At 71.1% G+C, this 55,768-nt stretch carries 53 protein-coding genes and 1 tRNA gene (1 of these 54 cut by a window edge); 35 read left to right on the forward strand and 19 right to left on the reverse strand.

Annotated elements, in window-relative coordinates; genetic code table 11:
* Positions 1-20: 20 nt before the first annotated feature.
* A complete protein-coding gene (locus tag P3T37_RS16875; protein WP_280724481.1) occupies positions 21-710 on the reverse strand; it encodes a peptidylprolyl isomerase in 690 nt (229 codons plus the stop codon).
* 131 nt (positions 711-841) lie between these two features.
* Here P3T37_RS16875 and P3T37_RS16880 point away from each other — a divergent pair, with 131 nt between their 5' ends.
* From P3T37_RS16880 to P3T37_RS16985, 22 genes are all read left to right on the forward strand, one after another.
* Complete coding sequence (locus P3T37_RS16880) at positions 842-2,116, forward strand: MFS transporter (protein WP_280724482.1); 1,275 nt, start codon at positions 842-844, stop codon at positions 2,114-2,116.
* Between the two features lie 64 nt (positions 2,117-2,180).
* The gene (locus P3T37_RS16885) at positions 2,181-3,110 is read left to right on the forward strand and encodes a DMT family transporter (RefSeq protein ID WP_280724483.1); all 930 of its coding nucleotides are present in this window, start codon (positions 2,181-2,183) and stop codon (positions 3,108-3,110) included.
* Between the two features lie 479 nt (positions 3,111-3,589).
* Positions 3,590-3,949, forward strand: a complete 360-nt coding sequence (locus tag P3T37_RS16890; RefSeq protein ID WP_030060100.1) for an NADH-quinone oxidoreductase subunit A — start codon at positions 3,590-3,592, stop codon at positions 3,947-3,949.
* A gap of 55 nt (positions 3,950-4,004) precedes the next feature.
* The gene (locus tag P3T37_RS16895) at positions 4,005-4,559 is read left to right on the forward strand and encodes an NADH-quinone oxidoreductase subunit B family protein (protein ID WP_280724484.1); all 555 of its coding nucleotides are present in this window, start codon (positions 4,005-4,007) and stop codon (positions 4,557-4,559) included.
* A complete protein-coding gene (locus tag P3T37_RS16900) occupies positions 4,556-5,257 on the forward strand; it encodes an NADH-quinone oxidoreductase subunit C (protein ID WP_280724485.1) in 702 nt (233 codons plus the stop codon). Before P3T37_RS16895 ends, P3T37_RS16900 begins: the two co-directional genes overlap by 4 nt.
* On the forward strand, positions 5,257-6,585 hold the full coding sequence (locus P3T37_RS16905; RefSeq protein ID WP_280724486.1) for an NADH-quinone oxidoreductase subunit D: 1,329 nt from the start codon (positions 5,257-5,259) through the stop codon (positions 6,583-6,585). The genes P3T37_RS16900 and P3T37_RS16905 overlap by 1 nt, the downstream gene beginning before the upstream one ends.
* On the forward strand, positions 6,582-7,337 hold the full coding sequence (gene nuoE, locus P3T37_RS16910) for an NADH-quinone oxidoreductase subunit NuoE (RefSeq protein WP_280724488.1): 756 nt from the start codon (positions 6,582-6,584) through the stop codon (positions 7,335-7,337). Before P3T37_RS16905 ends, nuoE begins: the two co-directional genes overlap by 4 nt.
* Complete coding sequence (nuoF, locus tag P3T37_RS16915; protein WP_280724489.1) at positions 7,337-8,701, forward strand: NADH-quinone oxidoreductase subunit NuoF; 1,365 nt, start codon at positions 7,337-7,339, stop codon at positions 8,699-8,701. The genes nuoE and nuoF overlap by 1 nt, the downstream gene beginning before the upstream one ends.
* Positions 8,698-11,151 (forward strand): NADH-quinone oxidoreductase subunit G, encoded by a 2,454-nt coding sequence (locus tag P3T37_RS16920; protein ID WP_280724490.1) that lies wholly within the window; start codon positions 8,698-8,700, stop codon positions 11,149-11,151. The genes nuoF and P3T37_RS16920 overlap by 4 nt, the downstream gene beginning before the upstream one ends.
* Complete coding sequence (gene nuoH, locus P3T37_RS16925; protein ID WP_280724558.1) at positions 11,151-12,524, forward strand: NADH-quinone oxidoreductase subunit NuoH; 1,374 nt, start codon at positions 11,151-11,153, stop codon at positions 12,522-12,524. The genes P3T37_RS16920 and nuoH overlap by 1 nt, the downstream gene beginning before the upstream one ends.
* Before the next feature lie 6 nt (positions 12,525-12,530).
* Complete coding sequence (gene nuoI / locus P3T37_RS16930; RefSeq protein ID WP_280724491.1) at positions 12,531-13,112, forward strand: NADH-quinone oxidoreductase subunit NuoI; 582 nt, start codon at positions 12,531-12,533, stop codon at positions 13,110-13,112.
* Positions 13,109-13,957 (forward strand): NADH-quinone oxidoreductase subunit J, encoded by an 849-nt coding sequence (locus P3T37_RS16935; protein WP_280724492.1) that lies wholly within the window; start codon positions 13,109-13,111, stop codon positions 13,955-13,957. The genes nuoI and P3T37_RS16935 overlap by 4 nt, the downstream gene beginning before the upstream one ends.
* Positions 13,954-14,253 (forward strand): NADH-quinone oxidoreductase subunit NuoK, encoded by a 300-nt coding sequence (gene nuoK / locus P3T37_RS16940; RefSeq protein WP_035798594.1) that lies wholly within the window; start codon positions 13,954-13,956, stop codon positions 14,251-14,253. Before P3T37_RS16935 ends, nuoK begins: the two co-directional genes overlap by 4 nt.
* A gap of 9 nt (positions 14,254-14,262) precedes the next feature.
* Positions 14,263-16,158: an NADH-quinone oxidoreductase subunit L gene (gene nuoL, locus P3T37_RS16945; RefSeq protein ID WP_280724493.1), complete on the forward strand. Its 1,896-nt coding sequence runs from the start codon at positions 14,263-14,265 to the stop codon at positions 16,156-16,158.
* A gap of 40 nt (positions 16,159-16,198) precedes the next feature.
* Positions 16,199-17,815, forward strand: a complete 1,617-nt coding sequence (locus P3T37_RS16950; protein WP_280724494.1) for an NADH-quinone oxidoreductase subunit M — start codon at positions 16,199-16,201, stop codon at positions 17,813-17,815.
* A gap of 20 nt (positions 17,816-17,835) precedes the next feature.
* On the forward strand, positions 17,836-19,455 hold the full coding sequence (gene nuoN / locus P3T37_RS16955; protein WP_280724559.1) for an NADH-quinone oxidoreductase subunit NuoN: 1,620 nt from the start codon (positions 17,836-17,838) through the stop codon (positions 19,453-19,455).
* A gap of 174 nt (positions 19,456-19,629) precedes the next feature.
* Entirely contained in the window at positions 19,630-20,640 is a 1,011-nt protein-coding gene (locus tag P3T37_RS16960; protein ID WP_280724495.1) for a polyprenyl synthetase family protein, read from the forward strand.
* 106 nt (positions 20,641-20,746) lie between these two features.
* Positions 20,747-21,409, forward strand: coding sequence for a response regulator transcription factor (locus P3T37_RS16965; RefSeq protein ID WP_280724496.1), 663 nt, complete (start codon positions 20,747-20,749; stop codon positions 21,407-21,409).
* Positions 21,410-21,576: 167 nt separating this feature from the next.
* Entirely contained in the window at positions 21,577-23,526 is a 1,950-nt protein-coding gene (locus tag P3T37_RS16970; protein WP_280724497.1) for a 2-oxoacid:acceptor oxidoreductase subunit alpha, read from the forward strand.
* Positions 23,519-24,595 (forward strand): 2-oxoacid:ferredoxin oxidoreductase subunit beta, encoded by a 1,077-nt coding sequence (locus P3T37_RS16975; RefSeq protein WP_280724498.1) that lies wholly within the window; start codon positions 23,519-23,521, stop codon positions 24,593-24,595. Before P3T37_RS16970 ends, P3T37_RS16975 begins: the two co-directional genes overlap by 8 nt.
* A gap of 78 nt (positions 24,596-24,673) precedes the next feature.
* Complete coding sequence (locus P3T37_RS16980) at positions 24,674-25,615, forward strand: NAD(P)-dependent oxidoreductase (protein WP_280724499.1); 942 nt, start codon at positions 24,674-24,676, stop codon at positions 25,613-25,615.
* A 46-nt stretch (positions 25,616-25,661) separates the two neighbouring features.
* Positions 25,662-26,825: a hypothetical protein gene (locus P3T37_RS16985; protein ID WP_280724500.1), complete on the forward strand. Its 1,164-nt coding sequence runs from the start codon at positions 25,662-25,664 to the stop codon at positions 26,823-26,825.
* 25 nt (positions 26,826-26,850) lie between these two features.
* On the opposite strand, the gene P3T37_RS16990 is transcribed toward P3T37_RS16985, so the two are convergent.
* Positions 26,851-27,234, reverse strand: coding sequence for a helix-turn-helix domain-containing protein (locus P3T37_RS16990; protein ID WP_280724560.1), 384 nt, complete (start codon positions 27,232-27,234; stop codon positions 26,851-26,853).
* Between the two features lie 80 nt (positions 27,235-27,314).
* On the opposite strand from P3T37_RS16990, the gene P3T37_RS16995 reads away from it, so the two are divergent.
* Entirely contained in the window at positions 27,315-28,184 is an 870-nt protein-coding gene (locus P3T37_RS16995; protein WP_280724501.1) for an SDR family oxidoreductase, read from the forward strand.
* Positions 28,185-28,331: 147 nt separating this feature from the next.
* A complete protein-coding gene (rarD, locus tag P3T37_RS17000) occupies positions 28,332-29,402 on the forward strand; it encodes an EamA family transporter RarD (RefSeq protein ID WP_280724502.1) in 1,071 nt (356 codons plus the stop codon).
* A gap of 15 nt (positions 29,403-29,417) precedes the next feature.
* Here the strand turns inward: rarD and P3T37_RS17005 are convergent, their stop codons facing one another.
* Genes P3T37_RS17005 through P3T37_RS17015 form a run of 3 tightly spaced genes read right to left on the reverse strand, consistent with a single transcriptional unit; the run spans position 29,418 to position 32,694 of the window.
* Complete coding sequence (locus tag P3T37_RS17005) at positions 29,418-30,302, reverse strand: ABC transporter permease (protein WP_280724503.1); 885 nt, start codon at positions 30,300-30,302, stop codon at positions 29,418-29,420.
* A gap of 37 nt (positions 30,303-30,339) precedes the next feature.
* A complete protein-coding gene (locus P3T37_RS17010; protein ID WP_280724561.1) occupies positions 30,340-31,326 on the reverse strand; it encodes an ABC transporter ATP-binding protein in 987 nt (328 codons plus the stop codon).
* 54 nt (positions 31,327-31,380) lie between these two features.
* Positions 31,381-32,694: a DUF2092 domain-containing protein gene (locus P3T37_RS17015; protein WP_280724504.1), complete on the reverse strand. Its 1,314-nt coding sequence runs from the start codon at positions 32,692-32,694 to the stop codon at positions 31,381-31,383.
* Between the two features lie 187 nt (positions 32,695-32,881).
* Between P3T37_RS17015 and P3T37_RS17020 the strand changes: the two genes are divergently transcribed.
* Complete coding sequence (locus P3T37_RS17020) at positions 32,882-35,464, forward strand: bifunctional FO biosynthesis protein CofGH (RefSeq protein ID WP_280724563.1); 2,583 nt, start codon at positions 32,882-32,884, stop codon at positions 35,462-35,464.
* A gap of 4 nt (positions 35,465-35,468) precedes the next feature.
* Here P3T37_RS17020 and P3T37_RS17025 read toward each other — a convergent pair whose 3' ends face one another.
* Positions 35,469-35,894: an ATP-binding protein gene (locus P3T37_RS17025; protein WP_280724505.1), complete on the reverse strand. Its 426-nt coding sequence runs from the start codon at positions 35,892-35,894 to the stop codon at positions 35,469-35,471.
* Positions 35,895-36,132: 238 nt separating this feature from the next.
* On the opposite strand from P3T37_RS17025, the gene P3T37_RS17030 reads away from it, so the two are divergent.
* Positions 36,133-36,990: a helix-turn-helix transcriptional regulator gene (locus tag P3T37_RS17030; protein ID WP_280724506.1), complete on the forward strand. Its 858-nt coding sequence runs from the start codon at positions 36,133-36,135 to the stop codon at positions 36,988-36,990.
* Positions 36,987-37,208: a DUF397 domain-containing protein gene (locus P3T37_RS17035; protein ID WP_280724507.1), complete on the forward strand. Its 222-nt coding sequence runs from the start codon at positions 36,987-36,989 to the stop codon at positions 37,206-37,208. The genes P3T37_RS17030 and P3T37_RS17035 overlap by 4 nt, the downstream gene beginning before the upstream one ends.
* 64 nt (positions 37,209-37,272) lie before the next feature.
* Here P3T37_RS17035 and P3T37_RS17040 read toward each other — a convergent pair whose 3' ends face one another.
* Positions 37,273-38,412: a Fic family protein gene (locus P3T37_RS17040; RefSeq protein ID WP_280724508.1), complete on the reverse strand. Its 1,140-nt coding sequence runs from the start codon at positions 38,410-38,412 to the stop codon at positions 37,273-37,275.
* Between the two features lie 112 nt (positions 38,413-38,524).
* On the opposite strand from P3T37_RS17040, the gene P3T37_RS17045 reads away from it, so the two are divergent.
* Entirely contained in the window at positions 38,525-38,920 is a 396-nt protein-coding gene (locus P3T37_RS17045; protein WP_280724509.1) for a MerR family transcriptional regulator, read from the forward strand.
* Positions 38,917-39,234, forward strand: coding sequence for a thioredoxin (gene trxA, locus P3T37_RS17050; RefSeq protein WP_280724510.1), 318 nt, complete (start codon positions 38,917-38,919; stop codon positions 39,232-39,234). Before P3T37_RS17045 ends, trxA begins: the two co-directional genes overlap by 4 nt.
* Before the next feature lie 10 nt (positions 39,235-39,244).
* Here trxA and P3T37_RS17055 read toward each other — a convergent pair whose 3' ends face one another.
* A complete protein-coding gene (locus tag P3T37_RS17055; RefSeq protein WP_280724511.1) occupies positions 39,245-39,835 on the reverse strand; it encodes a DUF1707 domain-containing protein in 591 nt (196 codons plus the stop codon).
* Positions 39,836-40,021: 186 nt separating this feature from the next.
* On the opposite strand from P3T37_RS17055, the gene P3T37_RS17060 reads away from it, so the two are divergent.
* Positions 40,022-40,264 (forward strand): hypothetical protein, encoded by a 243-nt coding sequence (locus tag P3T37_RS17060; RefSeq protein ID WP_280724512.1) that lies wholly within the window; start codon positions 40,022-40,024, stop codon positions 40,262-40,264.
* A gap of 63 nt (positions 40,265-40,327) precedes the next feature.
* Here P3T37_RS17060 and P3T37_RS17065 read toward each other — a convergent pair whose 3' ends face one another.
* Positions 40,328-40,915, reverse strand: a complete 588-nt coding sequence (locus P3T37_RS17065) for a hypothetical protein (protein ID WP_280724513.1) — start codon at positions 40,913-40,915, stop codon at positions 40,328-40,330.
* 277 nt (positions 40,916-41,192) lie between these two features.
* On the opposite strand from P3T37_RS17065, the gene P3T37_RS17070 reads away from it, so the two are divergent.
* Positions 41,193-42,296: an ADP-ribosylglycohydrolase family protein gene (locus tag P3T37_RS17070; protein ID WP_280724514.1), complete on the forward strand. Its 1,104-nt coding sequence runs from the start codon at positions 41,193-41,195 to the stop codon at positions 42,294-42,296.
* Between the two features lie 86 nt (positions 42,297-42,382).
* On the opposite strand, the gene P3T37_RS17075 is transcribed toward P3T37_RS17070, so the two are convergent.
* The 3 genes from P3T37_RS17075 to P3T37_RS17085 all read right to left on the reverse strand — a co-directional run bounded on the left by P3T37_RS17075 (position 42,383) and on the right by P3T37_RS17085 (position 44,484).
* Positions 42,383-42,595, reverse strand: a complete 213-nt coding sequence (locus P3T37_RS17075; protein WP_280724515.1) for a DUF397 domain-containing protein — start codon at positions 42,593-42,595, stop codon at positions 42,383-42,385.
* Positions 42,592-43,449, reverse strand: a complete 858-nt coding sequence (locus P3T37_RS17080) for a helix-turn-helix transcriptional regulator (protein WP_280724517.1) — start codon at positions 43,447-43,449, stop codon at positions 42,592-42,594. Before P3T37_RS17080 ends, P3T37_RS17075 begins: the two co-directional genes overlap by 4 nt.
* Positions 43,450-43,722: 273 nt before the next feature.
* Positions 43,723-44,484, reverse strand: coding sequence for a GPP34 family phosphoprotein (locus P3T37_RS17085; RefSeq protein ID WP_280724518.1), 762 nt, complete (start codon positions 44,482-44,484; stop codon positions 43,723-43,725).
* Between the two features lie 311 nt (positions 44,485-44,795).
* On the opposite strand from P3T37_RS17085, the gene P3T37_RS17090 reads away from it, so the two are divergent.
* Positions 44,796-46,781, forward strand: coding sequence for a D-alanyl-D-alanine carboxypeptidase (locus P3T37_RS17090; RefSeq protein WP_280724519.1), 1,986 nt, complete (start codon positions 44,796-44,798; stop codon positions 46,779-46,781).
* Here the strand turns inward: P3T37_RS17090 and P3T37_RS17095 are convergent.
* The 3 genes from P3T37_RS17095 to P3T37_RS17105 form a co-directional block, all read right to left on the reverse strand.
* Positions 46,753-47,673, reverse strand: coding sequence for a YhjD/YihY/BrkB family envelope integrity protein (locus tag P3T37_RS17095; RefSeq protein WP_280724520.1), 921 nt, complete (start codon positions 47,671-47,673; stop codon positions 46,753-46,755). The two genes, P3T37_RS17090 and P3T37_RS17095, sit on opposite strands and share 29 nt — an antisense overlap.
* A gap of 117 nt (positions 47,674-47,790) precedes the next feature.
* Complete coding sequence (locus P3T37_RS17100; protein WP_280724521.1) at positions 47,791-48,555, reverse strand: polyprenol monophosphomannose synthase; 765 nt, start codon at positions 48,553-48,555, stop codon at positions 47,791-47,793.
* 271 nt (positions 48,556-48,826) lie between these two features.
* A complete protein-coding gene (locus tag P3T37_RS17105) occupies positions 48,827-48,967 on the reverse strand; it encodes a hypothetical protein (RefSeq protein ID WP_280724522.1) in 141 nt (46 codons plus the stop codon).
* A 150-nt stretch (positions 48,968-49,117) separates the two neighbouring features.
* On the opposite strand from P3T37_RS17105, the gene P3T37_RS17110 reads away from it, so the two are divergent.
* Positions 49,118-49,190: transfer RNA gene (locus tag P3T37_RS17110), tRNA-Arg, on the forward strand.
* Positions 49,191-49,253: 63 nt separating this feature from the next.
* On the opposite strand, the gene P3T37_RS17115 is transcribed toward P3T37_RS17110, so the two are convergent.
* The gene (locus P3T37_RS17115) at positions 49,254-50,102 is read right to left on the reverse strand and encodes a helix-turn-helix transcriptional regulator (RefSeq protein WP_280724523.1); all 849 of its coding nucleotides are present in this window, start codon (positions 50,100-50,102) and stop codon (positions 49,254-49,256) included.
* Between the two features lie 98 nt (positions 50,103-50,200).
* Here P3T37_RS17115 and P3T37_RS17120 point away from each other — a divergent pair, with 98 nt between their 5' ends.
* Positions 50,201-51,256 (forward strand): NAD(P)-dependent alcohol dehydrogenase, encoded by a 1,056-nt coding sequence (locus P3T37_RS17120; RefSeq protein ID WP_280724524.1) that lies wholly within the window; start codon positions 50,201-50,203, stop codon positions 51,254-51,256.
* A gap of 56 nt (positions 51,257-51,312) precedes the next feature.
* Here the strand turns inward: P3T37_RS17120 and P3T37_RS17125 are convergent, their stop codons facing one another.
* Positions 51,313-51,885 (reverse strand): potassium channel family protein, encoded by a 573-nt coding sequence (locus P3T37_RS17125; RefSeq protein WP_280724525.1) that lies wholly within the window; start codon positions 51,883-51,885, stop codon positions 51,313-51,315.
* Positions 51,886-52,106: 221 nt separating this feature from the next.
* On the opposite strand from P3T37_RS17125, the gene P3T37_RS17130 reads away from it, so the two are divergent.
* Positions 52,107-53,690 (forward strand): PucR family transcriptional regulator, encoded by a 1,584-nt coding sequence (locus tag P3T37_RS17130; protein WP_280724526.1) that lies wholly within the window; start codon positions 52,107-52,109, stop codon positions 53,688-53,690.
* A 20-nt stretch (positions 53,691-53,710) separates the two neighbouring features.
* On the opposite strand, the gene P3T37_RS17135 is transcribed toward P3T37_RS17130, so the two are convergent.
* Together P3T37_RS17135 and P3T37_RS17140 are read right to left on the reverse strand one after the other, a co-directional pair.
* Complete coding sequence (locus P3T37_RS17135) at positions 53,711-54,601, reverse strand: carbon-nitrogen hydrolase family protein (RefSeq protein ID WP_280724527.1); 891 nt, start codon at positions 54,599-54,601, stop codon at positions 53,711-53,713.
* Positions 54,602-54,688: 87 nt separating this feature from the next.
* Positions 54,689-55,768, reverse strand: the 3' end of a protein-coding gene (locus P3T37_RS17140; RefSeq protein ID WP_280724528.1) for a peptidoglycan recognition family protein. It continues 2,031 nt past the right edge of the window; the window shows 1,080 of its 3,111 coding nt (coding positions 2,032-3,111); the start codon falls outside the window, past its right edge — the gene reads right to left on this strand; the stop codon is at positions 54,689-54,691.

Raw genomic sequence — 55,768 nt, forward strand, 5'->3', positions numbered from 1 at the left:
GACCTGCGCCAACGGATGCGTCAGCGGGTGTTGCTGATCCTGACGTGCTTGATGTTGACGGGGAGCGTCGGGTAGCCGTCGCCCGGGCCGTTCTGGTCGTCCTCGCCGCCGGCGGCGATCTTCTGCAGGACGTCGAGGCCGGCGGTGATCTTGCCGAACGGGGTGTAGGCGGGGGAGAGCTTGGTGTCCTTCCAGACGAAGAAGAACTGGCTGCCGTTGGTGTTCGGGCCCGCGTTGGCCATCGCGACGGTGCCGGCGGGGTAGGTGGCGCCGGTCAGGTTCTCGTCGTTGAAGGAGTAGCCGGGGCCGCCGCTACCGGTGCCGGTCGGGTCGCCGCACTGCAGGACCCACAGGCGCTGGGTGGTGAGCCGGTGGCAGTGGGTGTCGTCGAAGTAGCTGTGGTCGGCGAGGAAGCGGAACGAGAAGGTGGTGCAGGGCGCCTGGGCGGTCAGCGCCTGGAAGGTGATCGAGCCCTGGCTGGTCCTCAGGGTCGCGCTGTAGGGCTTGGCGGCCTTCTTGGCGTCGAAGACCGGGATGCCCTGGAAGTTGTCGGCGGGCACCGAGGCCGTGTATCCGCAGGAGGCCGTGGGGGCGGCCGCCGCCGGGGCTGCCTTCGCGTCAGGTGAGACGGTGGCGGCGGACGCGGCGCTGGTGGCGCCGAGGACCAGGGCAGCGGCGGCAGCGGCGGTGACGAGACGCTTGCGGGGCATGGGTGGGGCCTCCGGGGAGAGGAGAGGGGAAGACGGGCCTGGCATGTCCACCCCATCGTGCCCAGGGGGCACTTGAATCATTCCTGCCAACAGCCCTTGGCCGAACGACTGTTCGTGCCAGGATCAGGCGGATGCTGATCAACCGTAACTTCCGTCTGCTCTGGGCGGGTCAGGCCGTCTCGCTGACCGGGGACACGGTCTTCGACACCACGCTGACCCTCTGGGTGGGGACGGTCCTGCTCGCCGGCCGCCCGTACGCGCCGGCCGCCGTCGCCGGGCTGCTGGCCGCCGCGGCCGTCGCCACGCTGCTGGTCGCACCGCTGGCCGGGGTCTTCGTCGACCGCTGGGACCGCCGCCGGACGATGCTCGCGGCCGATCTGGTCCGCGCCGCCCTGATCGGCGGCGTGGCGGCGATGACGTTCCTGCCTACTGGGACGGTGCCGACCGGGGTGACGGTGGTCGTCGTCTACCTGGCGGTCTTCCTCAACGCGGCGGTCTCGCAGTTCTTCGGTCCGGCGAGGTTCGCGATCCTCGGCGAGGTGCTGGCGGAGGCGGACCGGGCCCGGGCGGCCGGGATCGGGCAGTCGACGGTGGGCATCGCGGCCGTCCTCGGGCCCCCGCTGGCGGCGCCGCTGCTCTTCACCGCCGGTGTGCGCTGGGCCCTGCTGCTGAACGCGGTCTCCTTCCTGGTCTCCTTCGCCCTGGTGCACGCGGTCCGCCCGGAGCCCGGGCAGTCGCCGGAGCGCGGGCACCGGCCCGGGGTCTGGCCCGAACTCCTCGCGGGACTGCGGATGGTGGCGTCGCGCGGGGTGGTCAAGGCCCTGCTGATCACCGTCGTCCTGGTGTCACTCGGCTTCTCCGCGCTCAACGCGGTCAACGTCTTCTTCCTCACCGACAACCTGCACGTCGCCGGCAGGTGGTACGGAACGCTGGAGATGGTGCTCGGCATCGGCCTGCTGAGCGGTTCGGTGCTGGCCGCGCCGATGGGACGGCGGTTCGGCTACCACCGGACGTTCCCGCTGGGGCTGTTGGCCGCCGGCGCGCTGCTGGTCGGGTACTCCCGGACGACGCAGCTGTGGTCGGCGCTCGCGCTGACGACCGCGCTCGGGGCGGCGCTCGCGATCCTCAACGCGGCGGTGGCTCCGCTGCTGGTCGAGGCGGTGCCGGCCGAGTACCTGGGTCGGGTCTTCTCGGCGGTCGGGCCGGTCGCGCAGCTGGCCAACATGGTGGGGATGAGTGCGGCGGGGTGGTTCGCCGGCAGTGTGCCGCGCGACTTCCACGTCGAGGTCGGCGGGGTGGGGCTGGGCCGGATCGACCTGGTCATCGGCTGCTCGGGCCTGCTCACGGTGGCCGCCGGCCTGTACGCGCTGTACGGGCTGCGCCTGCGGTCCAGTAAAGGCGTTTGATCACACCATCGGCACTCGGGGAGGATGACAGGTTCGCCGTCCTGCCTCGGAGGGAACCACCCGCATGAGAACTCCTTCACAAGTCGCGCCCCGCGGGATCGTCACCGACCTTCCCGTCCTGCTGGTCGCGGTGGTCTGGGGTTCCAGCTACCTCGCCGTCAAGCACCTCGCGACGCCGGCCACCGTCCTGCCGACGCTGGTGCTGCGCTTCGGCCTGGTGCTTCCGTTCCTCGCGGTGATCGCCTGGCGGGGGCTGCGCGGGCTGAACCGCGGTGAGTGGCTGGGCGGTGCGCTGCTCGGCGGCATCCTCGGTGCGATCTTCCTGGTGGAGACGTACGGCGTGGTGCACACCTCGGCCACCAACGCCGGGCTGATCATCAGCTTCACCATGGTCCTCACCCCGCTCGCGGAGAGCCTGGTCGGCCGCACCCCGCTCCCGCGCGCCTTCGTCGCCGCGGCCGGGCTCTCGGTGGTCGGGGTCGGCCTGCTCACCGAGGGCGCGGGCCTGCGCGCCCCCTCGGCCGGCGACCTGCTGATGCTCGCCGCGGCCGGGATCCGCACGGTGCACCTGCTGGCGATGTCGCGGACCAAGGTGCTCAGGGACACCGACCCGATCGCCCTGACCTGGGTCCAACTCGCCACGGCTGCCGCGATCTTCGTCGTGGTGTCACCCTTCGCCGGTCCGAGCCCGTGGTCGCTGGCGGCCTCGTACGGGCCCGGCCAGTGGGCCGACCTGCTCTACCTCGGGCTGTTCTGCACGCTGGTCGCGTTCCTGGTCCAGATGTGGGCGGTCCGGGCGACCTCGCCGTCCCGGGTCAGCCTGCTGCTCGGCACCGAGCCGCTCTGGGCGGCCGTGGTCGGCATCGTCCTCGGCGGCGACCGGCTGGTGCCGCTCGCGTTCTGCGGCGGCCTGCTGGTGCTGGCCGGTACCGCGTGGGGCCGCCGGGCCGTGGTTCCGGCCGCGCGCGACGTTCTGGAGCCACTGCCGGCCTGACTCCGCGGCCCTCGAAAGCCCCCGCGCACCGACCGGTGCGCGGGGGCTTTCGTGCGCTTGTGAACGAAAGGTCAAGCGACGGTTCCACGGGGTCCACCCGGGAGGGTGAGGGCCATTAGCACGTCAACATGAAGCCCGTAAATTTGCGATGAGCGCGCCATAGTTGATATAGGCGCACGGCTCTGACCAGTCACTTCGCCGATGAATATGACACTTTGTGACCATTTGGGTTCGTTGCGTTCATATCTCGCGACTAGACGCCATTGCGACCGGTTCGCGAGGTGGCGTAGATCACAAAGATCACCCTGAACTGCGTGTCGCAGATCACAAGTCGACGGGCATAAGATGCGCTCGATCCAGGCTTTGTGAACTGCCTCACATGAGGTGGATCCCGGGAACCGGATCACGGGTTCACCCCACAGTGACCCGGCAGTTCCGATCTGCAGTCAAGGACGACTGGACGGAGGGAGCGGCGGTACATGAATGCCTACGCACCGATCCTCGTACTCGGTGCCATCGCGGCGGCGTTCGCGGTCGGCTCCGTCGTGATGGCTTCGCTGACGGGCCCGAAGCGCTACAACCGGGCCAAGTTGGAGGCGTACGAGTGCGGTATCGAACCGACCCCGCAGCCGGTGGGCGGCGGTCGGTTCCCGATCAAGTACTACCTGACGGCGATGCTCTTCATCGTCTTCGACATCGAGATCGTCTTCCTCTACCCGTGGGCGGTCACCTTCGACGCCCTGGGGATCTTCGGGCTGGTCGAGATGCTCCTCTTCATCGCCACCGTGTTCGTCGCCTACGCGTATGTGTGGCGGCGCGGCGGCCTGGAGTGGGACTGAGCAGCACCTGCACAGCAGTCAGCCCGATGTAGAGGCCACTGAGAGGGATGGGTAGATGGGAATCGAGGAGAAGCTGCCGAGCGGCTTTCTACTCACCAGCGTGGAGACCGCTGCGGGGTGGGTGAGAAAGGCCTCGCTCTTCCCGGCCACCTTCGGGCTGGCCTGCTGCGCCATCGAGATGATGACGACCGGCGCCGGCCGCTACGACCTGGCCAGGTTCGGGATGGAGGTCTTCCGGGGCTCGCCCCGGCAGGCCGACCTGATGATCGTGGCCGGCCGGGTGAGCCAGAAGATGGCGCCGGTGCTCCGGCAGGTCTACGACCAGATGGCCAACCCCAAGTGGGTCATCTCGATGGGCGTCTGCGCCTCCTCGGGAGGCATGTTCAACAACTACGCGATCGTCCAGGGGGTCGACCACATCGTCCCCGTGGACATCTACCTGCCGGGGTGCCCGCCCCGCCCGGAGATGCTGATGGACGCGATCCTCAAGCTGCACGACAAGATCCAGCACGAGCCGCTCGGCGTGAACAAGCGGCGGGCCCAGGAGCTTGCCGAGGAGCTGGCCCTGGAGGCCGTCCCGACCAGCGAGATGCGGGGGCTGCTGCGATGAGCGACGGCAACATCCCCGCGACCCGCACCGAGATCCCGGTCGAGGTGGTCGGCAACCGCCAGGGCATGTTCGGCGGCCGCGGCACCGGCGACACCTCGGGCTTCGGCGGCCTGGTCGCCCCGATCGTGCTGCCGGGACCGAGCAGCCGACCGTACGGCGGCTGGTTCGACGAGGTGGCCGACGAGCTGGAGGGCGCCCTGGAGGAGCAGGGCCTCGACCCGGCCGACGCGATCGAGAAGACCGTCATCGACCGCGGCGAACTCACCTTCCACGTCCGCCGCGAGCACCTCCTCCAGGTGTCCAGGACGCTGCGCGACGACCCGGCGCTGCGCTTCGAGCTGTGCCTGGGGGTCAGCGGCGTGCACTACCTGTCCGACCCCGGCCGGGAACTGCACGCGGTCTACCACCTGCGCTCGATCACCCACACCCGGCTGATCAGGGTCGAGGTCACCGCGCCGGACGCCGACCCGCACATCCCGTCGGTGGTCAGTGTCTACCCGACCAACGACTGGCACGAGCGCGAGGCCTACGACTTCTTCGGCATCGTCTTCGACGGCCACCCGGCGCTCACCCGGATCATGATGCCGGACGACTGGCTGGGCCACCCGCAGCGCAAGGACTACCCGCTGGGAGGCATCCCCGTCGAGTACAAGGGCGCCCAGATCCCGGCGCCCGACCAGCGGAGGTCGTACACCTGATGACCACTCACTACGAAGAAGCGGGCACCCGCGAGACCACCGAGGGACGGGTCTTCACCGTCACCGGCGGAGACTGGGGCGAGGTGGTCGAGGCCGTCGCCAAGGCCGACGACGAGCGCATCATCGTCAACATGGGTCCCCAACACCCGTCCACCCACGGCGTGTTGCGGCTGATCCTGGAGATCGACGGCGAGACGGTGACCGAGGCCCGCTGCGGCATCGGCTACCTGCACACCGGCATCGAGAAGAACATGGAGTTCCGCAACTGGGTCCAGGGCACCACCTTCGTGACCCGGATGGACTACCTGACTCCGCTCTTCAACGAGACCGCCTACTGCCTGGCGGTGGAGAAGCTGCTCGGCATCACCGACCAGATCCCCGACCGGGCCACCGTCATCCGGGTGTTGATGATGGAGCTCAACCGGATCTCCTCGCACCTGGTGTGCCTGGCCACCGGCGGCATGGAGATCGGCTCCACGACGCTGATGATCTACGGCTTCCGGGACCGCGAACTCATCCTGGACATCTTCGAGTTGGTCACCGGCCTGCGGATGAACCACGCGTACGTCCGTCCCGGTGGGCTGGCCCAGGACCTGCCTCCGGGCGCGGTGGACCAGATCCGCGAGGCGGTGAAGCTGTTCCGCTCGCGGATGCACGAGTACGACAAACTCGCCACCGGCAACCCGGTGTTCAAGGCCCGGCTGGTCGACGTCGGCTTCCTGGACCTGGCCGGCTGCCTGGCGCTGGGCGCCACCGGTCCGATCCTGCGGGCCACCGGACTGCCGAACGACCTGCGCAAGAGCGACCCGTACTGCGGCTACGAGAACTACGACTTCGAGGTCGCCATCGCGGACACCGCGGACTCCTACGGGCGGTTCCTGATCCGCCTGGAGGAGATGCGCCAGTCGCTGCGGATCGTCGAGCAGTGCCTGGACCGGCTGCGGCCGGGCCCGGTCATGGTGGCCGACAAGAAGATCGCCTGGCCGGCCCAACTGGCGGTCGGCCCGGACGGGATGGGCAACTCGCTCGACCACATCCGGAAGATCATGGGCACCTCGATGGAGGCGCTGATCCACCACTTCAAGCTGGTCACCGAGGGCTTCAGGGTCCCGGTCGGCCAGGCGTACGCGGCGGTCGAGTCGCCCAAGGGCGAGCTCGGGGTCCACGTGGTGAGCGACGGCGGGACGCGCCCCTACCGGGTGCACTTCCGCGACCCGTCGTTCACCAACCTGCAGTCGATGGCGGCGATGTGCGAGGGCGGCCAGGTCGCCGACGTGATCGTCGCAGTGGCCGGGATCGACCCGGTGATGGGAGGCGTGGACCGGTGAGCAATGTCGAACTCGGCCTGCCGGCGCTGCCGGCCAAGCCGTACCCGGCCGAGGTGTACGAACGCCTCGCCGCCGACGCCAGGGAGCTGATCGGCCGCTACCCGGTGGCCCGTTCAGCGCTGCTGCCGCTGCTGCACCTGGTGCAGGCCGAGGACGGGTACGTCACCGCCACCGGGATCCGGTTCTGCGCCGAGCAGTTGGAGCTGACCACCGCCGAGGTGACGGCGGTGGCGACCTTCTACACGATGTACCGCCGCCGCCCCGCCGGGACGTACCACGTGGGCGTCTGCACCAACACGCTCTGCGCGGTGCTCGGCGGCGACCAGATCTTCGAGGAGCTCCAGCAGCACCTGGGCATCAAGAACAACGAGACCACCGCCGACGGCGAGATCTCGATCGAGCACATCGAGTGCAACGCGGCCTGCGACTACGCCCCCGTGGTGATGGTCAACTGGGAGTTCTTCGACAACCAGACGCCGGAGAGCGCCAGGCAGCTGGTCGACGACCTGCGCTCGGGCGCCGAGGTCGAGCCGACCCGCGGCGCCAAGCTCTGCTCGTTCAAGGAGACCGCCCGCATCCTGGCCGGCTTCCCCGACGAGCGGCCGGGTGCGGTGGACGCCTCCGGCGCGGGTGGCGCACCCTCGATGGCGGGCCTGCGACTGGCCAAGGGCGAGGCGCTGCCCGGCACGCCGGGGGCCCGCGTGGTCTCCCCGCGCAAGGTCTCCCCGCGCAACGAAGGGACCGAGGCGTGATGACCGCGACCGAGCCGGCCGAGAAGCTGCTCAGCCCCGTACTGTCCGCCTCCTGGGACGACCACCGGCCGTGGACCCTGGAGACCTACCGGCGCCACGACGGGTACCAGGGCCTGCGCAACGCGCTCGCCATGGACCCGGACGCGCTGATCGCGCTGGTCAAGGAGTCCGGACTGCGCGGCCGCGGCGGCGCCGGCTTCCCGACCGGCCTGAAGTGGCAGTTCATCCCGCAGAACGACGGCAAGCCGCACTACCTGGTGGTCAATGCGGACGAGTCCGAGCCCGGCACCTGCAAGGACATCCCGCTGCTCTTCGCCAACCCGCACGCGCTGATCGAGGGCATGATCATCGCCTCGTACGCGATCCGCTGCGACCACGCGTTCATCTACCTGCGCGGCGAGACCGTGCCGGTGCTGCGCCGGCTGCACGCGGCCGTCGCGGAGGCGTACGCGGCCGGGTTCCTCGGCAAGGACATCCTGGGCTCCGGTGTCGACCTGGACATCACCGTGCACGCCGGTGCCGGCGCCTACATCTGCGGCGAGGAGACGGCGCTGCTCGACTCGCTGGAGGGGCGCCGCGGCCAACCCCGGCTGCGGCCGCCGTTCCCGGCCATCGCGGGCCTGTACGCCTGCCCGACGGTGGTCAACAACGTCGAGTCGATCGCCTCGGTGCCGCCGATCCTGGTGCGCGGCAAGGAGTGGTTCACCTCGCTGGGCACCGAGAAGTCCCCGGGCTTCACGCTCTACTCGCTCTCCGGGCACGTCACCAACCCGGGCCAGTACGAGGCGCCACTGGGTGTCACGCTCCGTCAGCTGCTCGAGGTGAGCGGCGGGGTGCGCTCCGGCCACCGGCTCAAGTTCTGGACGCCGGGCGGCAGTTCGACCCCGATGTTCACCGACGAGCACCTCGACGTGCCGCTCGACTACGAGGGCGTCGGGGCGGCCGGGTCGATGCTCGGCACCAAGGCGCTTCAGGTCTTCGACGAGACCACCTGCGTGGTCCGCGCGGTCACCCGGTGGACCGAGTTCTACGCCCACGAGTCCTGCGGCAAGTGCACGCCGTGCCGCGAAGGGACGTACTGGCTGGTCCAGTTGCTCCGGCGGATCGAGGCCGGCGAGGGCGTCGAGGGTGACCTGGAGAAGCTGCTCGACATCGCCGACAACATCAACGGCAAGTCGTTCTGCGCGCTGGGCGACGGTGCTGCCAGCCCGATCGTCTCCTCGCTCCAGCACTTCCGCGCCGAGTACGAGCAGCACCTGGCCGAGCGGCGCTGCCCGTTCGACCCGGCCGCGTCCACCGTCTGGGCCGACAGCAGCCGGTCCTCCGCCCACCAGTCCGCCACCGAGAGGGAGGTGCACGCATGACCATCACCGAGCCAGCCAAGACTGCCACCGACCTCGTCACGCTCACCATCGACGGCGTCGAAGTCCAGGTCCCCAAGGGCACGTTGGTGATCCGGGCGGCCGAGCAGATCGGCACCCAGATCCCCCGCTTCTGCGACCACCCGCTGCTCGACCCGGTCGGCGCCTGCCGCCAGTGCATCGTGGAGATCGAGGGCCAGCGCAAGCCGGTCGCCTCCTGCACGATCCCGGTGGCCGAGGGCATGGTGGTCCGCACCCAGCTCAGCTCCCCGGTGGCCGAGAAGGCCCAACGGGGGGTCATGGAACTGCTGTTGATCAACCACCCGCTGGACTGCCCGGTCTGCGACAAGGGCGGCGAGTGCCCGCTGCAGAACCAGGCGATGTCCACCGGCGGCCCGGACTCGCGCTTCGACGGCCTCAAGCGGACCTACGAGAAGCCGATCCCGATCAGCAGCCAGGTGCTGCTGGACCGCGAGCGCTGCGTGCTCTGCGCGCGCTGCACGCGCTTCTCGCAGCAGGTGGCCGGCGACCCGTTCATCGAGCTGCTGGAGCGCGGCGCGCTGGAGCAGGTCGGCATCGGCGAGGGCGACGACTTCCAGTCGTACTTCTCCGGGAACACCATCCAGATCTGCCCGGTGGGCGCGCTGACCTCGGCCGCCTACCGGTTCCGCTCGCGCCCGTTCGACCTGGTCTCCTCGCCGAGCGTCTGCGAGCACTGCTCGTCCGGCTGCTCGCTGCGCACCGACCACCGGCGCGGCAAGGTCCTGCGCCGACTGGCCGGCGACGAGCCCGAGGTGAACGAGGAGTGGAGCTGCGACAAGGGCCGCTTCGCCTTCCGCTACGCGCAGCAGCGCGACCGGATCGCCTCCCCGCTGGTGCGTGACCGGGCCAGCGGCGAGCTCGTCCCGGCCTCCTGGCCGGAGGCGCTGGCCGCCGCCGCCGAGGGGCTGCGCGGCGCGCGCGGCGCGGTGCTGACGGGCGGCCGGGTGACGGTCGAGGACGCGTACGGCTACGCCAAGTTCGCCCGGGTGGTGCTCGGCACCAACGACGTCGACTTCCGGGCCCGCCCGCACAGCGCCGAGGAGGCGGACTTCCTGGCCGTCGCCGTGGCCGGTCGCGGGGTGGACTTGGATGGCAAGGGTGTCACCTACCGGGCGCTGGAGAGCGCGCCGGTGGTGCTGCTCGCGGGCTTCGAGCCCGAGGAGGAGTCGCCGATCGTCTTCCTGCGGCTGCGCAAGGCCAACCGCAACGGCCTGAAGATCTACTCGATCGCCACCCACCGCTCGCGCGGCCTGGTCAAGCTCGGCGGCAAGCTGCTGCCGGCCGCGCCGGGCACCGAGGCCGAGTGGCTGGGCGCACTCGCCGCCGAGGAACCGCTCAGCGACGACGCCGGGGGCGCTGCCGCACTGCTGCGGCAGCCCGGCGCGGTGATCCTGGCCGGCGAGCGGCTGGCCGCCGTCCCCGGCGCGCTGACCGCCGCGCTGCGGCTGTCGCACGCGACGGGTGCCCAGCTCGCCTGGGTGCCGCGCCGGGCGGGGGAGCGCGGCGCGATCGAAGCCGGCGCGCTGCCCGGGCTGCTGCCCGGCGGCCGTCCGGTCACCGTCCCGGCCGCCCGCGCCGAGGCGGCCGCCGCCTGGGGCGTCGCCGAACTGCCCGCCCGGCTCGGCCGGGACACCGGCCAGATCCTGGCCGCGGCAGCCCATGGCGACCTGGACGCCCTGCTGGTCGGCGGCGTCGAGCTGGACGACCTGCCGGACCCGGCGCTGGCCGAGGAGGCGCTCAGCCGGGTCGGCTTCGTCGTCTCGCTGGAGCTGCGGCCCTCGGCCGTCACCGCGCACGCCGACGTGGTGCTGCCGGTGGCCGCGGTGGCCGAGAAGGCCGGCACCTTCCTGGACTGGGAGGGCCGGGTCCGGCTCTTCGAGGCGGCACTCAAGGCCGACCAGCTGGCGCAGCGCCATCTCACCTCGGACGTCCGAGTGTTGAACATGCTGGCGGACGCGCTCGGGCGCCGGCTCGGCCTGCCCGACGTCCGGGCGGCCCGGCTGGAGCTGGACACCCTGGCACCCTGGACCGGCGACCGCCCGGCCGCGCCCGCCGGGCACCCGGCCGCGCTGCCCCGGCCGGAGGTCGGCCAGGCAGTGCTGGCGGGCTGGCGCCAACTGCTGGACAACGGCTCGCTCCAGGAGGGCGACCCGCACCTCGCGGGCACCCGCCACCCGGCCGTCGCCCGCCTCTCGCCGGCCACCGCCGCCGAGATCGGCGCCGCTGCGGGCGGCCGACTGCGGGTCACCGGCCCGGCCGGCTCGCTGCTGCTGCCGCTGGAGATCACCGCGGAACTCCCGGACCGCACGGTCTGGCTTCCACTGAATTCCACTGATGGCGGCGTCCACCGCACGCTCGGTACGACGGTCGGCCACCTGGTGGCCATCGCCCCGGTAGGGGAGGAGGAATGATGATCTCCCAGCTCAGCCTCGCCGCCGGCCAGCCCGTCGGCTATGAGACCCTCGGCTACTTCGGCCGGGACCCGTGGTGGCTGGTCGTGATCAAGGCGGTGTTCTGCTTCGCCTTCCTGCTGATCACCGTGCTGGTCTCGATCGTCTGGGAGCGCAAGGTCGTCGCCTGGATGCAGCTGCGGATCGGCCCCAACCGGCACGGCCCGTGGGGCCTGCTGCAGTCACTGGCCGACGGCGTGAAGCTCGCGCTGAAGGAAGACCTGGTGGTCACCGGCGCGAGCAAGGTGGTCTACATCCTGGCGCCGGTGATCTGCGCGATCCCGGCGTTCATGGCCATCGCGGTGATCCCGTTCGGCCCGGCCGACAACGAGGTCTCGATCTTCGGCACCCGGACCCCGATGCAGCTCACCGACCTCCCGGTCGCGCTGCTCTACATCCTGGCGACCGCCTCGATCGGCATCTACGGCATCGTGCTGGCGGGCTGGTCCTCCGGCTCGACGTACCCGCTGCTCGGCGGCCTGCGCTCGTCGGCGCAGATGATCTCCTACGAGATCGCGATGGGCCTCTCGTTCGCCGCGGTCTTCATCTACTCCGGTTCGATGTCGACCTCGGAGATCGTCGGCCAGCAGCACTCCACCTGGTTCGCGGTGCTGCTGCCGGTCTCGTTCATCGTCTACATCATCTCGATGGTCGGCGAGACCAACCGGGCGCCGTTCGACCTCCCGGAGGCCGAGGGCGAGTTGGTCGGCGGCTTCAACACCGAGTACAGCTCGCTGAAGTTCGCGATGTTCATGCTGGCGGAGTACGTCAACATGGTGACCGTCTCGGCGGTGGCCAGCACGCTCTTCCTGGGCGGCTGGCGGGCACCCTGGCCGATCTCGGTCTTCTGGGCCGGCGCCAACCACGGCTGGTGGCCGATGCTCTGGATCATCATCAAGATCCAGCTGCTGCTCTTCTTCTTCATCTGGCTGCGCGGCACGCTGCCCCGGCTGCGCTACGACCAGTTCATGAAGCTGGGTTGGAAGGTGCTGATCCCGGTCTCGCTGGTCTGGCTGATGCTGGTCGCCAGTGTCCGGGCGCTGCGCAACGAGGGCCACGGCTTCAGCCAGGTGGTGCTGTACGTCGGCGCGCCGGTCGCGGCGGTGCTGCTGCTCTCGCTGCTCTGGGACGCCTTCCGGGACAAGGCGGCGGGTGCCGCCAAGGACCAGGAGGACGAGCCGTCCGCGGAGTTCGACCCGATGGCCGGCGGGTACCCGGTTCCGCCGCTGCCCGGCCAGGAGCTGCCGCCGGTCCCGCGCCGGCCCAGCCGGGCCCCGCGGCAGTCGCAACTGCAGGACGCGCTCAACGGCGCCAACCATTCCGAAGGGAGCTGAACCGAGATGCCAGAACCGGACGACAAGCCCTCACTTCTGGGGCCGGCCGCAGGCTTCGGCGTGACCTTCACGGCCATGTTCAAGAAGCGGCTCACCGAGCAGTACCCGGAGCAGAAGAAGCCCACCGCCCCCCGCTTCCACGGCCGCCACCAACTCAACCGGCACCCGGACGGGTTGGAGAAGTGCATCGGCTGCGAGCTCTGCGCCTGGGCCTGCCCGGCCGACGCGATCTACGTCGAGGGCGCGGACAACACCGACGAGGAGCGCTACTCGCCCGGTGAGCGGTACGGCGCGGTCTACCAGATCAACTACGCCCGCTGCATCCTCTGCGGGCTGTGCATCGAGGCCTGCCCGACCCGCGCGCTGACCATGACCAACGAGTACGAACTCGCCGACTCCTCGCGCGAGAGCCTGATCTTCACCAAGGAGCAGCTGCTCTCGGGCCTGACCGAGGGCATGGTCGAGGCTCCGCACTCGATCTTCCCCGGCGCGGACGAGGGCGCCTACTACCGCGGCGAGATCACCGCGGCGGCGCCCGGAACGGTCACCCAGGAGCGGCACGACCGGGAGAGGGAGGCGCAGTCATGACCTCCACGGGCGAGGCGGTCCAGTTCTGGGTGCTCGCGGTCATCGCGGTCGGCGGCGCGCTGGGCATGCTGCTGATGCGCAGGGCCGTGCACAGCGCGCTCTGCCTGGCGGCCACCATGCTGTCGCTGGCGATCTGCTACCTGGCCCAGGGCGCGGTCTTCCTGGGTGTGGTGCAGATCGTCGTCTACACCGGCGCGATCATGATGCTCTTCCTCTTCGTGGTGATGCTGGTCGGCGTCACCTCCGAGGACTCGCTGAAGGAGCAGCTGAAGGGCCAGCGGGTCGCCGCGGTGATCTGCGGCCTCGGCTTCGGCGTGCTGCTGATCGCGGGCATCGCCAACGCGAAGCTCTCGCAGTTCACCGGCCTCTCCGAGGCCAACGCCGAGGGCAACGTTCAGGGCCTGGCACGGCTGATCTTCACCAAGTACGTCTGGGCCTTCGAGGTCACCGGCGCGCTGCTGATCACCGCCGCGGTGGGCGCCATGGTGCTCACCCACCGCGAGCACGTGAAGGCGCCGGCCACCCAGCGCGAGCTGGCCGCCCAGCGGGTCAAGGACAACGTCCAGCTCCCGCCGCTGCCCGCCCCGGGCGTCTACGCCCGGCACAACGCGGTGGACATCCCCGGCCTGCTGCCGGACGGCCGGATCGCCGAGGACTCGGTGATGGGAACGCTGCGCGAGCGCGGCCAGATCCGCGACGTCAGCCAGGACATGCTGCGCCGGATGGCCGAGTTGGAGGCCGACACGGCCGACTGGCTGGGTCGTGCGCCGTCCGCCCGGCCGACCGCCCCCAAGCCCCGCCAGGAGCTGACCCCGGTACCCGGGCATGAGGAGGACGCGGAGTGAACCCCGTCAACTACCTGTATCTCGCAGCCCTGTTGTTCACCATCGGGGCCAGCGGGGTGCTGATCCGGCGCAACGCCATCGTGCTCTTCATGTGCGTCGAGCTGATGCTCAACGCCTCCAACCTCGCCCTGGTCACCTTCTCCCGGCTGCACGGCAATCTGGACGGCCAGATCATCGCGTTCTTCACCATGGTGGTCGCGGCGGCCGAGGTCGTGGTGGGCCTGGCCATCATCGTGAGCATCTTCCGTACCAGGCACTCGGCTTCGGTCGACGACAGCAACCTGATGAAGCTGTAGGGGCCCAGGGTGAACTCTCTCATTCCGCTGCTCGTGGCGGCTCCGCTGGCAGGCGCTGCCCTGCTGCTGCTCGGCGGCCGCGCGCTGGACCGTTTCGGTCACTGGCTCGGCACGCTCGCCGCCGCGCTCTCGTTCGTCTTCGGGCTGGTCCTCTTCTTCTCGATGCTGGGCCGCAGCACCGACCAACGCCCGGTCCACGTACAGCTGTTCAGCTGGGTTCCGGTCAACGGCTTCCAGGCCGACGTGGCCTTCCAGCTCGACCAGCTGTCGATCACCTTCGTGCTGCTGATCACCGGCGTCGGCACGCTGATCCACCTCTACTCGGTGGGGTACATGGCGCACGACGAGCGCCGGCGCCGCTTCTTCGGCTACCTCAACCTGTTCCTGGCCGCCATGCTGCTGCTCGTGCTGGCAGACAACTACCTTCTGCTGTACGTCGGTTGGGAGGGCGTCGGGCTCGCCTCGTACCTGCTGATCGGGTTCTGGCAGCACAAGCCGAGCGCCGCCACAGCCGCCAAGAAGGCCTTCCTGGTCAACCGGGTCGGCGACGTCGGCCTCTCGATCGCCATCATGCTGATGTTCACCGACTTCGGGAACTTCACCTATCTCGGGGTCTTCGGCGCCGCCGGCCAGGCGAGCAGGAGCCAACTGACGGCGATCGGCCTGATGCTGCTGCTGGCCGCCTGCGGCAAGTCGGCCCAGGTGCCGCTTCAGTCCTGGCTCGGTGACGCGATGGAGGGCCCGACCCCGGTCTCCGCCCTGATCCACGCGGCCACCATGGTCACCGCCGGCGTCTACCTGATCACCCGCTCGCACGCGATCTTCGACCTCGCCCCCGACGCGCAGACCGCGGTGGTCTGCGTGGGCGCGGTGACGCTGCTCTTCGGTGCGATCGTCGGGTGTGCCAAGGACGACATCAAGAAGGCGCTGGCCGGCTCGACCATGTCGCAGATCGGCTACATGATCCTGGCCGCGGGCCTGGGCCCGATCGGCTACGTCTTCGCGATCATGCACCTGGTCACCCACGGCTTCTTCAAGGCCGGGCTGTTCCTGGGCGCCGGGTCGGTGATGCACGGCATGGACGACGAGGTGAACATGCGTCACTACGGCGGCCTGCGCAAGTACATGCCGATCACCTTCGTCACCTTCGGCCTCGGCTACCTGGCCATCATCGGGTTCCCGGGCCTGTCGGGCTTCTTCTCCAAGGACAAGATCATCGAGGCGGCGTTCGCCAAGGGCGGCACCGAGGGCTGGATCCTCGGCCTGGTCACCCTGGTCGGCGCCGCGGTCACCGCGTTCTACATGACGCGGGTGATGATCCTGACCTTCTTCGGCGAGAAGCGCTGGCAGGCCGACGACGAGGGCCACCAGCCGCACCCGCACGAGTCGCCGTCCACCATGACGCTGCCGATGATCGTGCTGGCCTTCGGATCGGTCTTCGCGGGCGGCCTGTTCGCCTTCAACAGCTCGTTCCTGAAGTGGCTGGAGCCGATCACCGGGCACTCCGAGGGCAACTCTCCACTGTCCTCGCTCACGGTCACCCTGCTCACCTCGGCCTGCCTGCTGGTCGGCGTCGCGCTCGCGTACGTCGTCTACGGGCGCAGCCCGGTGCCGGTCACCCCGCCGGTCGGCTCGGTCCTCACCCGGGCGGCCCGCCGCGACCTGCTGCAGGACGAGTTCAACCACGCCGTGCTGGTGCGGCCCGGTTCGGCGCTGGCCGCCGCGCTGGTCTACCTCGACAGCAAGGGCCTGGACGGCTTCGTCAACGGCCTGGCCGCGGCCATCGGCGGGATCTCCAGCCGCCTGCGCCGGGTGCAGAACGGCTACGTCCGCAGCTACGCCCTCTCCATGTTCGGCGGCACGCTGGTGCTGGTCGCCACCACTCTCCTGATGAGGTCGGTCTGATGAGTGTGACTCACCCCATTCCCGGTCAGGAGGAGCGGTCATGAGCTACCTGCTGACGGCCACCTGCGTCGTCCCGGCGGCCGGGGCGATCCTGACCGCCGCGCTGCCCGCCGGCTCCACCGAGGCCCGCCGGCGGACCACCAAGCTGACCGCGCTGGCCGTCTCGGCGGCGACCCTGGCGCTGGCCGCGGTGGCCGCCGCCCGGTTCGAGCCGGGCGGCGCCCGCTACCAGCTCACCGAGTCGTACAGCTGGATCCGCTCGTTCGGGATCAACTTCTCGCTCGGCGTGGACGGCATCGGCGCGGTGCTGGTGCTGCTCACCGCCGTCCTGGTCCCGATCGTGATGCTGGCCTCCTGGCACGACGCCGATCCCGCCCCGGCTCCGGAGGGCACCTTCGAGAACCGTAGGCGCACCCAGGGCTTCTTCGCCCTGATCCTGGCGGTCGAGGCGATGGTGATCGTCTCCTTCCTGGCCACCGACGTCTTCCTCTTCTACGTCTTCTTCGAAGCCATGCTGATCCCGATGTACTTCCTCATCGGCGGCTTCGGCGACAAGGCCGGCGGCCCGGAGGCGGCTCGCCAACGCTCCTACGCGGCAGTCAAGTTCCTGCTGTACAACCTGCTCGGCGGGCTGGTCATGCTGGCCGCCGTGATCGGCCTCTACGTGATCGCGCAGCAGCAGGGGCAGGCCACCTTCGACCTGCAGTCGCTCACCTCCGCCATCGCGGACGGCAAGCTGGTGATCGACCCGACCGCCGAGCGCGCGCTCTTCCTGGGCTTCTTCTTCGCCTTCGCGGTGAAGGCCCCGCTCTGGCCGCTGCACACCTGGCTGCCGAACGCGATGGGTGAGTCGACCGCCGGAACTGCCGTGCTGATCACGGCGGTTGTCGACAAGGTCGGCACCTTCGCGATGCTGCGGTTCTGCCTGGGCCTGTTCCCGGACGCCTCGAAGTTCTTCGCCCCGGCGATCCTGGTGCTCTCGGTGATCGGGATCATCTACGGCGCGCTGCTGGCGGTGGGCCAGAAGGACATCAAGCGGCTGATCGCCTACGCGTCGATCTCGCACTTCGGGTTCATCATCATGGGCATCTTCGCGATGACCAGCCAGGGCCAGAGCGGCGCCACCCTCTACATGGTCAACCACGGCATCTCCACCGCCGCGTGGCTGCTGGTGGCCGGCTTCCTGATCTCCCGCCGGGGCTCGCGCCTGATCGCCGACTACGGCGGCGTGCAGAAGGTCGCCCCGGTGCTGGCCGGCACCTTCCTGATCGGCGGCCTGGCCACCCTCTCGCTGCCGGGCCTGGCGCCGTTCGTCAGTGAGTTCCTGGTGCTGGTCGGTACGTTCAGCCGCTACCCGGTGCTGGGCATCATCGCCACCTTCGGCATCGTGCTCGCCGCGCTGTACGCGCTGGTGCTCTACCAGCGCACCATGACCGGCCCGGTCAAGGACGGCGTGCGCGGCATGGCCGACCTGAAGGTCCGCGAAATCGCGGTGGTGGCGCCGCTGGTGGCGCTGACCGTGTTCCTCGGCGTCTACCCGAAGCCGCTCACCGACCTGGTGAACCCGGCCGTCAACGACACCCTCTCCCAGGTCCACCGGACCGACCCGGCCCCGGCCCACCCGGTGGCCGAACCCGCAGGAGGTGAGCAGAAGTGAGCGCTGTCCACAGCCTGTGGATGGAAGCGGCAGGTGCCAACACCGCCAGTATCCCGGCTCCCAAGATCGAGTACGGCCAGCTGTCCCCGATGCTCATCGTTTTCGGCACGGCCCTGGCGGGCGTCCTGGTCGAGGCCTTCCTGCCCCGCCGGGCCCGCTACGGCGTCCAGGTGGCGCTGGCCCTGAGCGGCCTGATCGCCTCCTTCGCGGCCGTCGTGGTGCTCGCCGCGGACGGCTACGGCAGCACGAAGAGCGGCCTGCTCGCGATGGGCTCGGTGGCTCTGGACGGCCCGGCGCTCTTCCTGCAGGGCGTGATCCTGCTGGCCGCCGTGGTCTCCGTGCTGATGTACGCCGAACGGCGACTGGACCCGCGGGTGGAGGGCGTCGCCTCCGACGCCTTCACCGCCCAGGGCGCCGCCACCCCCGGCGGCGAGCAGGAGCGGCTGGCCACCAAGGCGGGCTTCGCCAGCACCGAGGTCTACCCGCTGACGCTCTTCGCGGTCGGCGGCATGCTGCTCTTCCCGGCCGCCAACGACCTGCTGACGATGTTCGTGGCGCTGGAGGTCTTCTCGCTCCCGCTCTACCTGCTCTGCGCGCTGGCCCGCCGGCGCCGGCTGCTCTCCCAGGAGGCGGCGGTCAAGTACTTCCTGCTGGGCTCCTTCGCCTCGGCGTTCTTCCTGTTCGGCACCGCGCTGCTGTACGGCTACGCGGGCACCGTGCGGCTGCCGGAGATCCGCGACGTGATCTCGGGCGTCGCCCCGAGCACCCCGGCGCTGGCGAACAGCACCCAGAACGACGCGCTGCTGCTGATCGGCCTGGCGATGCTCGCGGTCGGCCTGCTCTTCAAGGTCGGCGCCGTCCCGTTCCACTCCTGGACCCCGGACGTCTACCAGGGCGCCCCGACGCCGGTCACCGGCTTCATGGCCGCCGCCACCAAGGTCGCCGCCTTTGGCGCGCTGCTGCGGCTGTTCTACGTGGCCTTCCCGGGCCTGCGCTGGGACTGGCGGCCGGTGATGTGGGGCGTGGCGATCCTCACCATGGTGGTCGGCGCGATCCTGGCGGTGACCCAGCAGGACGTGAAGCGCCTGCTCGCGTACTCGTCGATCGCGCACGCCGGCTTCATCCTCACCGGGGTGATCGCCACCAACCGGCAGGGCCTGGGCGCGGTCCTCTTCTACCTGCTGTCGTACTCCTTCGTCACGCTCGGCGCCTTCGCCGTGGTGACCCTGGTGCGCGACTCCAAGGGCGAGGCCACCCACCTCTCCAGCTGGGCCGGTCTCGGGCGGCGCTCGCCGCTGGTCGCGGCGGTCTTCGCGCTGTTCCTGCTGGCCTTCGCCGGTATCCCGCTGACCAGCGGGTTCACCGGGAAGTTCGCGGTCTTCCAGGCCGCGGCGGCCGGCGGGGCGACCCCGCTGGTGATCGTCGGTGTGCTGAGTTCGGCGGTCGCGGCGTTCTTCTACATCCGGGTGATCGTGCTGATGTTCTTCTCGGACCCGCAGCCCGGCGGGCCCGCGGTCGCGGTGCCGAGCGTCTTCACCGGCACGGCCATCGCCCTCGGAGTGCTGGTGACGGTGGGTCTGGGTGTGCTCCCGCAGTACTTCCTGGACCTGGCGTCGAAAGCCTCGATGTTCGTAGGGTAGTTCCGTCGTACCGGTCCGGGCCGAGGGCGCAGCCCCCGACCCGGACCGCTCTTCGGCCCCGTACCCGCACGCCCGTGCAGTGATCCACTCACGACCGGATACGCTGCTGGGGAACGGCAGCGGCGGCAATCAGGGACCGGACCGCATGATCGACCGGCGACAGGAGTGGTCTTCGTGACCGTCGTGGGACCCTTCGGGCTCAGCGTGCAGGACCGCGATCTGACCCGCGACGTGCAGGTCGGGATGGACGCGGTGGAGGTCGCCCTGGCGGAGACCGTGAAGAGCGACGTGCCGTTCATCACCATTACCGCCAGACACCTGCTGGAGGCCGGAGGCAAGCGCTTCCGCCCGCTGCTCGTGATGCTCGCCGCCCAGTTCGGCGACCCGTACGCGCCCGGCGTGGTGCCCGCGGCCGTGGTGGTGGAGCTGACCCACATGGCCACCCTCTACCACGACGACGTGATGGACGAGGCGCCGCTGCGCCGCGGCGCGGCCACCGCCAACGCCCGCTGGGACAACTCGGTGGCCATCCTCACCGGCGACTTCCTCTTCTCCCGGGCTTCCCAGGTGCTGTCCGGCCTGGGCCCCGACGCCGTCCGGATCCAGGCCGACGCCTTCGAGCGGCTGGTCACCGGTCAGATCCTGGAGACGGCCGGGCCGCGCCCGGGTGAGGACCAGCTGCAGCACTACCTCGACGTGATCGCGGGCAAGACCGGCTCGCTGGTCGCCGTCTCCTGCCGCTTCGGCGCGCTGATGTCCGGCGCCGAGGAGTGGGCTGTTGAGATCCTCACCCAGTACGGCGAGCGGATGGGCACCGCCTTCCAGCTGGCCGACGACGTCCTGGACATCGCCAGCGACGGCCACGAGTCCGGCAAGACCCCCGGCACCGACCTGCGCGAGGGCGTGCCCACGCTGCCCGTGCTGCTGCTCCAGTCGATGCCGGTGGACGACAGCGACCCCGAGGACGCCCGGCTGCGCGAGCTGCTCCAGCTGGACCTGACGGACGATCAGCTGCACGCCGAGGCGCTGCGCCTGCTGCGCCGCCACCCGGCGCTGGAGCGGGCCCGCCGGGAGACCCTGCGCTACGCCGAGGAGGCCCGCGCGCTGCTGGCCCCGCTGCCCGAGTGCCCGGCCAAGGCGGCCCTGCAGGGTCTCTGCGACGCGGTCGCGATCCGTACCATGTGACCAGACCGACAGCCCGGGCGTCGCGACGCCGCCCACCATGTGCCGGTCGGTCTAAATCAACCAGGGCCTCGATCAACCGGGGTCGTACCGGTCGGGGGAAACCATCATGCTGCGCGTCGTCATCGCCGAGGACTCCGTCCTGCTCCGGGAGGGCCTGACCAGGCTGCTCACCGACCGCGGCCTCGATGTGGTGGCGGGCGTCGGCGACGGCGAGGCGCTGCTGCGGACCATCCACGAGCTGGCGGCCGCCGACAAGCTGCCGGACGTCGTGGTGGCGGACGTCCGGATGCCCCCGACGCACACCGACGAGGGCGTCCGCGCCTGTGTGACGCTGCGAGGGCTCTACCCGCGGCTGGGGGTGCTGGTGCTCTCCCAGTACGTCGAGCAGCAGTACGCCGCCGAGCTGCTGGCCGGCTCCACCCAGGGCATCGGGTACCTGCTCAAGGACCGGGTGGCCGAGGTGCGCGAGTTCGTGGACGCGGTGGTCCGGGTGGCCGGCGGCGGCACCGCGCTGGACCCGGAGGTGGTGCAGCAGTTGCTGATCCGCAGCCGCAAGAGCGACGTGCTGGCCGGGTTGACGCCCCGCGAGCGCGAGGTGCTGGCGCTGATGGCCGAGGGCCGCACCAATGCGGCGGTGGCCAAGCAGCTGGTGGTCTCCGACGGCGCGGTCGAGAAGCACGTCAGTAATATCTTCCAGAAGCTCGGCCTGGCGCAGAGTCCGGAGGACCACCGGCGGGTGTTGGCGGTCCTGCGCTATCTCAACTCGTGAAACCCGTATTTCCAGCCTTCGGACGATCGGAAATAGCCACTCCACGCGGCTTGCTCTAGTTACCGCGCAGGGATTCACCACCCGCATAGGATGCGAACGGTGCACCAGGCGGACGGGGGCACACGGCTCACGCCCGCGGCTGGTACCCCTGAGGGAGGTCCGCGGCAGTGACCAGCGAGGTCGATCAGGTAGAGGCAGTGGGCGACGGATCGGACGGCCCGCGCGGTCGTCAGGGTCCGGCCGCGCCCAGACGGGCCAAGCCGATCCGGCGCTTGGACCGGGTGATCATCCGGTTCGCGGGGGACTCCGGCGACGGTATGCAGCTGACCGGCGACCGATTCACCTCGGAGACCGCCTCCTTCGGAAACGATCTCTCCACGCTGCCGAACTTCCCGGCCGAGATCCGCGCACCCGCCGGGACGCTGCCGGGCGTGTCGAGCTTCCAGTTGCATTTCGCCGACCACGACATCCTGACCCCGGGGGATGCGCCGAACGTTCTGGTGGCGATGAATCCGGCGGCCCTGAAGGCCAATATCGCCGATCTTCCGCGCGGCGCGGAGATCATCGTCAATACCGACGAATTCACCAAGCGCGCGCTGGCCAAGGTCGGTTATGCGCTGGACCCGCTCTCGGACGGCTCGCTGGAGGCCTACCACCTGCACAAGGTGCCGCTGACCGCGCTGACCCTGGAGGCGCTCAAGGAGAGCGGGCTGGCCCGCAAGGACGCCGAGCGCGCCAAGAACATGTTCGCGCTGGGCCTGCTCTCCTGGATGTACCACCGGCCCACCCACGGCACCGAGGGCTTCCTGCGGCAGAAGTTCGCCAAGCGCCCGGAGATCGCCGAGGCCAACATCAGCGCCTTCCGGGCGGGCTGGAACTTCGGCGAGACCACCGAGGACTTCGCGGTCTCCTACGAGATCCCGCCGGCCAAGCTCCCGGCCGGCCGCTACCGCAACATCTCCGGCAACCTGGCGCTGTCCTACGGCCTGATCGCGGCCTCCCGCCGCTCCGGGCTGCCGCTCTTCCTCGGCTCGTACCCCATCACCCCGGCCTCCGACATCCTGCACGAGCTGTCCAAACACAAGAACTTCGGCGTGCGGACCTTCCAGGCCGAGGACGAGATCGCCGGGGTCGGCGCGGCGCTCGGCGCGGCGTTCGGCGGGGCGCTGGGCGTGACCACCACCTCGGGACCGGGTGTGGCGCTGAAGTCGGAGACCATCGGCCTGGCGGTCTCGCTCGAACTGCCGCTGCTGGTGGTCGACATCCAGCGCGGCGGCCCCTCCACCGGACTGCCCACCAAGACCGAGCAGGCCGACCTGCTGCAGGCGATGTTCGGCCGCAACGGCGAGGCGCCGGTGCCGATCGTCGCCCCCGCCACGCCCGCCGAGTGCTTCACCGCGGCGCTGGAGGCGGCCCGCATCGCGGTCACCTACCGGACCCCGGTGCTGATGCTCTCCGATGGCTACCTGGCCAACGGGTCGGAGCCCTGGCTGATCCCGTCGGTGGACGAACTCCCGGAGATCAGGCCCGATTTCGCCACCGGGCCGAACACCCCGGACGGCTCCTTCTGGCCCTACCTGCGCGACCCGAAGACGCTGGCGCGGCCCTGGGCCGTCCCCGGCACGCCCGGCCTCGAACACCGGATCGGCGGCATCGAGAAGCAGGACGGCACCGGCAACATCTCCTACGACCCGGCCAACCACGACCTGATGGTCCGCACCCGGCAGGCCAAGATCGACGGCATCGCGGTCCCGCCGCTGGAGGTCGACGACCCGGACTCCCAGGCGCGGGTGCTGGTGCTCGGCTGGGGCTCGACGTACGGACCGATCACCGCCGCGGTCCGCCGGCTGCGCGCGGACGGCGCGCAGATCGCCCAGGCGCACCTGCGCCACCTCAACCCGTTCCCCGCCAACCTCGGTGCGGTGCTGGCGCGTTACGAGCGGGTGATCGTCCCCGAGATGAACCTGGGCCAGCTGGCGCTGCTGCTGCGCGCCAAGTACCTCATTGACGCCCAGTCCTACAACCAGGTCCGCGGACTGCCCTTCAAGGCACAGCAGTTGGCCGACGTGCTGTGGGCCGCGATCGGAACCCTGGAAGGGAGCGACGGCGATGAGTGACCAGCATGCCTTCCCCTCGCTGAGCCTGGTCCCCAAGGCCCAGGCCCCGCAGAGCGCCAAGGACTTCAAGACCGACCAGGAGGTCCGCTGGTGCCCCGGCTGCGGGGACTACGCGATCCTGGCGGCCGTCCAGGCCTTCATGCCCGAGCTGGGCATCCGCCGCGAGAACACCGTCTTCGTCTCCGGCATCGGCTGCTCCTCGCGCTTCCCGTACTACATGAACACCTACGGGATGCACTCCATCCACGGCCGCGCCCCGGCCATCGCGACCGGCCTGGCCGCCTCGCGGACCGACCTGAGCGTCTGGGTGGTCACCGGGGACGGCGACGCCCTCTCGATCGGCGGCAACCACCTGATCCACGCGCTGCGCCGCAACGTCAACCTGAAGATCCTGCTCTTCAACAACCGGATCTACGGGCTCACCAAGGGCCAGTACTCGCCGACCAGCGAACTCGGGAAGATCACCAAGTCCACCCCGATGGGCTCGCTGGATGCCCCCTTCAACCCGCTCTCGCTGGCCATCGGCGCCGAGGCCACCTTCGTCGCCCGCACCATCGACTCGGACCGCAAGCACCTGCAGTCGGTGCTGCGCGCGGCGGCCGAGCACCGCGGCACCGCCCTGGTGGAGATCTACCAGAACTGCAACATCTTCAACGACGGCGCCTTCGAGGTCCTCAAGGATCCGCAGACCGCCCAGCGCGCGCTGATCCGGCTCGAACACGGGCAACCGATCCGCTTCGGCCCCGACCTCGACGAGGGCGTCTTCCGCGACCCGGCCACCGGCGAGCTGTACACCGCGTCGATCACCCCCGACAACCAGGACCGGGTGCTGGTCCACGACGCCCAAGCCCCGACCCCCGCCACCGCCTTCGCCCTCTCCCGGCTGGCCGACCACCCGGGACACGGCCAGGACGGCCTCCACCACACCCCGATCGGCGTGCTGCGCAGCGTCGAACGACCGGTCTACGACACGCTGATGGCCGAGCAGCTGGCCACCGCCGTCGACCAGCGCGGCGAGGGCGACCTCGCTGCCCTGCTGGCCGGCGCGGACACCTGGACGGTCGAGTAGTCCGGGCATCCGCGGAGGTGGCGCAGGCCGCCTCCGCGGATGCCACCTCCTCCGCAGGTGCCAACCGGAGGAGGGACCATGAGGATTCTGCTCGCAGGCGGCACCGGCGTACTGGGCCGCAGCCTCACCCCGCTGCTGACGGCCGAGGGGCACCAGGTCAGCAGCCTGGGCCGCGGCACGGGAAACGCGCTGCGGGCCGACCTGCTGGACCGCGAGGCGGTGCTGCGCGCCGTCGACGGCCTGCGGTTCGACGCCGTGGTGCACGCCGCGACGGCGCTCGCCGGCAGGTCGATGGGCCGCCACCAGGACATGCTGCCCACCGACGAGCTGCGGATCGCCGGCACCGCCAACCTGCTGGCCGCCGCCCGGGCGACCGGGGCCGGACGGCTGGTCGCCGAGTCGATGATGTTCGGCTACGGCTACGGGGACCACGGCGACCGCCCGCTCACCGAGCAGGGCACCGCGTTCGGCCCCAAGGGCGCCAACGCCTGGCTGGAGCGGCACGTCGGGGCGATGCGCACGCTGGAGGGGCTGACCCTGGGCGCGCAGGACGTCGAGGGTGTGGCGCTGCGCTTCGGCCTGTTCTACGGCGCGGGCGTCACCGACACCACCCTGCTGCCGCTGCTGCGCAGGCGCGCCCTGCCGGTGGTCGCCGACCAGGACCGGCAGCTCGCCTGGACGTACGTCCCGGACGCCGCCGCCGCGGTGCTGGCCGCGCTGCACCACGGCCGCGCCGGGCGGGCGTACAACATCGCGGACGACGCGCCGGTCGGCTTCGGCCGCCACATCCGCGCGGTGGCCGAGGCGTTCGGGACGCCGCGGCCGCTGAAGGTCCCGCTCTGGGTGATGCGGGCGGCGCCGCTGGCGTACAGCGTGATGTCGACCAACCTGCGGCTCTCCAGCGCCCGGGCCAAGGCCGAGTTGGGCTGGGCGCCGAGCTTTCCCGACAGCGTGGCGGGCGTCCGGGAGCTGGCCCGGCAGCTGGGTGCCGGGGCGAAGCCGCTGGGCGCTGCCGGGTAGCCTCTGTCCGATCGTCAGATCGCCAGATCGTCTGCTAGGGGGAAGCATGGGCGTTTTCGACTTTCTGTTGGGCTGTCTGGTCACGGCGCTGGTCCTGCGCCGCCGCCCGGCCGCGACCAAGGCGGCGCTGAAGGCGATGGAGGCCGCGACCAAGGGCGCACTGGATGCCGCTGCCTCCGCCGACGCCGCGCGGGCCGCCCTCGGGGCGCCCGCGCCAGTGCCCCTGCTCAAGCCCGCTCCCAGGCCCAGGGCCGCCGCTAAGCCAAAGCCGGCGGCTGCGAAGGTGGCCAAGCCGATTGCCAAGAAAGCCCCGGCCAAGCCCAAGCCTGCGTCCAGGCCCGTCCCGGCCGACCGGGTGCCCGTCGGCGCGGTCCTGCTGCCGCCGGCGGCCGCCCGGGCCGCGCTGCTGGCCTCGTTCCACTCGGCCGTGCTCCAGCTGGAGGAGCGCCGCCTGGCCACCGAGCCGGTTCCCGCTCCCGTCGACCGGGTGCCGCTCGCCGCAGCGCCCGTGGCGGACGACGACGGCCTGCTCCGGCTGCCCACCCCCTCCGGCCCGCGCGACATCGGCCGGCCGGTCCCCGAGTCGGACCGCGGCGAGCCGTTCCTCTACGTGGGGCGGCAGGACGGCGAGGAGACCGAGGAGGAGATGGCGATCGAGTGGCCCGAGCCCGGCGCCATCGCGGTGGCCGAGGTCGCCAAGCGGGGCGACGGGTACTTCATGGTCAACCCGATGACCCGCACCAGGACCCGGGTTGAGACCCACTCCAGGCTGGCCGACGGCTGGGGCGACCAACAGGACCGGGGGCTGCTGACGCCCGACATGACCCACCTGAGGGTCGCCGGCAAGGGAGGGCCGCGCGAGTGGTCGGTGCGGCTGATCGGTCCGTCCGACCTCGACGAGTTGGAGCAGGAGCGGCAGGGCACGGGAGACGTGTTCCTGGCGGTTCGGGACGCCGCGCCGGTCGAACTCGTCGCGCACATCAAGTCGGCCCACTGGTCCGTGAAGTTCGTCTGCGGCTGCTGGGCGGGGGACAAGTGCGCCTGTCCCAAGCCGGATCACTACCAGTCCCCAACGATCAGCAGCAGTGGGGAGGCCCTGAAGGTGCTCGCCGTCCCGCGACCGGGCCTGCTCCTCCTCGAGGTCTACCAGGCCACCGACCCCTGGCGCCTGCGCCTGCGGGCCGTCGGCTCCGAGCGCGACGAGGACTGAACCCCGCCCGCCATGTCCGACCCGCTCAGCGCTCCCGGCCGTCGTACTCCGCGCGGGCCGCGTTGACCTCCGGCATCTGCCGCTCGACCCAGTGCGCCAGGTTGCTCACCAGTTCGGCGGCCTCGATGCCCGAGGGTGTCAGGCTGTAGTCGACCCGGGGCGGGATCACCGGGTGCGCCTCGCGCCGCACGAACCCGTCGCGCTCCAGCGCCTGGAGGGTCTGCGCCAGCATCTTCTCGCTCACCCCGGCCACCCGGCGGCGCAGCTCGCTGAACCGGTAGCCGCGCTCCAGCAGCGCCACCAGCACCAGCACGCCCCAGCGGCTGGTGACGTGTTCCAGCACCCCGCGCGAGGGGCAGTTGCGGTCGTTGATGTCGCCGACCCGGTCGAGCAGGCTGAGCTCCTCCATTACCTTCATGTAAGTACCCTACTTCAAAGTGGGTACTTTCGAATAGTGAGTGAAGCTTCTACGGTTGGACCAACGAACCAATGAGGGAGCAGAAGATGATCGTCGTCACCGGTGCCACTGGACAGCTCGGCCGCCTGGTCGTGGAGGGCCTGCTCGCCGCGGTCCCCGCGAGCGAGGTCGCGGTCGTCGTGCGCTCGGCCGAGAAGGCCGCCGACCTCGCCGCTCGCGGCGTCGAGGTGCGGACCGCCGACTACAACCGCCCCGAGACGCTGGCCGGCGTCTTCGCGGCCGGCGACCGGGTGCTGCTGATCTCCGGCAGCGAGGTCGGCAACCGGATCCCGCAGCACCGGGCCGTGATCGACGCGGCGGCGGCGGCCGGCGCGGGCCTGCTCGCGTACACCGGGGTGCTGGGCGGCGACGCGGCCGGCTTCCGGCTGGCGGACGAGCACAAGGCGACCGAGGCGGCGATCCTCGCCTCGGGCCTGCCGTACGTGTTCCTGCGCAACGGCTGGTACAGCGAGAACTACACCGCCCACGCGGCCGACGTCGTCGAGCGCGGCGCGCTGGTCGGCAGCAGCGGCGAGGGCCGGATCGCCTCCGCCGCCCGCCAGGACTACGCGGACGCGGCCGTGGCCGTGCTGACCGGTGACGGCCACGAGGGCCGCGTCTACGAGCTGAGCGGCGACGTGGCGTGGAGCTTCGCCGAGTACGCCGCCGAGCTGTCGGCGCAGGCGGGCAAGCAGGTGGCGTTCCACAACGTGTCGGCGGACGAGCACCTCAAGGCGCTGATCGGCGCCGGGCTGCCGGAGGGCTTCGCGGGGATCCTGGTGGACGTGGACGCCGGTATCGTCCGCGGCGAGCTGGCCGGGACCAGCGGCGACCTGGCCCGGCTGATCGGACGCCCGACCACGCCGCTGGCCGCCTCCGTGCAGGCCGCCCTGAAGGCCTGACCAGCGCCTTACCTGCCTGTCCCAGCCCCGGGCCTCCCTCTGGCCATCTCTGTCATGACCAAAGGGTGATTACAGAGATGACAACCCCTTCCCCGCCCGCTACCGTCGGCTCGACCGACGTGCCACCGGGTGGAGGAGAGGGCCGACATGCCGCAGGGACCCCAGGGGGAGGCCGGATCGGCAGTGCGCGCCGCCGGCGCCGCGAGCAGACCGGAAACCGGCACCGGGAGCAGGACGGAAGAGGCCCGCGGCTTCTGGCTCGGCACCGCCGCCTACGGCATGTGGGGCCTGTTCCCGCTCTACTGGCCGCTGCTCGAACCGGCGGGGTCCGGCGAGATCCTGGCCAACCGGATGGTCTGGTCGCTGGTCGTGGTGGCCGCGATCCTGACCGCCCGACGGCACTGGGCGTGGATCCGCCCGCTGCTGCGCCAGCCGCGCCGGATCGCCCTCTCCGGCCTGGCGGCCGCCGCGGTCTCGATCAACTGGGGCGTCTACATCTGGGGCGTGAACTCCGGACACGTCGTCGAGACCAGCCTCGGCTACTTCATCAACCCGCTGGTCACCATCGGCTTCGGCGTCCTGCTGCTGCACGAGCGGCTGCGCAGAGTGCAGTGGGTGGCGGTCGGCGTCGGCGCGCTCGCGGTCGTGGTGCTGACCATCGGGTACGGGCGGCTGCCCTGGATCGCGCTCACCCTCGCGTTCACCTTCGCGGTCTACGGGCTGCTGAAGAAGAAGGTCGCACTGAGCGGGCTGGAGAGCTTCGCGGTGGAGACCGCGTTCCTCTTCCCCTTCGCGCTCGGCTACCTGGTCTATCTCGGGGTACGCGGCCAGGCCACCCTGGGCCACGGCGCAGGCCACACCGGCCTGCTGATGCTCAGCGGGGTGATCACCGCGATCCCGCTGCTCTGCTTCGGCGCGGCGGCCATCCGGGTCCCGCTCTCCACCCTGGGCCTGCTGCAGTACCTGGCGCCGGTCTTCCAGTTCCTGATCGGCATCGCGGTCTTCCACGAGTCGATGCCGCCGGCCCGCTGGGCCGGCTTCGCCCTGGTCTGGGCCGCGCTGGCCCTGCTGACCTGGGACGCGCTGCGCCGGGTGCGGGCGGACCGGGCCCAGCTCGCCGCGCTGCGCGAGGCGGCCGGCGCGGACCGGGCCGTGGCCGCAGCAGCAGCTGCGGCCGGCACCGATCCGGCGCCGGCCGCAGCTCCCGTCACGCCGTGAGGCCGGCGGCCGCCGTTACGCGGTGACGTCCCGACTGGTGAAGCGGGCCCAGGCGGCCGAGCCGAACACCGCCAGGTACAGGGCCTGCAGGCCGAGGTTCTGCAGGATCCCCGTCCAGTACATCGGCGCGCGCAGCAGATCACCGAAGGTCAGCCACTGGTGGGTGAAGAGCCAGGGCTGAATGGCGTGCAGCTGCGGGAAGCTGTCCAGGATCTGCACCAGGATCACCAGGCCGACGGTGGTGGCCATCGCGGCGATGCCGCTGCCGGTCAGGGTGGAGACGAAGAGCCCGATCGCCACCAGCCCGGCCAGCGACAGCGCCACCACCCCGGCGATCAGCACCGCCCGCAGCAGCGCCCCGCCCAGGCCGACCGTGTCGCCGGAGAGCAGCGTCATGCTGCCCATCGGGAACAGTGCGGCACCGGTGGCCAGGGCGGAGAGTGCCACCGCCAGCGTCGCCGCCCAGCAGAACACCATCGCCGCGAGGAACTTGGCGGCCAGCAGCCTGGTCCGCCCGGCCGGGGCGACCAGCAGGTAGCGCAGCGTGCCGGTGGCCGCCTCGCCGGCGATCGAGTCGCCGGCCACCACGCCCACCGTCATCGGCAGGAAGACCGGCAGTGCCACCGCGAGCGCGGCGAAGACCAGGAAGAGCCCGTTCTGGGTCACCTGGGCGATGAACGCCGGGCCGTTCGCGCCGCCGTGCATGTCGCCGGTCTCGATCTTCACCACCACGCCGAGCAGCACCGGCAGCGCGGCGAGCAGCCCCAGCAGGGCGATCGTCCGGGTCCGCCGGAAGGTCAGCGTGATCTCGCTGCGGAACAGCGCCAGGAACCCGGCCGCCGTCTGCGGCCGTACGCCTGCCGGCACCCGCCCTGACACCGTGGGCGCCATGGATGCCATGGATGCCATGGACGCCGGGGACACCGTGGGTGCCACCTCAACCTGCGACATCGAATCCCTCTCCGGTCAGCGCCACGAAGGCGTCCTCCAGCGTGCCGCGCTCGACCCCGAACGCCCGCACCCGCACGCCGGCCTCGACCAGCGCCGCGCACAGCCCGGGCAGCGGCTCGTCGCCTGCGGTGGCCGGCTCGCCGTCCACGCGGCCCTCCGCCACCCGGATGTCGCTCACCCCGGCGGCCGCCAGCACCTCGGCGGCCCGCGCGGCGTCCGGCGTCCGGACCACCAGGCGGCCCTGGGCCCGCGCCGCGAGCTCGGGGACGGTGCCCTGCACGACCAGTCGGCCCTTGGACATCACGGCGGCGTGCGTGCAGACCTGCTCGATCTCGTCCAGCAGGTGGGAGGAGAGGAAGACCGTGGTGCCCTCGCCCGCCAACTCGCGGATCAGCGCCCGGATCTCCCGCATACCCTGCGGGTCGAGGCCGTTGGTCGGCTCGTCCAGGACCAGCAGCTCGCGCGGCTGGAGCAGGGCTGCGGCCAGGCCGAGGCGCTGCTTCATGCCGAGCGAGTACGCCCGGGCCTTCTTGCCGGCCGCCGCCGTCAGCCCGACCCGGTCCAGCGCCTCGCCCACCCGGCGTGCCCGGGTGCGCGGATCGGCGGTCGGGTCGGCGCTGTCGTAGCGCACCAGGTTGTCGCGCCCGGAGAGGAACCCGTACAGGGCCGGGCCCTCGATGAGTGCCCCCACCCGGGGCAGCACGCTGCCCACCGACTGCGGCATCGAGGCGCCGAGCACCGTCGCCACGCCGGACGTCGGGGCGATCAGGCCCATCAGCATCCGGATGGTGGTGGTCTTGCCCGAGCCGTTCGGACCCAGGAAGCCGAAGACGCTGCCGCGCGGGACCGTCAGGTCCAGCCCGTCCACGGCCAGCTGGCCGCCGGCGAACCGCTTGGTCAGGCCCTGGGTCCTGATCACCGAAGGAGGGCCGACGGGGGCCGGGTCCGCCGCAGCGGCCCGACCACCCGTCAGGGTCCCCTCGGTCTCGGCGCTCTCGATGCTCTCGACGAGCGGGGACTGGGTCACCTACTTCACCCCGGCCGCACTCTGCAGGACGGGCAGGGTCACGGCGCCGGCGTAGACCCGGCCGTCGTCGGTGATCAGCACGTTCAGCACCTTGGTGCTGATCAGCTCGCCACCGGCGACCGGCTTGCCGAGCGACTTGAGCAGCGAGGACGTGCCGAGCCCGCTGAGCCTGCGGCCCTTCGCACCCTGCGCGGTGCCCGCGATGGCCGCACTGCCCTCGTTGGACGGGAGGTGGAAGGAGAGCACGGTCGTCCAGTCCGAGCCGATCACCCGGGTGCCGTTGGTGCCGTTGGCGCCCTGCGGAGCCCGCTGGTCCTTCGGGGTGTTCGGCAGCTCGGGGGCCTTCTGGGCCTTCTCGGCCTTCGGATCGGCCTTCTGCTCCGTGATCTTCGCGCCGCGCGGCGGGGTGAAGTTGAACGTACTGGCAGCGGGAGCACCGAACGTGACGTCGCTGAAGTGCACGTCGAGGATGGTGGCGCCGCCGGTGCCGGTGGCGAGCACGGCCAGCGGGGTGCCGGTGGCGGAGTCCACCGCGATCCGGACCTCGCCGATCGTCGAGCCCGCCTGCTTGGGCTTGAGCGCCAGCTCGTAAGCGCTGCGCCCGGCGACCGTGGCCGTGCCGTCCACCGTCACCGTCGAGCTGGCGGCGCTCTGCGCCAGGAACTGCCGGGCGGCCTCCTGCGGGGTGGTCGGCAGGCCGGTGAGCGGCGCTGCCGCCGGGTGCTTCGACCCGGGAGCCTTCGCCTCGGCGCCCTGCGGGGCGGACAGGTGCAGCGCCGAGTTGCTCGAACTGTCCCAGGCCCAGAGCTGGTCGCCGTTGTGGATCACGTCGTACTCGGCCAGGCTCTGGACCAGCGCGATGCGCTGCTTGTCCGGCCCGTCCACGGCCACCCGCAGGGTGTGGTCGCCCGCGAGCAGCGCGCTGAGCTGCTCCTCGGGCGAGGCCGCCGAGCCGTTCGCCTCCTTGGCCTGACCGCTGCCGCCGGCCGCACCCGCCGTGCCGGTCACGGCTGCCGCGGCGCCGCCGTGGCCCGCCATGGCGAGCAGCTCGGACGGGATGCCGAGGTCGGCCGAGACCTGGACCGTGCCGCTGAGCTGCTGGGTGTCCGACCCCAGCGCCTTGCTGATCAGCTGCTCCGCCGTCAGCGAGGGCAGCGTCGGTGATCCGTCGCTGGCGAGCGCCGGCACCAGGTTCACGCCCGCCACCGCGACGGCGGCGACCGCCACCGGCACCAGCAGCCGCAGTGCCGCCCGGCGCCGGGACCGGTAGGTCTCGCCGCTCTGCTCGCCTTCGAAGCCCGCATAGTCAGTCATCGTGTTCAGCCCCTCCGTCGCAGTCCCCAACTCGTCCACTCTCATTAGAGACCCCGGCGCCGACCCTGCCATCGCCCTGGAGGGGCAAGTCGGCATACCTCCAGAGGGGCACGTGACCCTGATCCCTTCTCAGGGTCAACGGGCGTGGTGGGTCCTCCTACTGGCGTAGGGTCACGTCATGCACGACATGCGTCCCTCGGAGCCGCCCGCTGTTGCACCCACCGCCAACGCGATGCGCAGAGCGCTGCGTCGGGCCCGTGACGGGGTGGCGGTGGACGTCGGCGAGGCGGCCGTGCTGCTCCAGGCCCGCGGGGAGGACCTGCGGGACCTGTGCGCGACCGCCGCCCGGGTGCGCGACGCGGGTCTGGAGGCGGCCGGCCGCCCCGGGGTGATCACCTACTCCAAGAAGGTGTTCATCCCGCTCACCCGGCTCTGCCGGGACCGCTGCCACTACTGCACCTTCGTCACCGTCCCCGGCAAGCTGCGCAAGGACGGCCACGGCCTCTACCTGTCGCCGGACGAGGTGCTGGAGATCGCCCGCCAGGGTGCCGCGCTGGGCTGCAAGGAGGCCCTGTTCACCCTGGGCGACCGCCCCGAGGACCGCTGGCCCGAGGCCCGCGAGTGGCTGGACGCGCACGGCTACGACGACACCCTCGCGTACGTCCGGGCGATGTCGATCCGGGTGCTGGAGGAGACCGGCCTGCTGCCGCACCTCAATCCGGGAGTGCTGAGCTGGACCGACTTCCAGCGCCTGAAGCCGGTCTCCCCCTCGATGGGGATGATGCTGGAGACCACCGCCACCCGGCTCTGGTCCGAGCCCGGCGGCCCGCACCACGGCTCGCCGGACAAGGAGCCGGCCGTCCGGCTGCGGGTACTGGAGGACGCCGGGCGCAGCGCCGTCCCGTTCACCACCGGCATCCTGATCGGCATCGGCGAGACCTACGAGGAGCGGGCCGACTCGCTCTTCGCGATCCGCCGGATCGCCCGGCAGTACCACGGGATCCAGGAAGTCATCGTGCAGAACTTCCGGGCCAAGCCGGACACCGCGATGCGCGCGATGCCGGACGCCGAGCTGGAGGAGCTGGCCGCCGCCGTCGCGGTGGCCCGGGTGGTGCTCGGCCCGTCCGCGCGGCTCCAGGCGCCGCCGAACCTGGTCGACGGGGAGTACCAGCTGATCATCGACGCGGGCATCGACGACTGGGGCGGCGTCTCGCCCCTGACGCCCGACCACGTCAACCCCGAGCGCCCCTGGCCGCAGATCGACGACCTGACGGCCCGCACCGCCGCCGCCGGCTTCGAACTGCGCGAGCGCCTGACGGTCTACCCCGAGTACCTGCTGCACGGCGAGCCCTGGCTCGACCCGCGCCTGCTGCCGCACGTCACCGCGCTGGCCGACCCGGTCACCGGCCTCGCCCGCCCGGACGCGCTGCCGGTCGGCCGCCCCTGGCAGGAGCCCGAGGACCTGCCCGCCGCCTCGGGCCGCACCGACCTGCACCGCACCATCGACACCGAGGGCCGCACCGGCGACCGCCGGGCCGACTTCGAGGACGTCTACGGCGACTGGGAGGCACTGCGCGAGCAGGTCCGCGCGATGCCCCCCGAGCGCCTGCCCGGCGACGTCCGGGCCGCCCTCGCGGTGGCCGCCGACGACCCGACGAAGCTGACGGACGACCAGGCCCTCGCCCTCTTCCACGCCGACGGCCCGGCCCTGGACGCGCTCTGCGCGATCGCCGACGCGGTGCGCCGCGACGCGGTCGGCGACACCGTCACCTACTGCGTCACCCGGAACATCAACTTCACCAACGTCTGCTACACCGGCTGCCGGTTCTGCGCCTTCGCCCAGCGCCGCACCGACGCCGACGCCTACACCCTCTCGCTCTCCCAGGTCGCCGACCGGGCCGCGCAGGCCTGGGACGTCGGTGCCACCGAGGTCTGCATGCAGGGCGGCATCCACCCGGACCTGCCGGGCACCGCCTACTTCGACATCGCGCGGGCGGTGAAGGAGCGCGTCCCGGGCATGCACGTGCACGCCTTCTCCCCGATGGAGGTCGTCAACGGGGCTACCCGGACCGGCCTTTCGATCCGCGACTGGCTGGCGGAGGCGAAGCAGGCCGGGCTGGACACCATCCCCGGCACCGCCGCCGAGATCCTCGACGACGACGTCCGCTGGGTGCTCACCAAGGGCAAGCTGCCGACCGCCACCTGGATCGAAGTGGTCACCGCGGCCCACGAGTTGGGCATCCGCTCGTCCTCCACCATGATGTACGGCCACGTGGACACCCCGGCGCACTGGCTCGGCCACCTGCGGCTGCTCGCCGAGATCCAGCAACGGACCGGCGGCTTCACCGAGTTCGTCACCCTCCCGTTCATCCACACCAACGCCCCGGTCTACCTGGCCGGAATCGCCCGCCCGGGTCCCACCCACCGCGACAACCGCGCGGTGATCGCGATGGCCCGCCTGCTGCTGCACACCCACATCCCCAACATCCAGACCAGCTGGGTGAAGTTGGGCGCCGAGGGCGCCGCCGAGATGCTCCGCTCCGGCGCCAACGACCTGGGCGGCACCCTGATGGAGGAGACCATCTCCCGGATGGCCGGCTCCGCCTACGGCAGCTACAAGTCCGTCCGCGACCTGGAGGCCATCGCCGAAGCCGCCGGCCGCCCCAGCCGCCAGCGCACCACCACCTACGGCGAAGTCCCCCCAGAACGCCGCGCCGCCGCCCTGGCCTCCGACGGCCACCTCCCCGACCTCCTCCCGGTCCTGGAGTAGCCACTCACTTCTGCTGACCGGGCGCGATCACGCTCCAGACCCGCTTGCCGACCCCGTCACGCGCACCGAACCCCCAGGACGCGGAGACCTGCTGCACCAGCAGCAGCCCGCGCCCGGATTCGTCCTGCGCGTCGCTGCTCGGTTGTGGAAGGTCGCCGCACGCGTCCTCCACCGCGATCCAGAGTTCCGTAGGACTCACGCGGAGCCCGACCCAGATCAACTGCCCTGCTCTGGTGCCGTGTACGAGCGCGTTGGTGACGAGTTCAGAGAGAACCAACGCGCCGTCGTCGGAGAAGCGCTGACCGCCGTCGACACGCCCAAGCAGCTCCCGCAGCAACCGACGGGCGAGTCCGGGCGCGCGTCGGTTGCCGGGAAGCCAGCAGTGGTCTTCGCCGAACCTCGCGGGTGGGATATCCAGGGTTTCGGACATGCGAACGCCCCTTCTGGCATGAGGACATGGCAGACGGGACTAGCGCCAGTCACTCTCGGCGAGCGTCCCGTCACATTCAGCATGATGCCTTCAGGAGATCGCTTGCAACCATGTCAGCAAAATATGAAAACTTTCATATCGAACCTGAATTCGGTTCGCCTGGAGTCGGATTGACGGTGGCGAAGGCTTCATCACCCGGGCAGACTGGTCCACTGACAGGTCAGGAGGGCTGTGGAGCATGGCTGCCAACGAGGTGCCGACGGTGCGTCATCGACGAGTCGCGCTTGAGCTTCGCCGGATGCGTGAAGAGGCAGGTCTGTCGGCGGAGGACGTGGCGAGCCGGATTCCTGCGATGAACCTGCCGAAGCTGAGCCGCTACGAGAACGCCCGCGTCGCCAACCCGAAGCCGGACGTTGTCGAGGGTCTGCTCGACCTCTACGGGTGCGAACCCGAGCTCAAGACCGTCCTGTTGGAGATCACTCGGGAGAAGAACCGCCGAGGTTGGTGGCAGGGCTACCGCGATGCGCTCAATCCGCTCTACACCGATCTGATCGGCCTGGAGGCAACTGCCCTATCCATCAAGGCGTATGAGGCCTCGTACATTCCAGGACTGTTCCAGACGCGTGCGTACGCAGAGACGATCATCGCCAAGAGCCCGACCAACAGCGCTTCGCGGGTCCCTGCCATGGTCGACGTCCGGATCGCTCGGCAGGCCGTTCTGACACGTGCCGAGGACCCGCTGAAGATGTGGGCGGTCATCCACGAGTCGGCGCTGTCGCCCAATGTCGGCGAACGCGTGATGGCCGAGCAGCTCGACAAGTTGGCCGGTCTCAGTCGCCACCCGAACATCCAGATCCAGATCATGGAGGCCTCGGCGCCGCCACATCCGGGTATGAGCGGGGCCTTCACCCTCCTGGAGTTTCCGCAGCGCAACCTCGACATCGTCCTGACCAGCGGGATGATCACCAGTGACTGGGTGGAAGAGGTTGAGCATGTGGACATCTACCGAGCGGGTTTCAACGAGATCATGGCAGCTGCGCTGAACCTCGATGACTCGCTCGGTCTCATCGTCGAGAAGAGAGACACGATCAAGTGAGCCACTTCCCTGTTGCCTCCGCCCTCCCCGTCGCATGGCAGAAGTCGACCCGTAGCAATCCCAATGACAACTGCGTGGAATGCGCTGTCGTGTCCGATGAGATTGCCGTGCGTGACAGCAAGGACCCCGCCGGTCCGGCCCTCAGGTTCTCGCGGGAGGCGTGGGCTGCCTTCGCCACCGCAGCCGGCGCGGACCAGCTCGCAGGCGCCCGCGGCTGAATCGCCGCGCTTGTTGGACGGTGGTCCCGGCACGTGACTGACGTGTCGAGGCCGCCGTTCTCGGTCACGCGGAGTACGGCTCGCGGTAGAAGTCGGCGTGGACCTCGGCCTGCACCTCGTTGCGAGCCTGGCGGAGGCTGGTGCCGCCGACGTAGCGCTGGGTGCGGGCGTGGCCCACGGGTTCGATGAGATCGAGTCGGCGCAGGGTGCGGAGGTCGGCCAGGGCCTGGTCGCGGGTGAGGGATTCCTCGGCCTGGTAGCTGGTGCGGCGCAGGTGGCCCTGGGCGGCCGCGTAGAGGGCGGACACAGTGCGCTCGTCGAGGTGGTGTTGACGGGCGAGGACCTCCAGCCGGTACCAGAGGCGGGCGGCGGACTCGAACCGGCGCTGCACCTCCTGTGCCTGGAGGTGGTGAGCCGTCAGGCAGAAACGGATCCAGGAGTGGGCGTCCCGTCGGGGCTGCCAGCTGCCTGCCTGGACGGTGCGCAGGGCCGAGTAGTACTCACGGGTGTTGAAGTCGTCGGCGCCGAGCCACTCCTCGATGCTGGAGAACTCCGGGGCGAGGACGCCTTCTCGGGCGAGGACCAGGGTGTGCACGGCGCGCGACATCCGGCCGTTGCCGTCGCGCCAGGGGTGGATCGAGACCAGGTTGAGATGAGCCATCGAGGCGCGGACCAGGGCCGGCGCGTCCGGTTCGTCCTGCGAGAGCCAGTGGACGAGTTCGTCCATCAGGGCGGGGACCTCGTCGGGGTCCGGGGCGGTGTAGACGGGCGGACGGCCTGGGCCGCCCGAGACCCAGACGCCGTTGGTGCGGTACTCGCCGGGGCGGACCTCGTCGTCCGCCCTGGTCATCATGAAGTGCAGGGCGGAGAGCAGGGTGTGATCCCACGTGAAGATCCGAAAGCCCGAAGCGCGCTGGATGTAGGTCAGGGCGTCCCGGTATCCGACGACGGCGTTCCTGGTCGCGTCGTCCGTGTCGGCGGAGATCTCGCCGCCCGAGACGAGGGTCTCGGCGTCCTCGGCGGTGATCGTGTAACCCTCGATGTGGGTCGACCCGCGAACGGCAGCCGCAGTGAGCGCACGACGCAGCTGGCCCTCCCATCGCCGAGGCTCGGCGAGGCGGTGCTTGAACTCCGAGCGGAGCGTGTTGATCTCATCGATCACGCGGTGGTCGTCCGGAGTGAGAAGCGGTGTCGCGAAGAGCATTCTTCGATCCTACGACACACGTAGGGTCGAAGGGCTATCGACGGTTGGGCTGGCGTTGACGTCGGGGGGAAGGTCTACCGTCGGGGGAGAGCGACGGGTAGGAGGCGGGAGCATGCGGATCGGGGAGCTGGCCGAGCGGGCCGGGACGACCACGCGGACGTTGCGGTACTACGAGGCGCGGGGGCTGTTGACCGCGCGGCGGGCCGGGAACGGGTACCGGGCGTACGGGGAGGCGGACCTCCATCTGGTGCGGCAGATCCGGCTGTTGCAGGACTTCGGGTTCGAGCTGGAGGACACCCGCCCGTTCGTGGAGTGCCTGCAGGCGGGGCATCCGGCCGGGGACTCCTGTGCGGCCTCGCTGGACGTCTACCGTCGCAAGCTGGCCGAGCTGGACGACTGCCTGGCCCGCCTGGGCGCCGTGCGCGAGCAGGTCGCGGCCCAGTTGGCGCGCGCCGAGCAGGCCAATCCGCGGTGCGAACTGACACTTACCGAGGGGACAGTCTCATGATCACTGCTGTGACCGACGCCAGCTTCGCCGCGGAGGTGCTGGACAGCGACCTCCCCGTGCTGGTGGACTTCACCGCCTCCTGGTGCCCGCCGTGCCGGATGATCGAACCCGTGCTGGCGGCGGTGGCGGTGGAGGAGGCGCACCGGATCAAGGTGGTGAGCCTGGACGTCGACAGCAACCCGGAGACGCAGGCCGCGTATGCCGTCCTGTCGATGCCCACCCTGATCGTCTTCCGCGGCGGCGAGCCCGTGAAGTCCATGGTCGGCGCCCGCGCGAAGGCCAAGCTGCTGCGCGAACTGGCCGAGGTGCTCTGAGGCCGGGGCCTCAGGCGCGCCGCTGCCGCCGCTTCCACCAGCGGGGGTAGCGGATCTGCACGCTGCCCTTGGTCACCTCGCCCGTCACCTGGAGGACCGGGCTGCCGGGGGCGGGCTGGGTGGTGGCCTTGTTCTCCACTGCGCCCATGTCGACCTTGACGCCGTGGGTGGTGACCGACCAGCCGAGCGGGACGATGACCTCGATGCTTCCCTTGCGCACGTCGAGTTCCAGCGCGACCTCGCGGTGCCGGCAGGTGGCGCCCGTGAAGTCGATGGCGATGCTGCCCTTGTCGGTCGTCGCGCTGATCAGCCGCGGTACGTCCCAGTAGCCGGTCTGCTTGATGGCGCCCGCGCGGGTCTCCAGGACCAGCGGCTCATCGAGCCGTAGGTCGACGGCCCCACTCAGGTCTGCGGTCAGCGGCACCAACTCCGCGTACGTCTTGGCGGCGAAGGCGCTCTCCAGCCGCTCCTCCAGCTCGGCGAGGTCGAGCTGCCCGTCCCCCGCGGCCTCCCGCAGGCGCTCGGCGACCTGCTCGCGGTCGTCGTGCGAGGCCCGCCGGGCGGGGGTCTGGCGGTGTGCTGGCAGCTGCTCCTCGGTCATTCGGCAAGTGTACGAGCCGCATTGCCGCCAGCCCATGTCGGATAGCGCCCATCTCGCCGCAGGCGCAGCGGCATTGGCGGTCCCCCCATCGGGTGAACGGAGGGTGTGGTGCGAGCGCCGATGCACACGGGACTGCCACGATCGGGGTGTTGATCTTGTTGTCTTTCTCGGAGGAGACAGCAGATCATGGTGCTGAGCTTCACCATGGTGATCGAGCAGCCTCAGGGGCTGGGCCAGGACCGCTCCAAGCGCGAGCCGCTGATCCTGACCACCAAGGACCCGGCGATGCTCATCGGCCAGCTCACCCAGTTCCCGCCGAAGGGCGACCTCTACCAGCTCCAGAACCCGGTCGACCTCGTCGACCTGGAGAACCCGGACACCGTCGTCGCGACGATCACGAAGTTCCCGGTCAAGGTCGGCGGCCTCTGACCGAACCCCAGGAAGGCTGTCGCCCGGCACCACCACGGTGCCGGGCGACAGTCGTGTCCGGGATCAGGAGCCGGACAGCTCCGTCATCGCGGTGATGGTGTTGTGCGAGTCGATCACCACGTCGAAGAAGTTCTGCCCGGCGCAGAAGTACCCGGCCGGCAGCTTCGCGCCGTCGAGCTGGGTGCCCTTCGGGTCGGCGCAGGCCTTGACGTGGGCGATGCCGGTGTTGATGTCGCCGGCCTTGGCGACGACGGTCTTCGGGCCGTCCTTGGCGATGACGGTGATCTTCGCGTCCAGGGAGAGGCCGTAGGTCTTCAGGGTGGCGGTGTGCGAGTAGGCGGCACCCTCGTTCATCGACGGGTCGCAGTGCGCCTGGGCCTGCGCGGCGACCACGTTGTTCATGGCCCCTTCGAGGTGGTCGACCCAGATGTACTGGTGTCCCGGGGCGAGCGTCGGGCAGTCGCTCTTGCCGCCGCCCTTGCTGCTGCTCGGGGCGGCAGCGGGCTTGCTCGGCGTGACCGGGGTGGCCACCGCGGCCGAGCTCGGGGCGGCGGAGGCCGCGCTCGTGCCCGCGTTCGGGTCGTCCGGGCCGCAGGCGGTCAGCGCGAACGCGGCGGAGACGAGCAGGGCAGTGCTGAGTGCATGGCGCATGGAAATGATGACGAAACCCCCGTACATGGGCCGGCGCCGCCGGCCGACTGAACCGAAAACGGAACGGACCGCGGCCATCAGTCGTCACGCGGTCGTCCGGCCGGAAAGTGTATAGCCAGCTGGGGACACGAGTTGACGGGCGCTCACCTGGCGGTCATCCGCAGGTTGCGGGGGACCTGTCACCCGGTAACGGCATTCGAATACAGTGCGGAGGCGCTCGAACAGCCCCAGTGACGACGCAGCTCCCAGTGACGCTCGGCGAAAGGCTCCACCCGTGATGGCCCTGTGGTCACGTGCCCAGCAGCAGGACTACCGCAGCCGGGTGCGCGGCGCGCTGCTCGGTGGAGCGATCGGCGACGCGCTGGGCGCGGGCATCGAGTTCGACTCGATCGAGAAGATCCGCACCGCACACGGCCCGCAGGGCGTCACCGGCTACGTCCCGGCGTACGGGCTGCGCGGCGCGGTCACCGACGACACCCAGATGGTGCTGTTCACCGTGGACGGGCTGATCCGCGCCCACATCCGGCGGGACGCCGGCGGCTGGCACCCGCCCACCGACGTGCACCGCGCCTACCTGCGCTGGGCCGCCACCCAGCGCGACTGGGGGCCGGACGAGCGCCGCCCCGACCTCGGCTGGCTGGGCCGCGAGGAGTGGCTCTACGCCCAGCGTGCGCCCGGTTCGGCCTGCCTCTCAGGGCTCTCCGGCCCGGACGCCGAGCGGCTCGGCACCCTGGACGCCCCGAAGAACCCGCACTCCAAGGGCTGCGGCACGGTCATGCGCGCCGCGCCGTTCGGCCTGCTGCTCGGCTGGGAGCCCGGCCTGGTCTTCCAGCTCGCGGTGGAGTGCTCGGTGCTGACCCACGGCCACCCCACCGGCTATCTCTCCGCGGGCGCGCTGGCGGTGATCGTGCACACCGTGCTGCGCGGCGGCACGTTGGAGGAGGGCGTCCAACTGGCGCTGGCGCAGCTCGCGGAGCGACCCGGGCACGAGGAGACCACGGCGGCGCTGCGCGGGGCGCTGGAGGCCGTCCGGTCCGGTGCGCCGTCCGCCGAGCGGGTGGCCGCGCTGGGGGAGGGCTGGGTGGCCGAGGAGGCGCTGGCGATCGGGGTGTACTGCGCGCTGGTGGCCGAGGACGTCCGGTCCGGGCTGCTGCTGGCGGTCAACCACTCGGGGGACAGCGACTCCACCGGGACGGTCTGCGGGAGCCTGCTGGGCGCGCTGCACGGCGAGACCGCGCTGCCGGCCGAGTGGGTGGCCGAACTGGAGGGCCGCGGGACGGTGTTGCAGCTGGCCGACGACCTGGTGCTGGAGCTCGTCCACGGGCCGGAACTGCACGGCCCGGACGCAGGGGACGCCTGGCGCGAGCGCTACCCGGTCTGAGCGCTACCCGGTCTGAGTGCTACCTGGTCCGGCGCTCGTGGTGGGCCCGGGACCGGACAAGGCAAGGGCCCACCACGCCGGCGTGATCAGACGGTGCCGAACGCCCCGCTGCCGGCGGCGATCGCGAACGCCAACCAGGCGTCGGGTGAGAAGTGCAGCTGCGGACCCTCGGGGTCCTTGGAGTCGCGTACGGCCACCGTCGCCGACTCCGGGACCGCGACCTCCACGCAGGCGCCGTTGCCGCCGCTGTGGCTGCTCTTGCGCCAGGCCGGGTTGACGGTCAGGGTCTTGATGCTCATTTCTGGTACGCCTCCGCATAGTCGGTGATCAGTGACCGGGTCTCCGCGACGCTGAGGGCCGCGGCCCTCAAGTGGTCATACAGTCCGGTATAGCGGCGGACGTCCACGTCCTTCTCCAAGTAGAGGTCGCTCGTCACCCCTTCGAAGTAGACGACCGTGGAATCGGCTGACTCCGGGAACTCCATCAGGGAGAATGTCCCGGTCATTCCCGGGTGCGCCCCTCGGACGAACGGGATCACCTGGATCGTGATGTTCGGCTGCTCGCCCAACTCCAGCAACTGGCGCATCTGGTCGGCCATCACCGCACCGCCACCGACCTCCCGGGCGAGCGCGGCCTCGTCTATGACGGCCCAGAAGTTCTCGATCCGGTCGTCGCCGGTGATCCGGTCCTGGCGCTTGAGCCGCACCTCCACCCGGCGGCGGATCGAGCTCGCGTCGGTGTCCGGCTGGGTGCCCATGACGACCGCCTCGGCGTACTCCCTGGTCTGCAGCAGACCCGGGATGAACGAGGACTCGTAGGAGCGGATCGACGAGGCCTCGGCCTCCAGGCCGATGTACACGCTGTACGGGATGTCCCCGAACTCGTGCCACCAGCCGCGCTGCCGCGACTCCTTGGCCATCTCCATCAGGCTGTTGCGCATGCGCGGATCGTCGACGTTGTAGACGTCGCACAGATCGCGGACGTCCCGCGGGCTGATGCTGCGGCGGCCGTTCTCCAGTCGGCTGATCTTCGACTGGGAGACCATCAACCGGGCCGCCACCTCCTCGGCCGTCATCCCCTTGGTCTCGCGCAGACGGCGCAACTCGGCGCCCAGCCTTCTGCGTCGGACGGTGGGATTGATGCTGGCGGACACATCGACCTCCGGCGGAACCTGTGTGCTGCTTCGGACTTCTTCGGTGTTCGTACCAACCCCCTGGCTCTGAGCAGCATGCCACCCTGGATCAGTTCACCGCCGGGGAATTGCGTCACCGCTGCGCGAACACCCTCCGGCGTGCTATGGCTCCTTCAGCCTCGCACCGCCCGGCTCCGGGGACGACGGCGGGGCGGCCGCTCCCGGCAGATGCCGGGAGCGACCGCCCCGAGAGTCCGGTGGCCCGCCGTTTCCGACGGGCCACCGGGTCGGACGTCAGCGGACGCCGACCCGACCGAGCGGGCTCGGTGCTCCCGCCGGCCGACCGCGGTCGACGGGCTCCGAACCGGTCCGCTGGGCCGGTGCCCGTCCGCCGGTTGCGGCCGCCACCGGTCCGCCACGGCCCTGCTGGGCCGGAAGGCCGTTCTGCACGTCCATGACGGCATGCGCGACCATCCCGCCGAGCGGGTCGTACCGGATCAGGTCGCGCAGGCGTGACCGTGAGGACCTGCCCTCGTTACCGGGATACAAGTGCTTCCCGAGCCCCACCGCATGGGCCAGTGCGGCCAGTGCGGCCGTTCTGGGGTCCGGTGGGACGCCAGTGCGGATGGCTGTGTCGAGACGCTGCTTGATGGCAGCGTTCGTACAGTCGTCCGACGCCTGGTAGCGCGTTGTCGGTAGGACACCGCACACCTGGCCCGGCACAGCCGCCACCATGCCGCACCGTTCCAGGTGCGCCAGGTAGGTCTGCCGAAGCCCCAGTCGGGGCCCGCCGATCCAGTGCGCGGCACGCACCGGGCTGCCGCGACGGCGCAGCAGCTCCAGGGCGTGGTCCAGGGTGGGGTCGCCGGTCGGCCGTGGCATCACCACGGCGATCCGGTCCCCGTCCGGGACTATCCGTCCTGCCAGGGACAGCTCGACGAGCTGTGCCCCGGCCAGTCCGAGGTCGAGGGTCTGCGGCTGCGCCGTGGTACCCGTGGTCGGGTCCAGTGCGAGCAACAAGAGTTCCTCGGGAATTGTTCTGCGGCTCTTGCCCATCCAAGCCTCCCCGCGTGGATGAATGACAGAGTGACGCCTCTCACACGGCCTTGTCGAGTACGCCTCCGAATCGTGACCTTGGGGCGGGAACCGATTCGAGGGCCACCCCAGTGGCGGAACCGGTGGCCGAGAGGCCCGCGTCATTGCCGGGGACGAGCCGAGTGCTCGCAATAACCGCCGGTCGGACGGGGTGTGGACCGCCAGGATCGTCCGCCGGTGACGGAGACTGTAGAGCCAGAGGAGCGCTGTGCGGACCTCCCGGGAGTCCGGGCGGCCCATGCGGCGCCGTGCACACGAGGAGGTCGGGATACGTGGGCGAGGCCCCGGACAAGGCGCGGCACGACGGGGAGCGGGAGCTGCCGGCGGAGGTCGCGACGACGACCCCGACGACCCCGGCAGCGAGCGGCGGTGAGGAGGCCGGCGGGGACGTCGGCGGCTCGACTGTCCATCTGCGCGTCCGGGATGCGGACAACGCGACGACCTTCCTGCGGATGCCGGACGAGTCGAAGGCCGAGCCGGCAGCGGACCGCGCGACGACGTTCCTGCGGATGCCCGCTGATCCGAAGCCCGCGACGGCCCCGGAGGCCGAGCCGGCCGAGCCGAGCGAGGCGGACGACGAGGCGCCGGCCGAACCGCAGGCGCCGCAGGAGGCCGGCTCGCCCGACCCGCGTCTCGCCATCCGGGACGCCCGGGAGGGTGCGGCGGAGTCGACCGAAGAGGCCGAAGCCGAGCCCGAACCCGAGGCCGCCACCGAGCGGGACCCCGAGCCCGCCGCCGAGCCGGTGGCCGAGTCCCCGTCGGAGCCCGAACCCGAACCCGAGCTCGTCCTGGTGGCCGTCGCCGCCGTAGCCGCCCCGGAGGTCGATCCGGCCGCCTCTCCCGTCCCACCAGCCCCACCTGCCGCATCCGCCGCGCCCGCGTCCCCGCCCGTCTCCCCGTGGACCGCCACCCCGCCGCAGTCCCCGCCGCATTCCCCACTGCCGCCCGCACCCGCGCAGCCCGAGTCCGGCTACGCCCCGGAGACCACCTCCGAGGCGCTGGAGGTCCTCGCGGCACTCAGCGCGCGCCCGGTCTCCCCGCTGCGCCGGGCGCTCAAGCGGATCACCATCTGGACGGTCTTCTTTGCCGTGGTGCTGGGCGCCGTGGTGACCGCGCAGCTGCTGCGCCCGCTGCCCGGCCCCAAACCGAAGATGACCACGGCCGGTTCCTTCACCTTCACCGGCGACCCGCTGGCGATGCCGTGGCCGACCAAGGGCCAGGCCGCCGCCGAGGTGGTGGGCCTGGGCAGCCTGGGCAACTCCGGTCCGGACACGCCGGTGCCGATCGCCAGCGTCACCAAGGTGATGAACGCCTACCTCATCCTTCAGGACCACCCGCTCAAGAAGGGCGAGACCGGCCCCGCGCTCACCGTCGACAAGGCCGCCGCCCAGGAGTCGGGCGACTCCGACCAGTCCACCGCCAAGGTGACCGAGGGTCAGCAGATCAGCGAGTACGAGGCGCTGGAGATGCTGATGCTGCCCTCGGCCAACAACATCGCCCGCCTGCTGGCCCGCTGGGACGCCGGCACGGAGGACGCGTTCGTCAAGAAGATGAACGACCAGGCCACCGCGTTCGGGATGGCCGACACCACGTACGCGGACGCCGCCGGATACAACAACGACACCAAGAGCACCGCGAAGGACCAGCTCAAGCTGGCCGAGCAGGTGATGAAGAACGACATCTTCCGGCAGATCGTCGCCGAGCCCGACAGCACCATCAACGGCACCCGGATCTACAACACCAACGCCCTGCTCAACCCGAAGAGCGGGATCATCGGCACCAAGACCGGCTCCAGCACCCCGGCCGGCAGCTGCCTGATGTGGGCGGCCGTGAAGGACGTCGGCGGGACCAAGCAGATGATCCTCGGGGTGACCCTCGGCCAGCCGCCGACCACCACCGACAACATCCTCAAGGCCGCCCAGACCGTCAGCGCGAAGATCATCACCGCCGGCCAGAACGCGCTGACCGCCCAGGTCATCGCCAAGCAGGGCGACGTGGTCGGCTACGTCGACGACGGCCTCGGCGGCCGGGCGCCCGTGGTGGCCGGCCAGGACGTCACGGTGTCCGGCTGGACCGGTACGACCGCGACGCTGAGCCTGGACCAGGGCGCGGTCCGGCTCGGCCACAGCGCCAAGGCCGGCACCCAGGTCGGCACGATCACCGCGGGCGAGGGCACCGCGCAGACCCGGATCCCGGTGCTGCTCCAGCACGACCTGGCTCCGCCGTCGATCATGTCCCGGCTGACCCGCCTGCTCTGAACCGTCGGACGCGCTTCCTGGGGCCGGCCGCAGCCGGCCCCAGGTAGCGGGCGACCGTCTCCTCCTCGGCGATCACCCGGCCGAGCGCGAGCGCCAGCGTCAGCGCGGCGAAGACCACGATCAGCCAGGAGAGAGCGGTGAAGACCGCGCCGTAGGGGCCGAACTGCTGCACACTGCGGGACATCGCCGCCGGCAGGTACAGCTGCGCGACCAGCTCCAGCACCACCACCGCCACCCCGCTCAGCACGGCGCCCGGCAGCAGCGGGTGCCAGCGGATCCGGGAGCCGAGCAGCAGGTGCTGGGTCCACCACCAGAGCAGCGTGGCGGTCGCGAACGAGAGCGGTACTCCCAGCCACCAGCCCACGCCGAACCCCTTGCGGATCGGCCCGAGCAGGCCCAGGTAGACCAGCCAGACGAGCAGCCAGGCCAGCCAGCGCCAGGCGGCCAGCCGGGTTGACGCCCGCGGCAGCTCCCAGCAGCGCTCGCAGACCCGCTGCATGGCCCGGCTGAGCGTCGTCGCCGAGAGCAGGGTGACCAGCGCGCCGACCGCGCCGACGGTCTGCTCATCCTGGGAGTCGTGGCTGGTCATCACCAGCATCTGCACCTGCTGCTGGGCCGGCCCGCGCAGTCCGAGCTGGTCGCGCAGCGAGTCGAGCAGCTCCTTGCGGATCACCGCCGGCGCGAAGACCGCCACCACGAAGAGCGCCGGCAGCGCGCTCAGGAAGGCCTGCGCGGCAAGCCGGGTGGCGTTGTCCAGCAGGTTGACCCGGACCAGCTGCCCGACCGCCCGGCCGACCAGCGGCACCTGGGTGGGCAGCTCCTTCGCCGTGGTGCTGAGGGAGTCGGCGCGCTGCCGGATCCTGGCCCAACGCCCCACGAGTGCTCCCTCCACGTCTGCCCGGTGAGCACATCGTCACCCGACCCCCGGTCGCCCGCACCCGCACCGGGCACGCCGAAGGGGCCCGTACGCGGACGTACGGACCCCTTCGGCGACGGTGTTCGAGGCGTGTTACTTCTTCTTGCCCGTCAGCTTGCCCACCCGGTCGGCCACGCCCCAGGCGGTGACCCGCCAGAGGGCCTCGACCAGGATGTTGCGGCTCATCTTCGACTGGCCGTGCTCACGCTCCACGAACGTGATCGGCACCTCGGCGACCTTGAAGCCGGCCTTGACCGTGCGCCAGGCCAGGTCGACCTGGAAGCAGTAGCCCGCCGAGGCGACCTGGTCCATGCCGAGGCCCAGCAGGGTCTCCTTGCGGAACGCGCGGTAGCCGCCGGTGACGTCCTTGATCGGGACACCCAGCATCAGGCGCGAGTAGAGCGAGCCGCCGCGGGAGATCAGCAGGCGGGACTTCGGCCAGTTCACGACCTTGCCGCCGGCCACCCAGCGCGAGCCCAGCACCAGGTCCGCGCCGCGCAGCGCGGTCAGCAGGCGGTAGAGCTCCTCGGGCTGGTGCGAGCCGTCCGCGTCCATCTCGACCAGGACGTCGTAGCCGTGCTCGATGCCCCAGGCGAAACCGGCCAGGTAGGCGGCGCCGAGGCCCTCCTTGCCCTTGCGGTGCATGACGTGGACGTTCTCGTCCCGCGCGGCGATCTTGTCGGCCATCTCGCCGGTGCCGTCGGGGCTGTTGTCATCCGCGACGAGGACGTGCACCTCGGGGACGGCAGCCCGCACCCGGGAGACGATCCGTTCGACGTTCTCGGCCTCGTTGTAGGTCGGGATGATGACCAGCACCTTGCCGAGGTCGGCGAAGGAGTGCTCCTGGGGCGCAGTCACGTACGAGCCTTTCGGGTTGTGCCGTGTCCACCCTGGACACGGCATCGCGTCTCTGTTCTCTCTATGAAGACCACCTGCAAGGCCCGGGAGCGGTCCGCCGGGAGCTTCTGGTACGGGTCGTCACCACTGCCGATGGTAACGACCCGGAGCCGGAGCTCGGCACGCAGGCCGTTGGCGGGGGCTTCGGGCAGCTGCGAGAGACAGAGGGCTGAATGCCACTTGGCTGATAGTAGTGAATCGCGGGGGCACCCATACCCCGCTCAGCTTCCACTCAGCTGCCGGAGGTCCCCTCGCCCTCCAGCTCCGCCAGGTCCTCGGCCAGCGAGTCCTTGAGCCCGCGCAGCAGGGAGACGAAATTGTCGAGATCGGTGCCCTGGCACCACTCCGGCGGCGATGTGATCGTGTCGTTCATACGGCGACGCTAGCCAGCAGCGATCAACAACGAATAAGCGCGCGCCGGGCCCTGTACCCCAAACACCAGCCATCGCGGGCGACACGATCCGCTAGTCTGTGATCGGTCAGACGGACACCCCGCACGGGGTTTGTTCGGTGCATCCTCCCCGCCCCAGTAGCTCAGGGGATAGAGCACGGCTCTCCTAAAGCCGGTGTCGCAGGTTCGAATCCTGCCTGGGGCACAGTGGTACCGCAGTTGACAGGCCTTCCGCCCCTCCGGGCTGAGGGCCTGCTGCGTTTTCCGGTCAGGGCTCGGCGGGGGTGGCGGTCCAGCTGGCCAGCAGGCGCAGGGATTCGGCGGAGGGGGAGCCGGGTTCGGCGTGGTAGGCGAGCAGGACCTGGTCGGGGTCGGAGGGCAGGCGCAGGGTCTCGTAGGCGAGGGTGAGGCGGCCTGCGACGGGGTGGTGCAGGTCCTTGACGCCGTGGCCCTTGTCGCGGACGTCGTGGGAGGCCCACAGGCGGCGGAACTCCTCGCTCTTGACCGAGAGTTCGCCGATCAGTGAGGCGAGCCGGGGGTCGTCCGGCCAGAGGCCCGCGTCCAGGCGCAGGCTGGCGACCACGTCGGCGGCCTTGCCCTCCCAGTTGTCGTACAGCTCGTGGGCGTCCGGGACGAGGAAGACCTGCCAGGCGAGGTTGCGCTGCTCCGCCGGCATCGCCGCGAAGTCGCCGAACATGGCGCAGCCGAGCCGGTTCCAGGCGATGATGTCCAGCCGCCGGCCGAGGACGACGACCGGCACGCCCTCCATCGAGTCGATCAGCCACTGAAGCGACGGGCGGACCCGCTGCGGGCGGCTGGAGGCGCGCGAGCGCCGGTGGACGGGCTTGGTGAGGTGGGCCAGGTGCTCGCGCTCGGCCTGGGTCAGCCGCAGCGCCCGGGCGATCGCCTCCAGGACGGTGGCGGAGACGTTCTGCCCGTGTCCCTGTTCGAGCCGGGTGTAGTACGCGACGCTGACCCCGGCCAGCTGCGCCAGTTCCTCGCGGCGCAGTCCCGGGACCCGCCGTCGGCCGCCGTGGGGCGAGAGGCCCACGTCCTCGGGCCGCAGGCGGGCCCGGCGGGAGCGGAGGAACTCGCTCAGATCGGTGCGCTGGTCCATGGGAAAAGTATGAGGGTGATACTCCCAGTCGTACGCTCCGCAGACGTACGCACGGCGTGTGGCTGGCTAGTCGCGTCGGTAGCGAGGAGGCTGGACGCATGACGACCCACACGACTGTCTCCGCCTATGCCGCACCCTCGCCGAAGGCCCCGCTGGAGAAGACCACCGTCCCTCGGCGGGAACTGGGCGAGAACGACGTCCTGATCGACATCAAGTTCGCGGGCATCTGCCACTCCGACATCCACCAGGCGCGGGCCGAGTGGGGCGAGGGCATCTTCCCGATGGTTCCCGGCCACGAGATCGCCGGCATCGTCGCCGCCACCGGCCCGGGGGTCACCCGGTACGTGGTCGGCGACCGGGTCGGCGTCGGCTGCTTCGTCGACTCCTGCCGCGAGTGCGACAACTGCCGCGCGGGCCAGGAGCAGTACTGCACCGGTGAGTCCGGCATGGTCGGCACCTACAACAGTGTCGGCCGGGACGGTGAGCCCACCTACGGCGGCTACTCGACCCACCTGGTGGTGGACGAGAACTACGCCGTCCGGATCCCCGAGAGCCTCCCGCTGGACGCCGCCGCGCCGCTGCTGTGCGCGGGCATCACGCTCTTCTCGCCGCTGAACCACTGGGGCGCGGGTCCCGGCAAGAAGGTCGCCGTGGTCGGCCTCGGCGGCCTCGGCCACGTCGGCGTGAAGATCGCCCACGCGATGGGCGCCGAGGTCACGGTGCTCAGCCAGTCGCTGCGCAAGCAGGAGGACGGCCTGCGCCTGGGCGCGGACCACTACCGCGCCACCTCCGACCCGGCGACCTTCCAGGAGCTGGCCGGGACCTTCGACCTGATCCTGAACACGGTCTCCGCCGACCTCGACCTGAACGCCTACCTCGGTCTGCTGCGCACCGACGGCACGCTGGTCCAGATCGGCGCGCCCGAGGTTCCGGCGACCGTCCACCAGTTCGCCCTCATCGCCGGCCGCAAGTCGCTGGCCGGCTCGATGATCGGCGGGATCGCCGAGACCCAGGCGATGCTGGACTTCTGTGCGGAGCACGGGATCACCGCCGAGATCGAGCTGATCCGCGCCGACCAGATCAACGAGGCGTACACCCGGGTCGTCGCGAGCGACGTCCGCTACCGCTTCGTCATCGACACGGCGACGATCTGACGCCCCTGGCGTGACAAACGGGCGTGACCACCGGATCCGGGCCCTCGCTGGGCGTGTCAGTCCAGCGGGGGCCCGCTCGCGTCCGGGGGCTCGGGGTGGGCGCGGTGGCGCATCCGGCTGCCGACCTGGCCCCGCAGTTGGCGGCTGAAGGCGCTGGCGCCCGCGGTGAGGAAGACGAAGTTGTAGAAGATCTGGACCAGCACCACGACCCGGGCGGTCTGGCCGGCGGCGTTGATGTCGCCGTAGCCGATCGTCGCGGTGGTGACCAGCGTGAAGTACAGGGCGTCGACGCGGGTGTGCAGGCCGTTGAACTGTCCCGGCGAATGGGACAGCGCCAGATAGGTGCTGGCGAAGATGACCAGCGAGAGCGAGATCAGCAGCGCGATCGCCGCCGCCGGCCGGCCCTGGTCGGAGGTGAGCAGGACTTTGCGGATCTGGGCCAGCAGCAGCACGGCGAGGGTGATCAGGGCCACCCCGAAGCTGGTCCAGCTGAGCACCGGGTGAGCCGGCCCGAAGCGGTTCAGCGGCAGCGTGAAGTATCCGACGATCAGCAGCACGAACGCGGCGGCCGGCGCCAGTTGCCGCAGCCACAGTTTGGCGCGCGGGTGCCTGCGCTGTGCTGTGTCCATGGGCTCCAGCCTGCGGCGGTGCCGTCGCACTGTCCTGACGGGGCCGCCGGGGTTGCGCTGTCCGGGTGTGTGCGGCAAGTCCGGCATGTGGATGATCAGCCAAGATGGTATTTGGGTGATTGCCCTGGCATCTACCATGCATATGCACCTGAATCCCTGGCTGATAAGAGGGCCGGCCGGGTGCGGCGCCGCTGGTCGGCGTTCGGCACAAGGAGCGGCAGATGATCGTCGAAGACCTCCTGCGGGTGGAGGACCTGCGACTGGGACTGGCCTGGGGGCCGCCCGAGCTGCTCGCCCGACAGGTCACCGGCGTCACGTCCACCGACCTTCAGGACCCGGCCCGCTATCTGCAGCCGGGTGAGCTGGTGCTCTCCGGGCTGGTCTGGTGGCAGCCCGACCACCCCTCGGCCGCCGCGCTGGCCCTGCGCTTCGCGACCTCGCTGCGCAGCGCCGGGGTGGCCGCGCTGCTGGCCGGCGAGGGCACCCACGGCGAGGTGCCGACCGGGCTGGTGGACGCCTGCCGGGTGCACGGGATCCCGCTGTTCTCGGTCCCGGCCGGGACCAGTTTCCGGGCCGTCACCGACCGGATCTACCTGCGGCTCTGGGGCGATCTCCAGGCCCGCTCGGAGGGGGCCGCGGCGGTCCCGGAGACGGCGCGCCGCGAGCTGGTCGAGCTGATGTACGCGGGTGCCCCGGCCGGCGTGGTGCTGGGCCGGGCGGTCTCCCGGCTCGGCTGCGGGCCCTGCTCGCTGGTCTCCGCCTCGGGCCGCACCGTCGCGACCTCCCCCGGAGCCGCGGACCCCGACCCGGAGGCCGTCCGGCACGCGCTGCCCACGGTCGGCGGCGACCAGGCAGCCGGCCCCGACCTGCCGCGAGGCGCCGCCGCGCTGGCGATCGGCGCACCCGGCGAGAGCCCGTTCGACGGCTGGTACCTCTACCCGCACGGCGACGCCGCCGCCGGAGCGGCCACCGTGCTGCACGGCCTCGCGGACCTGCTCGCCACGCTGTGGACCCGCACCCGGGCGGAGGCCGCCGACAGCCGTCGCGCGGCCGGGCGGCTTGCGGCGCTGCTGACCGCCGACGCCGCCGCGCACCCCGCCGAACTCGCCGAGGCGCTGGCCGCCTGCGGACTCCCGGCGCGGGGGCCGCTGGTCCCGCTGGTCGCCCGGATCGACGGCGTGGACGCGCCCTGGGCCGCCGACGCGCTGGCCGAGGCGCTGCGCACGGCGACCGCCGACCAGTTCGCGGTGGGCGCGGACGAGGCCGGCCGGGCGGTCGCCGTCGTGGTCTGCGAGCGGCCGGACGAGCTGACCGCCCGGCTGCGCGAGGTCTGGCCGCGCCTACAGGCCCGGCTGCCCGACCGCCACCTGCTGCGCGCCGGAGTCGGACCGCGCAGCAGCGGGCCGCGGGCGGAGCTGGCGGCCGGGTTGCAGCAGGCCCGCTACGCCCTGGAGGCCGAGGCCTCGGCCGGGCCGCGGGACTGCTCGGTGGGCGCAAGCTCCGAGCTGACCTCGCTGGCGGCCCTGGTCCGCGGTGTGCCCGTCGAGGTCGCCGCGGCCTTCCGCCGCCGGCTGCTGGAGCCGCTCGCCGAGCACGACCGCAGCAGCGGCGGCGCCCTGCTGGCCACCCTGGTCACCTTCCTGGACCACGACTGCTCGTGGGCCAGGACGGCGGAGTCGCTGCACGTGCACGTGAACACCGTGCACTACCGGATCCGCCGGATCGAGGAGCTGACCGACCGCGACCTCGGCCGCCTGGACGACCGCCTGGACCTACGGGCGGCCCTGCTCTGCGGCCCGGCCTGACATAGGCCGGTCGGTCTTTATCAGCCCAGCTCGACCAGTGCGCGCGGCGAGGCAGCCACCTGGGCGTCGCGCCGCGCGATGTCGGTCAGCATCGTCAGGTCCTCGCGGGCCTCCCGCAGCACCCGGGGGTCGAGATCCCCGATCAGCAGCTCGTCGTCGGTCGGCCCGGCCTCGGCGAGCAGCAGCCCGTCCGGCCGCCAGATCGCGCTGCCGCCGCAGGCGTCCCGCTCGCCCGCCGGGCCGACGTGGTTGGCGAGCACCGCGTAGCAGGTGTTGTCCATCGCCCGGGCCGGGAACCAGACCTGCGACTGGAGGCGGCCGCCGCCGGTGCGGAACAGCGCGCCCACCAGGTAGGCGTGGCAGCCGTCCAGGGCCGCCGCGCGGGCGTGCTCGGGGAAGCCGGAGTCGTAGCAGACCCCGAGTCCGAGCCGCCAGCCGTCGAGTTCCAGCGTGCAGCCGGCGGTGCCCGGGCGGAAGACCTTCGGCTCCTCGCCGTACTGGTGCTGCTTGTCGTACCGGGCCACCACCGCACCGCTCGGGGCGAAGACCAGGGCCGAGATGAACAGCCCCTCCGCGGCGCGGGTGGCCGCGCCCAGGACGGCCGCGGTGCCGCTCTCGCGGCAGGCGGCGGCGATCGGGGCCAACCGGGGGTCGTCCGCGCTGACGGCGTAGCGCAGCGGGTCGGAGCCGACCAGCTCGGGGTCGTAGCCGGTGAGGAACTTCTCCGCGAAGAGCACCAGTCGCGCGCCGGCCGCACCGGCCTCGCGGATCAGTTCGGCGGCCCGCTCGATGTTGGCGTCCACATCCCCGCGGACGGCGACGGCCTGCGCCACGGCGATCCGCAGCGGGCGGTCGGGCAGCGCGTGCGAGGGGGAGTCGGTGGAGGAGGCGGTGACATGAGAGGTGGTCATGTTCGTCCACCCTAACGAACGCGACAGGGACCCGCCGTGACGGCGGGCCCCTGTCGGACTGTCAGTTCATCCGGTAACCGGTGAAGGTCAGTTGGTGTAGTAGCCGGTGATGTCGGCGATCAGGTTGACGTTGCCGGCGAAGTTGTAGAAGTCGACCTTGCCGTTGACGACCGGGACGATCACCAGGTTCGGGATGGTCTCGCCGGCGGTGAAGTTGAGGTTCGACGCGCTGCTGCGGGTCTGGCCGTCGGGGTACACCGAGACGAAGCTGTCGGAGGTGGGGTCGGTGGCGGTGACGTTCAGGACCACCGCGGTGACGCCGGTGGCCGGCAGGCCCGCACGCCCGGCGACCTGGAGCGAGACGACGCCGCCCTGGCCGACCGCGCCGCTGGTGCCGCCGGTGCCGTCACGGGTGTCCAGCAGCCGCGACGGGCCGGCGGTGAAGAAGGACGAGCCGCCGGTCGGGGTGTAGTAGCCGCTGATGTCGGCGATCAGGTCGACGCTGCCGGCCAGGTTGTAGAAGTCCACCTTGCCGTTGACCACGGGGACCACGACCAGGTTCGGGATGGTCTGGCCGGCGGTGAAGTTGAGGTTCGACGCGCTGCTGCGGGCCTGGCTGTCCGGGTAGACCGAGACGAAGCTGCTGGCCGTCGGGTTGGTGGCGGTCACGTTGAGGACCACCGCCGTCACGTTGTCCGGCACGTTGCTGCCGTCGCCGGTGGAGGCGCCGGCGACCTGGAGCGAGATGACGCCGCCCTGGCCGACCTTGGTGCTGGTGCCGCCGGTGCCGTCACGGGTGTCCAGCAGGCGGTGCGGGCCGGCGGTGGTGAGCTTGGAGGCCCCCTCCGGGCTGTAGTAGCCCGTGACGTCGGCGATCAGGTCGACGCTGCCGGCGAAGTTGTAGAAGCTCACCTTGCCGTTGGAGACGGGGACCACGACCAGGTTCGGGATGGTCTCGCCGGCGGTGAAGTTGAGGTTCGACGCGCTGCTGCGGGCCTGGCCGAACGGGTAGACCGAGACGTAGCTGGAGGAGGTGGCGTTGGTGGCGGTCACGTTGAGGACCACCGCCGTCGCGTCCGCCGGGATGGTGCCGGTGCTGGTGGAGCGGCCGGCGATCTGCAGCGAGATGACGCCGCCCTGGCCGACCTTGGTGCTGGTGCCGCCGGT

It is taken from the genome of Kitasatospora sp. MAA4 (assembly GCF_029893355.1).
Taxonomy (GTDB): domain Bacteria; phylum Actinomycetota; class Actinomycetes; order Streptomycetales; family Streptomycetaceae; genus Kitasatospora.

What these genes read in the sequence shown, in the direction of transcription:
- P3T37_RS16875 (WP_280724481.1), bottom strand. Translation starts at nt 710, where the DNA reads ATGCCCCGCAAGCGTCTCGTCACCGCCGCTGCCGCCGCTGCCCTGGTC.
- P3T37_RS16880 (WP_280724482.1), top strand. Translation starts at nt 842, where the DNA reads ATGCTGATCAACCGTAACTTCCGTCTGCTCTGGGCGGGTCAGGCCGTC.
- P3T37_RS16885 (WP_280724483.1), top strand. Translation starts at nt 2,181, where the DNA reads ATGAGAACTCCTTCACAAGTCGCGCCCCGCGGGATCGTCACCGACCTT.
- P3T37_RS16890 (WP_030060100.1), top strand. Translation starts at nt 3,590, where the DNA reads ATGAATGCCTACGCACCGATCCTCGTACTCGGTGCCATCGCGGCGGCG.
- P3T37_RS16895 (WP_280724484.1), top strand. Translation starts at nt 4,005, where the DNA reads ATGGGAATCGAGGAGAAGCTGCCGAGCGGCTTTCTACTCACCAGCGTG.
- P3T37_RS16900 (WP_280724485.1), top strand. Translation starts at nt 4,556, where the DNA reads ATGAGCGACGGCAACATCCCCGCGACCCGCACCGAGATCCCGGTCGAG.
- P3T37_RS16905 (WP_280724486.1), top strand. Translation starts at nt 5,257, where the DNA reads ATGACCACTCACTACGAAGAAGCGGGCACCCGCGAGACCACCGAGGGA.
- nuoF (WP_280724489.1), top strand. Translation starts at nt 7,337, where the DNA reads ATGACCGCGACCGAGCCGGCCGAGAAGCTGCTCAGCCCCGTACTGTCC.
- P3T37_RS16920 (WP_280724490.1), top strand. Translation starts at nt 8,698, where the DNA reads ATGACCATCACCGAGCCAGCCAAGACTGCCACCGACCTCGTCACGCTC.
- nuoH (WP_280724558.1), top strand. Translation starts at nt 11,151, where the DNA reads ATGATCTCCCAGCTCAGCCTCGCCGCCGGCCAGCCCGTCGGCTATGAG.
- nuoI (WP_280724491.1), top strand. Translation starts at nt 12,531, where the DNA reads ATGCCAGAACCGGACGACAAGCCCTCACTTCTGGGGCCGGCCGCAGGC.
- P3T37_RS16935 (WP_280724492.1), top strand. Translation starts at nt 13,109, where the DNA reads ATGACCTCCACGGGCGAGGCGGTCCAGTTCTGGGTGCTCGCGGTCATC.
- P3T37_RS16950 (WP_280724494.1), top strand. Translation starts at nt 16,199, where the DNA reads ATGAGCTACCTGCTGACGGCCACCTGCGTCGTCCCGGCGGCCGGGGCG.
- nuoN (WP_280724559.1), top strand. Translation starts at nt 17,836, where the DNA reads ATGGAAGCGGCAGGTGCCAACACCGCCAGTATCCCGGCTCCCAAGATC.
- P3T37_RS16965 (WP_280724496.1), top strand. Translation starts at nt 20,747, where the DNA reads ATGCTGCGCGTCGTCATCGCCGAGGACTCCGTCCTGCTCCGGGAGGGC.
- P3T37_RS16975 (WP_280724498.1), top strand. Translation starts at nt 23,519, where the DNA reads ATGAGTGACCAGCATGCCTTCCCCTCGCTGAGCCTGGTCCCCAAGGCC.
- P3T37_RS16980 (WP_280724499.1), top strand. Translation starts at nt 24,674, where the DNA reads ATGAGGATTCTGCTCGCAGGCGGCACCGGCGTACTGGGCCGCAGCCTC.
- P3T37_RS16985 (WP_280724500.1), top strand. Translation starts at nt 25,662, where the DNA reads ATGGGCGTTTTCGACTTTCTGTTGGGCTGTCTGGTCACGGCGCTGGTC.
- P3T37_RS16990 (WP_280724560.1), bottom strand. Translation starts at nt 27,234, where the DNA reads ATGGAGGAGCTCAGCCTGCTCGACCGGGTCGGCGACATCAACGACCGC.
- P3T37_RS16995 (WP_280724501.1), top strand. Translation starts at nt 27,315, where the DNA reads ATGAGGGAGCAGAAGATGATCGTCGTCACCGGTGCCACTGGACAGCTC.
- rarD (WP_280724502.1), top strand. Translation starts at nt 28,332, where the DNA reads ATGCCGCAGGGACCCCAGGGGGAGGCCGGATCGGCAGTGCGCGCCGCC.
- P3T37_RS17005 (WP_280724503.1), bottom strand. Translation starts at nt 30,302, where the DNA reads ATGGCATCCATGGCGCCCACGGTGTCAGGGCGGGTGCCGGCAGGCGTA.
- P3T37_RS17015 (WP_280724504.1), bottom strand. Translation starts at nt 32,694, where the DNA reads ATGACTGACTATGCGGGCTTCGAAGGCGAGCAGAGCGGCGAGACCTAC.
- P3T37_RS17020 (WP_280724563.1), top strand. Translation starts at nt 32,882, where the DNA reads ATGCGTCCCTCGGAGCCGCCCGCTGTTGCACCCACCGCCAACGCGATG.
- P3T37_RS17025 (WP_280724505.1), bottom strand. Translation starts at nt 35,894, where the DNA reads ATGTCCGAAACCCTGGATATCCCACCCGCGAGGTTCGGCGAAGACCAC.
- P3T37_RS17030 (WP_280724506.1), top strand. Translation starts at nt 36,133, where the DNA reads ATGGCTGCCAACGAGGTGCCGACGGTGCGTCATCGACGAGTCGCGCTT.
- P3T37_RS17040 (WP_280724508.1), bottom strand. Translation starts at nt 38,412, where the DNA reads ATGCTCTTCGCGACACCGCTTCTCACTCCGGACGACCACCGCGTGATC.
- P3T37_RS17045 (WP_280724509.1), top strand. Translation starts at nt 38,525, where the DNA reads ATGCGGATCGGGGAGCTGGCCGAGCGGGCCGGGACGACCACGCGGACG.
- trxA (WP_280724510.1), top strand. Translation starts at nt 38,917, where the DNA reads ATGATCACTGCTGTGACCGACGCCAGCTTCGCCGCGGAGGTGCTGGAC.
- P3T37_RS17055 (WP_280724511.1), bottom strand. Translation starts at nt 39,835, where the DNA reads ATGACCGAGGAGCAGCTGCCAGCACACCGCCAGACCCCCGCCCGGCGG.
- P3T37_RS17060 (WP_280724512.1), top strand. Translation starts at nt 40,022, where the DNA reads ATGGTGCTGAGCTTCACCATGGTGATCGAGCAGCCTCAGGGGCTGGGC.
- P3T37_RS17065 (WP_280724513.1), bottom strand. Translation starts at nt 40,915, where the DNA reads ATGCGCCATGCACTCAGCACTGCCCTGCTCGTCTCCGCCGCGTTCGCG.
- P3T37_RS17070 (WP_280724514.1), top strand. Translation starts at nt 41,193, where the DNA reads ATGGCCCTGTGGTCACGTGCCCAGCAGCAGGACTACCGCAGCCGGGTG.
- P3T37_RS17075 (WP_280724515.1), bottom strand. Translation starts at nt 42,595, where the DNA reads ATGAGCATCAAGACCCTGACCGTCAACCCGGCCTGGCGCAAGAGCAGC.
- P3T37_RS17085 (WP_280724518.1), bottom strand. Translation starts at nt 44,484, where the DNA reads ATGGGCAAGAGCCGCAGAACAATTCCCGAGGAACTCTTGTTGCTCGCA.
- P3T37_RS17105 (WP_280724522.1), bottom strand. Translation starts at nt 48,967, where the DNA reads ATGAACGACACGATCACATCGCCGCCGGAGTGGTGCCAGGGCACCGAT.
- P3T37_RS17115 (WP_280724523.1), bottom strand. Translation starts at nt 50,102, where the DNA reads ATGGACCAGCGCACCGATCTGAGCGAGTTCCTCCGCTCCCGCCGGGCC.
- P3T37_RS17120 (WP_280724524.1), top strand. Translation starts at nt 50,201, where the DNA reads ATGACGACCCACACGACTGTCTCCGCCTATGCCGCACCCTCGCCGAAG.
- P3T37_RS17125 (WP_280724525.1), bottom strand. Translation starts at nt 51,885, where the DNA reads ATGGACACAGCACAGCGCAGGCACCCGCGCGCCAAACTGTGGCTGCGG.
- P3T37_RS17130 (WP_280724526.1), top strand. Translation starts at nt 52,107, where the DNA reads ATGATCGTCGAAGACCTCCTGCGGGTGGAGGACCTGCGACTGGGACTG.
- P3T37_RS17135 (WP_280724527.1), bottom strand. Translation starts at nt 54,601, where the DNA reads ATGACCACCTCTCATGTCACCGCCTCCTCCACCGACTCCCCCTCGCAC.